The sequence below is a fragment of the Haloarcula sp. H-GB4 genome (assembly GCF_030848575.1).
Lineage (GTDB): Archaea > Halobacteriota > Halobacteria > Halobacteriales > Haloarculaceae > Haloarcula.
Genome location: NZ_JAVDDX010000002.1, coordinates 1,384,754 through 1,438,561, shown reverse-complemented (window position 1 = coordinate 1,438,561; position 53,808 = coordinate 1,384,754). Strand labels below are relative to the sequence as shown.

Annotated in this window: 62 protein-coding genes and 1 pseudogene (2 of these 63 only partly in view); 28 read left to right on the top strand and 35 right to left on the bottom strand. The window is 63.5% G+C overall.

Annotated elements, in window-relative coordinates; translation table 11 throughout:
- Positions 1–223, bottom strand: a pseudogene (locus RBH20_RS16040) (ornithine cyclodeaminase family protein) (it extends 770 nt beyond the left edge of the window).
- A 76-nt stretch (positions 224–299) separates the two neighbouring features.
- On the opposite strand from RBH20_RS16040, the gene RBH20_RS16035 reads away from it, so the two are divergent.
- A complete protein-coding gene (locus tag RBH20_RS16035) occupies positions 300–1,163 on the top strand; it encodes a hypothetical protein (RefSeq protein ID WP_306710344.1) in 864 nt (287 codons plus the stop codon).
- 413 nt (positions 1,164–1,576) lie between these two features.
- On the opposite strand, the gene thsB is transcribed toward RBH20_RS16035, so the two are convergent.
- Both thsB and RBH20_RS16025 read right to left on the bottom strand, forming a co-directional pair.
- Positions 1,577–3,256 carry a thermosome subunit beta gene (thsB, locus tag RBH20_RS16030; protein ID WP_058993238.1) on the bottom strand — a complete coding sequence of 560 codons (1,680 nt, stop codon included), beginning with the start codon at positions 3,254–3,256 and terminating at the stop codon, positions 1,577–1,579.
- Between the two features lie 174 nt (positions 3,257–3,430).
- Positions 3,431–3,820: a hypothetical protein gene (locus RBH20_RS16025; protein WP_306710342.1), complete on the bottom strand. Its 390-nt coding sequence runs from the start codon at positions 3,818–3,820 to the stop codon at positions 3,431–3,433.
- A gap of 106 nt (positions 3,821–3,926) precedes the next feature.
- Here RBH20_RS16025 and mutS point away from each other — a divergent pair, with 106 nt between their 5' ends.
- Positions 3,927–6,710: a DNA mismatch repair protein MutS gene (gene mutS, locus RBH20_RS16020; RefSeq protein WP_306710339.1), complete on the top strand. Its 2,784-nt coding sequence runs from the start codon at positions 3,927–3,929 to the stop codon at positions 6,708–6,710.
- A gap of 3 nt (positions 6,711–6,713) precedes the next feature.
- Here mutS and RBH20_RS16015 read toward each other — a convergent pair whose 3' ends face one another.
- Positions 6,714–7,430, bottom strand: a complete 717-nt coding sequence (locus RBH20_RS16015; RefSeq protein WP_306710338.1) for a bacterio-opsin activator domain-containing protein — start codon at positions 7,428–7,430, stop codon at positions 6,714–6,716.
- Positions 7,431–7,550: 120 nt separating this feature from the next.
- Between RBH20_RS16015 and RBH20_RS16010 the strand changes: the two genes are divergently transcribed.
- The gene (locus tag RBH20_RS16010; RefSeq protein WP_306710336.1) at positions 7,551–7,802 is read left to right on the top strand and encodes a HalOD1 output domain-containing protein; all 252 of its coding nucleotides are present in this window, start codon (positions 7,551–7,553) and stop codon (positions 7,800–7,802) included.
- Between the two features lie 83 nt (positions 7,803–7,885).
- On the opposite strand, the gene nucS is transcribed toward RBH20_RS16010, so the two are convergent.
- Both nucS and RBH20_RS16000 read right to left on the bottom strand, forming a co-directional pair.
- The gene (gene nucS / locus RBH20_RS16005; RefSeq protein WP_306710334.1) at positions 7,886–8,605 is read right to left on the bottom strand and encodes an endonuclease NucS; all 720 of its coding nucleotides are present in this window, start codon (positions 8,603–8,605) and stop codon (positions 7,886–7,888) included.
- A 9-nt stretch (positions 8,606–8,614) separates the two neighbouring features.
- Positions 8,615–9,052, bottom strand: a complete 438-nt coding sequence (locus tag RBH20_RS16000) for a hypothetical protein (protein WP_306710332.1) — start codon at positions 9,050–9,052, stop codon at positions 8,615–8,617.
- 186 nt (positions 9,053–9,238) lie between these two features.
- On the opposite strand from RBH20_RS16000, the gene RBH20_RS15995 reads away from it, so the two are divergent.
- The 7 genes from RBH20_RS15995 to RBH20_RS15965 all read left to right on the top strand — a co-directional run bounded on the left by RBH20_RS15995 (position 9,239) and on the right by RBH20_RS15965 (position 14,147).
- Positions 9,239–9,526, top strand: coding sequence for a zinc ribbon domain-containing protein (locus RBH20_RS15995; RefSeq protein WP_306710330.1), 288 nt, complete (start codon positions 9,239–9,241; stop codon positions 9,524–9,526).
- Positions 9,527–9,635: 109 nt separating this feature from the next.
- On the top strand, positions 9,636–10,931 hold the full coding sequence (locus tag RBH20_RS15990; RefSeq protein ID WP_306710328.1) for a hypothetical protein: 1,296 nt from the start codon (positions 9,636–9,638) through the stop codon (positions 10,929–10,931).
- Positions 10,932–10,961: 30 nt separating this feature from the next.
- A complete protein-coding gene (locus RBH20_RS15985; RefSeq protein WP_306710326.1) occupies positions 10,962–11,945 on the top strand; it encodes a Gfo/Idh/MocA family protein in 984 nt (327 codons plus the stop codon).
- Between the two features lie 117 nt (positions 11,946–12,062).
- Positions 12,063–12,857, top strand: coding sequence for an aldo/keto reductase (locus RBH20_RS15980; RefSeq protein ID WP_306710489.1), 795 nt, complete (start codon positions 12,063–12,065; stop codon positions 12,855–12,857).
- 6 nt (positions 12,858–12,863) lie between these two features.
- Entirely contained in the window at positions 12,864–13,049 is a 186-nt protein-coding gene (locus tag RBH20_RS15975) for a hypothetical protein (protein ID WP_306710324.1), read from the top strand.
- Between the two features lie 74 nt (positions 13,050–13,123).
- Entirely contained in the window at positions 13,124–13,261 is a 138-nt protein-coding gene (locus RBH20_RS15970; RefSeq protein ID WP_004516449.1) for a hypothetical protein, read from the top strand.
- A 169-nt stretch (positions 13,262–13,430) separates the two neighbouring features.
- Positions 13,431–14,147 carry a type 1 glutamine amidotransferase gene (locus RBH20_RS15965; RefSeq protein WP_306710323.1) on the top strand — a complete coding sequence of 239 codons (717 nt, stop codon included), beginning with the start codon at positions 13,431–13,433 and terminating at the stop codon, positions 14,145–14,147.
- A gap of 24 nt (positions 14,148–14,171) precedes the next feature.
- Here the strand turns inward: RBH20_RS15965 and RBH20_RS15960 are convergent, their stop codons facing one another.
- The 3 genes from RBH20_RS15960 to RBH20_RS15950 all read right to left on the bottom strand — a co-directional run bounded on the left by RBH20_RS15960 (position 14,172) and on the right by RBH20_RS15950 (position 15,735).
- Complete coding sequence (locus tag RBH20_RS15960) at positions 14,172–14,639, bottom strand: cupin domain-containing protein (RefSeq protein WP_306710322.1); 468 nt, start codon at positions 14,637–14,639, stop codon at positions 14,172–14,174.
- 100 nt (positions 14,640–14,739) lie between these two features.
- Positions 14,740–14,904, bottom strand: coding sequence for a DUF6757 family protein (locus tag RBH20_RS15955; RefSeq protein WP_004516452.1), 165 nt, complete (start codon positions 14,902–14,904; stop codon positions 14,740–14,742).
- Between the two features lie 54 nt (positions 14,905–14,958).
- On the bottom strand, positions 14,959–15,735 hold the full coding sequence (locus tag RBH20_RS15950) for a PHP domain-containing protein (RefSeq protein ID WP_306710321.1): 777 nt from the start codon (positions 15,733–15,735) through the stop codon (positions 14,959–14,961).
- Between the two features lie 146 nt (positions 15,736–15,881).
- Here RBH20_RS15950 and RBH20_RS15945 point away from each other — a divergent pair, with 146 nt between their 5' ends.
- On the top strand, positions 15,882–16,169 hold the full coding sequence (locus RBH20_RS15945) for a hypothetical protein (RefSeq protein ID WP_004516454.1): 288 nt from the start codon (positions 15,882–15,884) through the stop codon (positions 16,167–16,169).
- Positions 16,170–16,283: 114 nt separating this feature from the next.
- On the opposite strand, the gene RBH20_RS15940 is transcribed toward RBH20_RS15945, so the two are convergent.
- The 4 genes from RBH20_RS15940 to RBH20_RS15925 all read right to left on the bottom strand — a co-directional run bounded on the left by RBH20_RS15940 (position 16,284) and on the right by RBH20_RS15925 (position 19,130).
- A complete protein-coding gene (locus tag RBH20_RS15940) occupies positions 16,284–16,694 on the bottom strand; it encodes a hypothetical protein (RefSeq protein WP_306710320.1) in 411 nt (136 codons plus the stop codon).
- Positions 16,691–17,377: an ATPase domain-containing protein gene (locus RBH20_RS15935; protein ID WP_306710319.1), complete on the bottom strand. Its 687-nt coding sequence runs from the start codon at positions 17,375–17,377 to the stop codon at positions 16,691–16,693. Before RBH20_RS15935 ends, RBH20_RS15940 begins: the two co-directional genes overlap by 4 nt.
- A gap of 73 nt (positions 17,378–17,450) precedes the next feature.
- A complete protein-coding gene (locus RBH20_RS15930; protein WP_306710318.1) occupies positions 17,451–18,158 on the bottom strand; it encodes a hypothetical protein in 708 nt (235 codons plus the stop codon).
- Positions 18,159–18,224: 66 nt separating this feature from the next.
- Entirely contained in the window at positions 18,225–19,130 is a 906-nt protein-coding gene (locus RBH20_RS15925; RefSeq protein ID WP_306710317.1) for an acyltransferase, read from the bottom strand.
- 131 nt (positions 19,131–19,261) lie between these two features.
- On the opposite strand from RBH20_RS15925, the gene RBH20_RS15920 reads away from it, so the two are divergent.
- Together RBH20_RS15920 and RBH20_RS15915 are read left to right on the top strand one after the other, a co-directional pair.
- The gene (locus RBH20_RS15920; RefSeq protein ID WP_306710316.1) at positions 19,262–20,275 is read left to right on the top strand and encodes a CPBP family intramembrane glutamic endopeptidase; all 1,014 of its coding nucleotides are present in this window, start codon (positions 19,262–19,264) and stop codon (positions 20,273–20,275) included.
- A gap of 24 nt (positions 20,276–20,299) precedes the next feature.
- Entirely contained in the window at positions 20,300–21,352 is a 1,053-nt protein-coding gene (locus tag RBH20_RS15915; protein ID WP_306710315.1) for an aldo/keto reductase, read from the top strand.
- 431 nt (positions 21,353–21,783) lie between these two features.
- On the opposite strand, the gene radA is transcribed toward RBH20_RS15915, so the two are convergent.
- From radA to htpX, 4 genes are all read right to left on the bottom strand, one after another.
- Entirely contained in the window at positions 21,784–22,833 is a 1,050-nt protein-coding gene (radA, locus tag RBH20_RS15910) for a DNA repair and recombination protein RadA (RefSeq protein ID WP_306710314.1), read from the bottom strand.
- 141 nt (positions 22,834–22,974) lie between these two features.
- A complete protein-coding gene (locus RBH20_RS15905; RefSeq protein ID WP_306710313.1) occupies positions 22,975–23,433 on the bottom strand; it encodes a hypothetical protein in 459 nt (152 codons plus the stop codon).
- Position 23,434: 1 nt separating this feature from the next.
- A complete protein-coding gene (locus RBH20_RS15900; RefSeq protein ID WP_306710312.1) occupies positions 23,435–24,052 on the bottom strand; it encodes a hypothetical protein in 618 nt (205 codons plus the stop codon).
- Between the two features lie 172 nt (positions 24,053–24,224).
- Positions 24,225–25,103, bottom strand: coding sequence for a zinc metalloprotease HtpX (htpX, locus tag RBH20_RS15895; RefSeq protein WP_306710311.1), 879 nt, complete (start codon positions 25,101–25,103; stop codon positions 24,225–24,227).
- Between the two features lie 127 nt (positions 25,104–25,230).
- Between htpX and RBH20_RS15890 the strand changes: the two genes are divergently transcribed.
- From RBH20_RS15890 to RBH20_RS15880, 3 genes are all read left to right on the top strand, one after another.
- Positions 25,231–26,124, top strand: coding sequence for an NAD(P)-dependent oxidoreductase (locus tag RBH20_RS15890; RefSeq protein ID WP_306710310.1), 894 nt, complete (start codon positions 25,231–25,233; stop codon positions 26,122–26,124).
- A gap of 83 nt (positions 26,125–26,207) precedes the next feature.
- On the top strand, positions 26,208–27,347 hold the full coding sequence (locus tag RBH20_RS15885) for a 60S ribosomal export protein NMD3 (RefSeq protein WP_306710309.1): 1,140 nt from the start codon (positions 26,208–26,210) through the stop codon (positions 27,345–27,347).
- Positions 27,340–28,479: a class I SAM-dependent methyltransferase family protein gene (locus tag RBH20_RS15880; RefSeq protein WP_306710308.1), complete on the top strand. Its 1,140-nt coding sequence runs from the start codon at positions 27,340–27,342 to the stop codon at positions 28,477–28,479. Before RBH20_RS15885 ends, RBH20_RS15880 begins: the two co-directional genes overlap by 8 nt.
- Positions 28,480–28,721: 242 nt before the next feature.
- Here RBH20_RS15880 and RBH20_RS15875 read toward each other — a convergent pair whose 3' ends face one another.
- The gene (locus tag RBH20_RS15875; RefSeq protein ID WP_306710307.1) at positions 28,722–30,848 is read right to left on the bottom strand and encodes a S9 family peptidase; all 2,127 of its coding nucleotides are present in this window, start codon (positions 30,846–30,848) and stop codon (positions 28,722–28,724) included.
- 146 nt (positions 30,849–30,994) lie between these two features.
- Positions 30,995–32,722 carry a helicase C-terminal domain-containing protein gene (locus RBH20_RS15870; RefSeq protein ID WP_306710306.1) on the bottom strand — a complete coding sequence of 576 codons (1,728 nt, stop codon included), beginning with the start codon at positions 32,720–32,722 and terminating at the stop codon, positions 30,995–30,997.
- 160 nt (positions 32,723–32,882) lie between these two features.
- On the opposite strand from RBH20_RS15870, the gene RBH20_RS15865 reads away from it, so the two are divergent.
- A complete protein-coding gene (locus RBH20_RS15865) occupies positions 32,883–33,077 on the top strand; it encodes a cold-shock protein (RefSeq protein WP_004516469.1) in 195 nt (64 codons plus the stop codon).
- A gap of 53 nt (positions 33,078–33,130) precedes the next feature.
- Here RBH20_RS15865 and RBH20_RS15860 read toward each other — a convergent pair whose 3' ends face one another.
- The 3 genes from RBH20_RS15860 to RBH20_RS15850 are packed head-to-tail and all read right to left on the bottom strand — an operon-like array spanning position 33,131 to position 34,096.
- On the bottom strand, positions 33,131–33,424 hold the full coding sequence (locus RBH20_RS15860; protein WP_306710305.1) for a hypothetical protein: 294 nt from the start codon (positions 33,422–33,424) through the stop codon (positions 33,131–33,133).
- A complete protein-coding gene (locus RBH20_RS15855) occupies positions 33,421–33,750 on the bottom strand; it encodes a hypothetical protein (RefSeq protein WP_306710303.1) in 330 nt (109 codons plus the stop codon). The genes RBH20_RS15860 and RBH20_RS15855 overlap by 4 nt, the downstream gene beginning before the upstream one ends.
- A gap of 1 nt (position 33,751) precedes the next feature.
- Entirely contained in the window at positions 33,752–34,096 is a 345-nt protein-coding gene (locus tag RBH20_RS15850) for a winged helix-turn-helix domain-containing protein (protein WP_058993288.1), read from the bottom strand.
- Positions 34,097–34,195: 99 nt separating this feature from the next.
- Here RBH20_RS15850 and RBH20_RS15845 point away from each other — a divergent pair, with 99 nt between their 5' ends.
- Positions 34,196–35,179, top strand: a complete 984-nt coding sequence (locus RBH20_RS15845; RefSeq protein WP_306710300.1) for a CPBP family intramembrane glutamic endopeptidase — start codon at positions 34,196–34,198, stop codon at positions 35,177–35,179.
- A gap of 5 nt (positions 35,180–35,184) precedes the next feature.
- On the opposite strand, the gene RBH20_RS15840 is transcribed toward RBH20_RS15845, so the two are convergent.
- Entirely contained in the window at positions 35,185–35,388 is a 204-nt protein-coding gene (locus RBH20_RS15840) for a hypothetical protein (protein WP_004590055.1), read from the bottom strand.
- A 109-nt stretch (positions 35,389–35,497) separates the two neighbouring features.
- Here RBH20_RS15840 and RBH20_RS15835 point away from each other — a divergent pair, with 109 nt between their 5' ends.
- From RBH20_RS15835 to RBH20_RS15825, 3 genes are read left to right on the top strand one after another with little or no spacing between them, the layout of a single operon-like run.
- A complete protein-coding gene (locus RBH20_RS15835; RefSeq protein ID WP_306710297.1) occupies positions 35,498–36,484 on the top strand; it encodes an NAD-dependent epimerase/dehydratase family protein in 987 nt (328 codons plus the stop codon).
- A gap of 54 nt (positions 36,485–36,538) precedes the next feature.
- Entirely contained in the window at positions 36,539–37,477 is a 939-nt protein-coding gene (locus RBH20_RS15830; protein ID WP_306710295.1) for an NAD(P)H-binding protein, read from the top strand.
- Entirely contained in the window at positions 37,474–38,208 is a 735-nt protein-coding gene (locus RBH20_RS15825) for a hypothetical protein (RefSeq protein ID WP_306710293.1), read from the top strand. Before RBH20_RS15830 ends, RBH20_RS15825 begins: the two co-directional genes overlap by 4 nt.
- Here the strand turns inward: RBH20_RS15825 and RBH20_RS15820 are convergent.
- Positions 38,195–38,368 (bottom strand): DUF5786 family protein, encoded by a 174-nt coding sequence (locus RBH20_RS15820; protein ID WP_306710291.1) that lies wholly within the window; start codon positions 38,366–38,368, stop codon positions 38,195–38,197. The two genes, RBH20_RS15825 and RBH20_RS15820, sit on opposite strands and share 14 nt — an antisense overlap.
- Positions 38,369–38,522: 154 nt before the next feature.
- On the opposite strand from RBH20_RS15820, the gene RBH20_RS15815 reads away from it, so the two are divergent.
- From RBH20_RS15815 to RBH20_RS15800, 4 genes are all read left to right on the top strand, one after another.
- Positions 38,523–39,497, top strand: coding sequence for a DUF5784 family protein (locus RBH20_RS15815; RefSeq protein ID WP_170096455.1), 975 nt, complete (start codon positions 38,523–38,525; stop codon positions 39,495–39,497).
- Positions 39,498–39,643: 146 nt separating this feature from the next.
- Entirely contained in the window at positions 39,644–40,639 is a 996-nt protein-coding gene (locus RBH20_RS15810) for an AAA family ATPase (RefSeq protein WP_306710289.1), read from the top strand.
- 146 nt (positions 40,640–40,785) lie between these two features.
- On the top strand, positions 40,786–42,468 hold the full coding sequence (gene thsA, locus RBH20_RS15805; protein WP_306710486.1) for a thermosome subunit alpha: 1,683 nt from the start codon (positions 40,786–40,788) through the stop codon (positions 42,466–42,468).
- A gap of 383 nt (positions 42,469–42,851) precedes the next feature.
- Positions 42,852–43,076, top strand: a complete 225-nt coding sequence (locus RBH20_RS15800) for a hypothetical protein (RefSeq protein WP_306710287.1) — start codon at positions 42,852–42,854, stop codon at positions 43,074–43,076.
- An 8-nt stretch (positions 43,077–43,084) separates the two neighbouring features.
- Here RBH20_RS15800 and RBH20_RS15795 read toward each other — a convergent pair whose 3' ends face one another.
- Genes RBH20_RS15795 through RBH20_RS15775 form a run of 5 tightly spaced genes read right to left on the bottom strand, consistent with a single transcriptional unit; the run spans position 43,085 to position 46,471 of the window.
- A complete protein-coding gene (locus RBH20_RS15795; RefSeq protein WP_306710285.1) occupies positions 43,085–43,543 on the bottom strand; it encodes a TIGR00725 family protein in 459 nt (152 codons plus the stop codon).
- A 39-nt stretch (positions 43,544–43,582) separates the two neighbouring features.
- Positions 43,583–45,016 carry a poly(3-hydroxyalkanoate) polymerase subunit PhaC gene (gene phaC / locus RBH20_RS15790; RefSeq protein WP_306710283.1) on the bottom strand — a complete coding sequence of 478 codons (1,434 nt, stop codon included), beginning with the start codon at positions 45,014–45,016 and terminating at the stop codon, positions 43,583–43,585.
- Positions 45,017–45,018: 2 nt separating this feature from the next.
- Positions 45,019–45,564 (bottom strand): poly(R)-hydroxyalkanoic acid synthase subunit PhaE, encoded by a 546-nt coding sequence (locus RBH20_RS15785; protein WP_306710281.1) that lies wholly within the window; start codon positions 45,562–45,564, stop codon positions 45,019–45,021.
- A gap of 45 nt (positions 45,565–45,609) precedes the next feature.
- The gene (locus RBH20_RS15780; RefSeq protein WP_151101217.1) at positions 45,610–46,167 is read right to left on the bottom strand and encodes a hypothetical protein; all 558 of its coding nucleotides are present in this window, start codon (positions 46,165–46,167) and stop codon (positions 45,610–45,612) included.
- Positions 46,168–46,174: 7 nt separating this feature from the next.
- Positions 46,175–46,471, bottom strand: a complete 297-nt coding sequence (locus RBH20_RS15775) for an AbrB/MazE/SpoVT family DNA-binding domain-containing protein (protein ID WP_188975973.1) — start codon at positions 46,469–46,471, stop codon at positions 46,175–46,177.
- A 300-nt stretch (positions 46,472–46,771) separates the two neighbouring features.
- On the opposite strand from RBH20_RS15775, the gene RBH20_RS15770 reads away from it, so the two are divergent.
- Complete coding sequence (locus tag RBH20_RS15770) at positions 46,772–47,317, top strand: MaoC family dehydratase (protein WP_306710485.1); 546 nt, start codon at positions 46,772–46,774, stop codon at positions 47,315–47,317.
- Here the strand turns inward: RBH20_RS15770 and RBH20_RS15765 are convergent, their stop codons facing one another.
- From RBH20_RS15765 to RBH20_RS15745, 5 genes are all read right to left on the bottom strand, one after another.
- Positions 47,318–48,160 carry an alpha/beta fold hydrolase gene (locus RBH20_RS15765; protein ID WP_306710276.1) on the bottom strand — a complete coding sequence of 281 codons (843 nt, stop codon included), beginning with the start codon at positions 48,158–48,160 and terminating at the stop codon, positions 47,318–47,320. It abuts the gene before it with no gap.
- A gap of 75 nt (positions 48,161–48,235) precedes the next feature.
- Positions 48,236–49,540: an NADH:flavin oxidoreductase gene (locus tag RBH20_RS15760; RefSeq protein ID WP_306710274.1), complete on the bottom strand. Its 1,305-nt coding sequence runs from the start codon at positions 49,538–49,540 to the stop codon at positions 48,236–48,238.
- Positions 49,537–49,824 (bottom strand): hypothetical protein, encoded by a 288-nt coding sequence (locus RBH20_RS15755; RefSeq protein ID WP_306710272.1) that lies wholly within the window; start codon positions 49,822–49,824, stop codon positions 49,537–49,539. Before RBH20_RS15755 ends, RBH20_RS15760 begins: the two co-directional genes overlap by 4 nt.
- A 38-nt stretch (positions 49,825–49,862) precedes the next feature.
- A complete protein-coding gene (gene cgi121 / locus RBH20_RS15750; protein ID WP_306710270.1) occupies positions 49,863–50,390 on the bottom strand; it encodes a KEOPS complex subunit Cgi121 in 528 nt (175 codons plus the stop codon).
- Entirely contained in the window at positions 50,390–52,792 is a 2,403-nt protein-coding gene (locus RBH20_RS15745) for an ATP-dependent DNA helicase (RefSeq protein WP_306710267.1), read from the bottom strand. The genes cgi121 and RBH20_RS15745 overlap by 1 nt, the downstream gene beginning before the upstream one ends.
- A gap of 115 nt (positions 52,793–52,907) precedes the next feature.
- Between RBH20_RS15745 and RBH20_RS15740 the strand changes: the two genes are divergently transcribed.
- On the top strand, positions 52,908–53,153 hold the full coding sequence (locus RBH20_RS15740; RefSeq protein ID WP_306710265.1) for a ferredoxin: 246 nt from the start codon (positions 52,908–52,910) through the stop codon (positions 53,151–53,153).
- Here RBH20_RS15740 and RBH20_RS15735 read toward each other — a convergent pair.
- Positions 53,143–53,589, bottom strand: coding sequence for a MaoC/PaaZ C-terminal domain-containing protein (locus RBH20_RS15735; RefSeq protein ID WP_306710263.1), 447 nt, complete (start codon positions 53,587–53,589; stop codon positions 53,143–53,145). The genes RBH20_RS15740 and RBH20_RS15735 overlap by 11 nt on opposite strands.
- Before the next feature lie 84 nt (positions 53,590–53,673).
- Here RBH20_RS15735 and RBH20_RS15730 point away from each other — a divergent pair, with 84 nt between their 5' ends.
- Positions 53,674–53,808, top strand: partial view of an MATE family efflux transporter gene (locus RBH20_RS15730; RefSeq protein WP_306710261.1) — the 5' end (the start) only. It continues 1,335 nt past the right edge of the window; 135 of the gene's 1,470 nt are visible here — the first part of the coding sequence; its start codon is at positions 53,674–53,676; its stop codon lies off the right edge, out of view.

Genomic DNA, 53,808 nt, shown 5'->3' with positions numbered 1-53,808 from the left:
CGTTGACCCACTTGACCGCGGCGGCATCCCACGTCTCGGCGTTGACGTAGGCCGGCATCGACCTGAAGTCGCCGTTGTACTGCGGCAGGTCGATGTAGGACTTGGCCGGCATAATTGTGCTCTCCCTGGCATCGGCGGCGAAGGCCGCGGCAACCGCGTCGATGACTGCCGGCATCGCCGCGTGGTCCTCGACCGCGTCCGCGCCGAGAAGCAGCGTCTGCATACGGTATGTTGACACTCGACGATATTTAGCCCTCCGCCGTCACAGAGGTTATATTACCACGCAACCAGTCATCGGTATGCGTCGCGGGGTGGCGATTGCTGTGGTCTGTCTCTGTTTACTGAGCGCCGGGTGTGCCGGGCTGTTCGGGGACGACGCAGCTACCAGGGAGACGGTGACACCAGCACCAGTCCCGACGGCAGACGCACCGACGAGTCCAGCCCAACGCGCCCCGGGCGTTGTCGGCGACCAGGTTATCAACGCCACCACGCTCGGCCGCGCCCATGTCAGTCGGCTCTCGAACACCTCCTATCGAGTCCACCACACAAGGACTGTCATGAACGGCAGCGGCCTGCACAGGCGCGTCCGGACCCGTGCCAGCATCAGCGCGGGGTACGAGTCGTACACGGCCACCCGAACGATATCCGGACAGAGTGTGACAGCGCGCGAAATTCACAGCACCTGGCGGGACGGCCGTGCGCTCAGACGGACGACCGTCAACGGGTCGACATCGACGGAAGTGGTCGCGGACAGTCGCGGCATCGGTGGCCCGCCACGCTCACCCCGGGCCGCACTGTTCTTCGAACCCACGTTCAACGGGCGTCTCATGGCGTTGCTTTCCGCCACCAACATCACGTCTATCCGCCCCGGCGATGAGGTCATCAAGCAACTGTACGGCGTTTCGTTGTATCGCATCAAAGGAACCGGGTCGGCCGACAGCAGCGCGATCGCCACTCGTCCCGTCGACCGTGTGACTAACGTCTCCCTCTCGGCGACCGTAACGCCCAACGGCGTCATCCGGAGCTACGCGCTCCAGTACACAGTCGACGACGGAACGGATACCTACCGGATGACCGAAATTCTCCGCTACAGCGACCTAGGAACGACGGACGTGGTGTTCGAAGACCGACGCCACCGAAACCGAACGACACAACCTGACTAACGCGAGCGACTGTCGAATCAGCCCTAAAACGGAAAGAGGTCCCCACCCGCTGTCACCAGTCCGTCCCACCAAACGGACCGGGACAGTCGATACTTTGCAGAGAGATACCTAATTGTGTCTCCGGTTTCACGTCTCGATATCGGCGGTGTCACAGCGTGTCCATAGCCGTAGAAAATTGAACTGTAGGCGGTCGAAAATATCGTCTGCTGGCTGGTCTGTTAGGAGACGAAGCACGCCCAGCGGAGTTGCTTCGGCGTTTTTCAGAAAGTCTTCGTCTGATCAGCAACGTTGTTTGCGGGTCACGCTGTTCCCCCCGCTCGCGTATACGAAGTTCTTCGCGTCGCTCAGAACCTCGCGGTTCGCGGCTTTCGCCGCTCACTATTCGAGGGCCCTCACTTCGTTCGGCCCCTCGCTTACATCATGCCGCCCATGCCGCCGCCCATGCCGCCCATGCCTCCAGGGGCGCCACCGGGGCCGCCGGGGCCGCCTTCGTCGCCGCCGGAGGTCGAGAGCTCGCCGGCAGCGATGATGTCGTCGATCTTGAGGACCAGGTTCGCGGCCTCTGCAGCCGAGGAAATCGCCTGTCGCTTGGCGTGTGCTGGCTCAACGACGCCGGTGTCGAGCGTGTTCTCGACGTCACCGGAGAAGACGTTCAGGCCAGCGCTGACGTCGCCGTCCTCGTGGGCGGCGCGCAGGTCGACGAGCGTGTCGATGCTGTCGAGACCAGCGTTTTCGGCGAGCGTGCGCGGGATGATCTCCAGCGCGTCGGCGAAGGACTCGATGGCGAGCTGTTCGCGGCCTTCGACGCTGTCGGCGTAGTCGCGGAGCCGGCGGGCGACTTCGACTTCAGGTGCGCCGCCGCCACCGAGGACGCTGCCGTTGGCGACCGTGGACGCGACAACGTCGAGCGCGTCTGTGACACCACGTTCGAGTTCGTCAACGACGTGGTCGGTCGAGCCACGGAGCAGGAGGGTGACGCCGTGGGCTCCGTCGCCGCTACCCTCGACGTAGAACAGGCCTTCGGCGTCGTCGCGGGTGACGGAGCCGTGGCCGAGGTCTTCCGCGGTCGCGGAGTCGAGATCGGAGACGATGCGAGCACCCAGAACCTCTTTGAGGAACTCGATGTCGGACTTCTTGGCGCGGCGGACGGCCAGAATACCCTTCTCGGCGAGGTAGTGCTGGGCCATGTCGTCGATGCCCTTCTGGCAGAAGACGACATCAGCGCCGGTGTCGGCGATCTGGTCGACCATCTGCTTGAGCTGCTCTTCTTCCTTGTCGAGGAAGTTCTGGAGCTGGCTCGGGTCGTCGACGGAGAGCTGCGCGTCGACTTCGGTCTCGTCGAGTTCGATGGCCGTGTCGACGAGGAGGACGTCGGCGTCCTCTGCCTCGGTTGCCATCTCCTCGTGGACCGGGTCCTTGTCGATGACTGCGCCTTCGAGGAGCTCGGAGTTGCCGGCGGAGCTGCCGGTCTGGGTCTCGATGTTGAGGTACTCGAGGTCGGCGATGACGGAGCCGTCTTCGGCCTCGACGGTCACAGCGTTGACCGCGTCAACGATGATCTGGGCGAGCAGTTCCTTGTTGAGCTCCGCGCCCTTGCCCGTCATCGAGGTTTCGGCGACCTTCTTCAAGAGTTCCTCGTCGTCGGGGTCGACTTCCGTGGCGATGTCGTCAAGTTCGTCCTTGGCCTGCGTGGCGGCCATGTTGAACCCTTTGATGATCGCCGTCGGGTGAATGTCCTGTTCGAGGAGGTCCTCGGCGTTCTTGAGGAGTTCGCCTGCGATGGCGACAGCGGAGGTGGTGCCGTCACCGGCCTCGTCTTCCTGTGTCTCGGCAACCTCGACAATCATCGAGGCTGTCGGGTTGTCGATGTCCATCTCCGAGAGAATGGTGACGCCGTCGTTCGTGACGGTGACGTCGCCCATCGAGGAGACGAGCATCTTGTCCATCCCCTTCGGGCCGAGCGTCGAGCGTACTGACTCGGCGACCGCGCGAGCGGCCGAGATGTTGTGTTCCTGTGCAGACTTGTCCTTCATCCGCTGGGAGTCCTCTCCCAGGATGATCATCGGCTGGCCCTGCATCTGGCGTTGGCTCATAATCAAGCGAAGATTGCATGTGGTTCTATATAAAAGTAGGGGTTATAGGGCGCTCGGCGGTCACCGGTTGCCCAAGCCAGAACAGGTGAAATCACCCGACAGAGGTGGTACTGGCTATTATTAATGGTAGTTGTTGGCACGCCTCACCAGAACGGCGTCGATCTGTTTATATATTCATTCGACGGGCTCCGTCCAGTGGACTGTGACCGACCCGACGACGAAGGCGTCCTTGGAATCGGTGTTCCGCTGAAACTGAATCGTGTTCTCGCCGAGGTGGAGTCGCTCGGGTGCAATCGTATCCATCCAGAGCTGCCACCCCTCGCCGGGCGCGATATCGAACCCCGACAGCGGTTCGCCGTTGACCACGATTTCGTGGTTGAAATCCTCGACATCGAACACCTGCATCTCGACGTACGGATCTGCCGGCGACGAGGTAGGGATATCGAAGGAAACCGGATCGGTCGAATAACCAGTGAAATCGGCCCAGGGAACGTCGAGCGAGTCCGCCGACGGACCGAGATGCTGCTGGAACTCACAGAGCGCGTAGTTGGCGCGACGTGACATACAGGCTACGTCTCCCGGACGGTATAAAAATTAGTGGCTGGTCGCCGTTACACACATGGCGAGGGAGAGCGGAGCGCCTATCAGGTGTCGGCTGTTGCCAATCGGTATGGACGCTGCGCTTGGCCCGCCCGAGCAGATGGCCGAGCTCGAGGAGGACCTGACGCCGATGATGGCACAGTACTACGAGCTGTGCCGGCAGTACGACGACGCGCTGGTCCTCTTTCAGGTCGGGGACTTCTACGAGGCCTTCTGTGCGGCCGCGAAACGGGTCGCCCGACTGTGTGAGATCACGCTGACCCAGCGCGAGGATTCGACCGGCGAGTACCCGATGGCCGGCATCCCCATCGACAACGCCGAGTCGTACGTCGAGACGCTGCTGGACGCGGGTTACCGGGTCGCCATCGCCGACCAAGTCGAAGACCCTGACGAGGTCAGCGGCGTGGTCGAGCGCGCGGTGACACGAATCGTCACCCCCGGCACACTCACCGAGAGCGAACTGCTGGGCGGGGCGGACAACAATTACGTCGCGGCTCTGGCCGCAGGCGAGCGGTACGGACTGGCGCTGCTCGACATCTCGACTGGCGACTGCTACGCCACGAGCGTCGGCTCGGAAAGCGCCGTCGCCGACGAACTCAGCCGGTTCGGCCCCGCCGAAGCCATCGTTGGGCCGGACGTCGACGTGGACCGGGACGCCGTCTTCGGGCCGGCCTGTCTGGTGACGCGCTACGACGCGGACGCCTTTGCCAGGGAACGCGCCGAGGACCGGGTGGGACAGTACTTCGGCCCGCCGGATCGACTGCTCGCCGGCGGCGCGGAAGTCCGGGCCTGTGGCGGCCTGCTGGCCTACGCTGAGTACACCCGCGGCAGCAGCGGGGCAGTCGGACCCGACGGCGAGCCGGTCGATCCAGATGTCGACCCCGCAGGCACACTCGACTACCTCAATCACCTCACGCGGTACGACCCGCGGGAGTACATGCTGCTTGACGCCGTCGCCGTCGAGAGTCTCGAACTGTTCGAGCGGCGCTCGGTCCGGGGTCACGAGAACCGCACGCTCGTGGACACGGTCGACGAGACGGCGTGTGCGCTGGGGCGGCGGAAACTGACCGACTGGCTCCGGCGGCCGCTCCTCGACGCCGACCGCATCGAGGCCCGCCACGGCGCGGTTGCGGAACTCCAGCGCGACCCCGCAACCAGAGAGGAGCTCTCAGCCCTGCTCGCGGAGGTGTACGACCTCGAACGGCTCATCTCACGCGTCTCGCGTGGGCGAGCGAACGCCCGTGACCTCCGGTCGCTGGCCGCAACGCTGTCAGTCGTACCGGACATCCAGGACCACCTTGCCGACGCCGATGCCCGCCTACTCGCGGACTTGCACGCGACACTGGACCCACTGGCCGAAACCCGCGAGGAAATCGAGGCGGCGATCCGCCCGGACCCGCCACAGCAGGTGACCGAAGGCGGCGTCATCCGCGAAGGCTACGACGAGGAACTGGACCGGCTCCGCTCGACCGAGCAGTCCGGCAAGGCGTGGATTGACGAACTGGAAGCGAGCGAGCGCGAGCGGACCGGCATCGACTCGCTGAAGGTCGGGCACACCTCCGTCCACGGCTACTACATCGAGGTGACAAACGCCAATCTCGATGCCGTCCCCGAGGACTACCAGCGCCGCCAGACGCTGAAGAACAGCGAGCGCTACTACACGCCGGAACTCAAGGAGCGCGAGGACGAAATCCTGCGAGCAGAGAGCGCAGCCGACGACCTGGAGTACGACCTGTTCTGTGCGGTCCGGGACGAGGTGGCCGACGAGGCCGAGCGCGTGCAGGCCCTTGCAGACCGCCTCGCCCGCCTCGACGTGCTTGTTTCGTTCGCCGAAGTCGCGGCGCAGTACAACTACTGCCGACCCACAGTCGGCAGCGATGGCATCGACATCACCGCCGGCCGCCACCCGGTCGTCGAGCGGACCGAGGACGCCTTCGTCCCCAACGACACGCATCTGGGGAGCGGGCCAGTCCCAGCGAACGGAGACGGAAGCGGTGATGGCGTCGCCACGAACGATGGACAGCCCTTCCTCGGGGTGGTCACGGGGCCGAACATGAGCGGGAAGTCGACGTACATGCGGCAGGTCGCGTTGATTTGCCTGCTCGCACAGGCGGGAAGCTTTATCGCCGCGAAGGCGGCCGATCTACCGATACTCGACCGCGTCTTCACCCGCGTTGGGGCCAGCGATGACATCGCCGGCGGCCGCTCGACCTTCATGATCGAGATGACCGAACTGGCGACGATTCTGGACGCGGCGACCGAAGACTCACTGGTCCTGCTGGACGAGGTCGGCCGCGGCACGTCGACAGCCGATGGGCTGGCTATCGCTCGCGCCGTGACCGAGCATCTCCACGACGATATCGGCGCGTACACGCTGTTTGCGACCCACCACCACGACCTGACTGCCGTCGCCGCGGCGCTGCCCGGCGCGACCAACCGCCACTTCGAGACCAGCCGCGAGGACGGCGACGTTCGCTTCGACCACGAACTCGCACCCGGCCCCGCGGCGGCCTCCTACGGTGTCGAGGTGGCGAGCATGGCTGGCGTCCCCGAATCCGTCGTCGAGCGGTCGCGGGACCTTCTGGCGGATGCCGAGGCGGGCGACACCGACACGGATTCCGCCGCCACGGAGACGACTGGACCGACGGAGAACGGAGCAGCGGCGGCTTCGGCCAGCGAGGGTGGAGCGGACGGCCACATACAGGAGGCGCTTCGGACGAACGGGGCCGCCGTCAAGGGAGAGTTACCGGAAGCAGTGGCACAGCGGTTGGCCTCGCTCGATGTCGCGACGATGACGCCGATAGAAGCGATGAACGCGCTCGCGGACCTGCAGGACCGACTCGAAGAACAGTAGCCGTCAGCTGTCTGTGTCAGTGGCCCGTTCGTCGTGCGGGCAGGCGAACATGGTCGCGACGAGTTTCTGTTCGGCAGCCCGGAGATGCTTGTGGAGCGTGGGCTCCGAGATATCGAGGAGTTCAGCCAGGTCCGCGGCTGTCGCCTCGCGGGGCCAGCTGTAGTACCCTGCTTCGTGGGCCGTCGAAAGAACCTCCTGCTGTCGGTTGGTCAGTGACTCGGTGTGGGACGCATAGTTCTGGAACCCGAACAGCGGGACGATAGACTCACGCTGTTTCTTCGCCGCGAGTTCGGCCTCCGGATGGGCAGTCAGGAACGAATCGATAACCGACCCCGTCTCGATTTGACCCGGGACATCAGCTACGACAGTCCCTTCACCATCGACACTCCGGACGGTCTGTGGTACCGCCCCGACATCCGCAAGCGAGACAACGGGACAGTTATCTCGCACGTCGATTTCGACGAGCCCACCGTCGCTGGTGCGTTCAAGCACTCGCGCCTCACCGCCGTTGGCGTCTTCGATGCGCTCGACAAGACGGCTGGGGCGAGCACCCTCGACTGAAAAAAACTCCGCGTACATATCGTCCGTCTGCGGGAGGCATTTTTCAAGAATCACGGTACACGCTTCGGCTTCAGACACCGACACAAAGGGATACGACCCATCAGAGAGAGCAAACTCCACACGGGTTACCGCCCGGCTGTCGCCAAGCTGTCGGGACATACACAGGTGTAGTTGACATCTTATGATGAATGTTGTCATGTATTGTGGTTCGGCGTTTACTATGCTAGCCACACTGAACTTTACATCTGGAGAACAGATTTAGCATGAGGTCAGAGAACCGTGTCTGGAAGATCACCAAGTGTTATAGAAGTCCACGGCACCGACCAGTCCATCGTCATGGCAGTCGTTCGTGCCGTGGCAACCGCGGAGAGACAGCCGGTCGAGACGCTCCCGCCGCTGGCCGACAGTATCAATCCGGATGCACTGAGGGCGTGCATCGCTGATTCGAACACCAACGGGCACGTGGCGTTCGACTACAGCGGCTATCGTGTGGTTGTCGACACCGATGGAACCGTCACTGTAGACGAGTAGCTCCGTCATCCGGCTGTATGGCGACTGTAGCAGTCAGTACAGTCGCAGGACGGACCGTCCGTAGGACGAAAGTGAAGTGCCAGTTACGGTGGCTCCAGCGAGACGAACTCCAGTCCCTTCTCGGCGAGTAACTGACGTGCCCGGTCGGTCACCGACGGAGCGACGAGGATACCCCGGACATCAGTGTCGGCGTGCAGGTCGCGTTCTAACGCATCAACATACCGCCCCAGTTGGCCGACTGCATCGGGCCCCACGCGCCGGCGCTTGAGTTCGAGTATCGTCGTCCGACCGTCGGCGTCCTCGCCATAAATGTCGACCGCGCCGGCGGGGGTCTCGCGTTCGGTCGCAAGCGGTGTAAAGCCCGGTTCAACCAACCCCGGCTCGTCAAGAATGCGGTCTTTCAGGTCGGCCTCCGTTCCGGTGAGTGCGAGGTCTTTCGAGTCGGTCACATCGAAGGCAGCGGCGTGGGCGACTGTCTCAAAGGTCACTTCGAGCAACTCTTCGGGGGTCGACCGCGTGGAACGAACAACCAGCGAGCCGTCGTCGACGCTAATGCTGTGTTCACAGCCCGGTGGCTGCCAGTTCACCGGCTGCTGGCCTTCATCGGTGTGGACTAGCGCGGCTCCGTCGGGCTTGAGCATCACGTGGCGGTCGCCAAGCCCCAGCGAGCTAGCCGCCCGCCCCTCGTACTCGACCGTACAGGTGCCGACGAGTGTCACCAGCGCGCCGCGGTCGGCATTGCGCGACGCAAGATCCAGCGCGTCGGCGGGGTCGGGGTAAGTCAGCGTCTCGACGGCAGTCACGGATGGCGATTAGCGGTCCCCGCGTAAAAAGGACGCGTCGTCGGGCCAGTACACGGACGAAGTGCGGTCTCGGAGCGACGCAAGCAGGGCGCGCCGGACGGCCGCCGGGTCACAGCCTTCGCTGTCGAGGGCGCGACAGGCCTCGTCCTTCCGGTCGACCCACCACCGCCGGAACGTATCGGGGTCAGCAGTGCGGGCGAGAACTATGTCGTCGAGGTCCGATAGCGTTGGGTCGAGCCAGCAGACGGCGTAGGTTCGGACCGACCCGTCGAGCACGACCAACTGCTCGTAGGTGGCATCAATTGCAGCGAGGACAGCCGACGCTGTCAACCCGGTCCCGAGCGGTCGAGACTGAGCAGTGGGGTCAGCGTCAACCCCCCAGTGTGCGCTCCGGCAGTCGTAACGGCCGTCAGGACGGCCGACAGCCACGAGCGTTCGGCGGCCCATCAGGGACCACCGAGCGTGTGAGCAAGCATGGCCTCTTGTGGCTGCGTGGTCGTATTTGAACGCTAGCCCACAGCACACCCGTCTGCTCACCGGGCAGTCACAGGATCTGATTCCGAACTCGCCGAAAGTACCGACCATTGGTAACTCGGCACAACCCTCAAGTAGTACGTTCACGTATCGTTACATATGATGGTGAGCGAGTGGCTCTACGGCGCAATCGCGCTTCTCGTGGGGCTCCACGTCCTGACCATGCTGTACGCGTACCGGCACCGCGGTGACCCGGCCGGGGCGACAGGGCAGGGCGATACTGACGGGCGCCGTGGCAGCGCCACCGACGACAGCACTGCATCCATCGACTGTCCTCACTGCGGGGCGAGGAACAAGCAGGACTACCAGTTCTGCCGGCAGTGCGTCGCCGACCTGACGAGCGGGAGCCCACAGCGTCAGCCGACGGACCGAAGCCAGCCGTACTGACACTGTTGCAAGGCTGGGTCGAAACAACCGGTTTGAGCGCTGCTATCGGCCAAAGGATTTATTTCTCCGAAGAGATATTTGAATATACTGTCACGAACAGAGGTAGACTGTGGAAACTGTTATCGACGTACGTTCCTCGGGTCGACCGGATATATTCGACCGAGCGAACACCGACGGGCTGTTCGGGCGCACGCGCCGCCTTCAGCAGCCGCTAGGGCAGTACGTACGGGAGACAGAGACGCCAAGGTATCTCGCGTACAACGACCAGTCCGGCCTCGTCGCTACTCAGGGGAACAACGAGTCGCTCACGCCGGCTGACGACTACCGCGCGTATCTGCTCGCAACCAACGTCCGTGTCATGTTCGTCGTCGGCGACGACGATGGTGACCGGATCATCTCGCTCTCCTACGAAGACATCGTGGCCGTACATTGTACGTCGGGGCTCCGGACGTCGACACTCGAACTCGTCACTGTCGACGAAGACCGCTGGGCGTTCGAGTGCAAGGGCGACCTGACACCGGTTCGGGAGTTCGTCGACGAAGCCACACAGGTCTGGACACGCACACTAACCGAGCTTGATCGGGCAGAATCCCAGGTCGAGGCTGCTGTGACGGCACTAGAGACGACAGACCTCGATACAGCAGCCACACACATCACAGCCGCACAGGAGGCGCTCGACAACGGGCGAGGGCGGATCGAAGCGCTGGGAGAGGGGGCGACAGCGAGTATCGACGAACGTTGCCAGTCAACGCAAGCACAGATCGATATCTGCCAGCGCCGACGCCACGTCAGCGCGGCCGAGCAGCACCGCGACACGGCCCGACGTGCATGGGAGAACCGGGCATACGAACGGGCCGCGGACGCGTACGCACAGGCAAAGACCGAGTACGAGCGAGCGCTGGCGGTAACGGCACCAGAGCCGCCCACAGAAACCATCGCGGACGCTCGAAACGCAATCGAAGCGGAATATGCCGAACTCCGGTCAGCCCCGGTCGACGCGGCACAGGTGGCTGCGAGCGCGGCCAGAGCAACAACAGACCCGGCGGCGCGGGCCACACACTGGGAAGACGCCCTCGACCGCTACCGGACGGCGTACGAACTGGACTGGGGCCGTGACCGCCGCTTCGACGGCGACCGGGCGTCGCTCCGGCAGGCGCTCGCAGACATCGCTGTCGAACTGGTCGAGACACACCGTGAAGCGGGGCGACAGAAGCGACGTGAGGGCAGCGACGAGTCAAATCGAGACACTTCCGGAGCCGCGTGTGACAGTGCAACGGCCCACTTCGAACGCGCACGCGAGGTTGCCGCCGAACTCGTGCCCGACAGATGCGAGCCGCCAGCGGACGAACTGGCCGCCGTATCTGAACAGGGAGTCAGCGTCGAGTCGGAGCCGAAAGGTCGGTAATTGTTTATCAGCGGGGAGCCGGGTATCGGTATGCGCTTTGGGGTCATTTCAACGGCAAAAATCGCGCGCAAAGACGTGATTCCGGGCATCCAGAGGTCGGACCACACGGTCGCGGCAATCAGCTCCAGAAGCCGAGATCGTGCCAGCGAGGTGGCCGAAACGCTGGGTATCGCCAGTGCCTTCGGCGACTACGAGACGATGTTCGCCGAGGCGGACATCGACGCGGTGTACAACCCGCTTCCGAACGCGCTCCATGCCGAGTGGAGCCAGCGGGCCGCCGACCACGGGCTTGACGTGCTCTGTGAGAAGCCGCTGACCGTCGACACGGCCGGGGCAGTGGACCTCTTCGACTACTGTGCCGAACAGGGCATCACGCTAATGGAAGCGTTCATGTATCAGTTCCACCCGCGGACCCAGCGGGCCAGAGACATCGTCGAAAACGAACTGGGCGAGATACACACCGTCGATGCGTCGTTCAAGTTTCCGCTCTCCGATCCCGACGACATCCGTCTGGATCCGGAGCTGGCCGGTGGGAGCCTGATGGACGTGGGCTGTTACGCCGTCAGCGCGGCCAGAGGGTTCCTCGGCGAACCGGACCGGGCGTTTGCTCATGCCCGGGACTCGCGGGACAGTGGCGTTGACACGAACCTCAGCGGCGTCCTCTCGTACAACGATGGGCGGGTCGCCTCTATTTCCTGTGGGTTCGACGGGCCGAGACGGGAGTACTACCGGGTCGAGACCGACAACGGCTGGCTCGAAGCGCCGAACTGCTTCGGCCCGGCCCACGACCAATCCGTCTCGCTGACCTACAGCGTCGATGGCCGCGAGGTCACAGAGACGTTCGAACCAGTCGACCACTACCAGTTGCAGGTTGAGGCATTCGCGGACGCTATCGAAAACGGCGAGACGCCGCCCATCGACCAGGCCGAGACACTGGGGAATATGCGCGCCATGGACGCGCTGGCCAGAAGCGCAGACACCGGCGAACCGGTCGACATCGCCAGCCCCGAGTGAGAGACGACCGGGTGTGTACCGTACCGCGGCGAGCGCGAAACGGTTTTGACTGCCGCGAGTGAGACACGTACTGTGACACCCCCAACAGCGACACTCCCGAGTGGCGACGAACTGCCGATGGTCGGCGTCGGGACGTGGGACATCGACGGCGACACGGTTCAGGAATCCGTTCGGGCCGGACTCGACGCGGGCTACGCCCACGTCGACACCGCAGAGGGCTACAAGAACGAGAGCGAAATCGGCGAGGCCCTCGCCGACTACGACCGCGAGGACGTGTTCCTCACCTCCAAGGTACTGCCGAAACACCTCGACTACGAGTCGGTCATCGAGGCCTGTAAGGCGTCGCTCGACCGTCTCGGGACTGACTACCTCGATCTGTATCTCGTCCACTGGCCCAACCCCGCGACCTCCATCCGCGAGACGATGAACGCGATGGCGACGCTCCACGATCAGGGGAAAGTCCGCAACGTCGGCGTCTCGAACTTCAGCGCGTACCAGCTCGGGGCCGCCCAGCACGTCGCCGACGTGCCCATCGCCGTCAACCAGATCGAGTACCACCCATGGAACACACAGGACCAGGTCGTCGAGTTCTGCCGCGACACCGACACCGTCGTCGAGGCGGCCGCGCCGCTATGTCGAACGGAGGTGTTTGCTGACGACGTCATTCAGGATCTGGCAGAGAAATACGACAGGTCGCCGGCCCAGATCATCCTGAAGTGGGCGGTCGAGAACGACGTCGTGGTCCTGCCGAAGTCCTCCTCGCCCGAACACGTCCGCCAGAACCTCGCGTTGTTCGACTGGGACCTCGGCACCGCCGACCGCAAGCGCATTGACGCCATCGAGCGCGAACAGGCGGTCTACGACACCGGCATCAACGACTGGGACAACGACACCTACGGCATCTCGCAGTAGTCCCTAATGGTCGACCCGCCCGCACTGGACCGCTGGGACGCCACGGCCGCGGCGAGCATCGCGGTTTTGCTTGTCGTGGCGTACGTTCTGGTTCCGGACCCGACAGTCCAGTACGGGACGTGGCTAGTCGTCTTCTGCATCTGGATGGCCTGGTTCGTCTTCTTCGGTGCCAAATGGTTATACGGCCCCTAGAGCGGGTCGTTGAAGCTTTTACTCGATTCCGTGTCAGCGGAGATTTATTTACTCCCGCTCTCTATACACACTCGATGCCCCGCATCGAAGTCTCGGAAAACCTGTACCGGCAGATCGAGAGCGAAGCCAACAACGACGACTTCAACGACACGCTGTGGAAGATGGTGGGCTCCTATCGGCGGACGAACAACCCGGAAGCGGACCAGACGTAACGCACATATCGCAGTCGACGACCCGTAGCGAGACCGTTCTGAGAGTTTCGTCGTTCCCGATAGCCGCTGTACCCGCGCCTGCTTCGACGCCGGTGTCCCCGTCACTGTGAGCGGCAACCACTGCCGTCGGTACGCATGTTTTTACGATTTGAGCCGCTGCATACTGGTAATGAGGCCACGAATCGCCCTGCTGAACGCGGCCCACGACGGCGACGACAATCGCCGGAACTTCCGGCGGGAACTCGACGCCGACCTCGTGGAATACGACGTGACCGAGCGCGAACTGCCCGATACCTTCGCGTTCGACGGCTGTCTGGTCACGGGCAGTCGCGCGTCCGTCTACTGGGACGAGCCCTGGATTCGAGACCTCGAATCCTGGGTCGCGGACGCGATTGACCGAGATATCGCGTTCCTGGGCGTCTGTTTCGGCCACCAGTTGCTCGCACACGCACTCGGCGGCACTGTCGAATCGATGGACGAGTACGAGATCGGCTACCGGACGGTCGAGCACGACGGCGAGAACGAACTGCTCGCTGGCGTCGACGAGTCCTTCACCGTCTTCACGACGCACTCGGACCGCGTCGCCGAGGTGCCACCGGGCGCAACCACGTTCGCCGAGAACGACTACGGCGTCCACGGGTTCCGGAAAGAGAACGTCTTTTCGGTGCAGTTCCATCCGGAGTACGACCCCGAGACGGCCGAGACAGTGACGAAGGGCAAGGACGACCAGCTCGCCGACGAGCGCATCGGAGCGGTGCTTGACGGCGTTACAGAAGAGAACTATCGCGCCGCTTGCGAGGCCAAGCGGCTGTTCGACAACTTCACCGAGTTCGCCGCGCGTCACGCGGGTGACGGGTCCGGTGCGACCACCGCTGCCGACGACTAACCACACCAAGAGAACTGTTGACGATCAGGTGAACCGACCGGTCTCGGCGTCACATTCCTCGCAGCGTGTCACAAGCGCGTCACGGTCGTCCGTCATCTCGACATAGTTGTGCGTGCGACCGCCACAGTCCTCGCAGTGCCGGAGCATATCCGTGTCTCCCATTTCCTGTGGTGCACCGAGCGCGAGCGCAACGACGCGCTCGTCACCCTCGTTGTGACCGCGTTGCCACTCGCCGGGAGCGAAGCGGATTGCCTCGCCAGCACTGACATGCACGTCGCCGTCCTCTGTCTCGAACGTCGCTGTCCCCGACTGAACGAGGAACACTTCCTCTTGGTCCGGATGGCGGTGATAGCCGAAGCCGAAGGACTCGCCAGATGCCAGTTCGTAGTAGTTCAACGCGATATCGTCGGTGTCGAGTGGGCCAGCGAGCGCCCGTTTGACCGACGCCGGCCCCATTCGCGATTCGACGGCGTCAAGGCTGACTTTCTCCATAGTTGCCATGTACGGCGGGCAGTCCTTAACGGTTAGTCAGGGGGTCACAGCGGTGACACGCGGGAGACGCCACAGCAAAAGCAGAGAAACGGAGCGTCGATCACTCGCGTCGGTCGATATCGAGTTCTTCGTCGAGGTCTTCAAGCCAGTCAGCGTCTTCCAGTTCCGCCATCTGTTCACGGAAGTGTGTCTTGCAGACACCGACCTTGACACCGTCGTTCTCAACGGCGATGTCGGCTTCACGGTCGCAGTAGTGACACTGCATACTTGAATTATATACCCGAACGACATTGAACCCTCGGGTTCCGTCTGCCGATTGTCAGACGTTGAGTGCCGTTTCGACTCGGTCCCACGCGGCCGCGTTCAGACCAGTGTCACCCAGCGTCTCGCCGTGGGCATCGCTGCCGCCCGTCGGGACGAGGTTGTGTCGCTCGATAGCCGCATCGACGAGGCTGTCGTCGACCGCCCGGCCATAGGGATACCACCGTTCGACGGCATCGAGCGACGCACACTTCGACAGTGCGACCGCCGTATCAGGATATCTGAACGGATGTGCGAGACCGACAAGCCCGCACGCGTCTGAGAGGACAGCACAGCCGCGCTCGAATGACGGGACCGCCCGCGGGACGTAACAGGGGCAGTCGTCGCCGATGAGTTCGTCGAACGCGGACTGGAAGGTGTGGTCCGACACCTCGGCGATCCCGCGGGCGATGTGTGGCCGACCGAGGCCATCGCGCGGTTTGACGGGCAGCGAGACGCTCAAGTGGTCTTCGACGCACTCGATGATTCGCGCGCCGCGCTCGCGGCGGTTCCGCTGGATGCGTGCACATTCGGCCCGGAGTTCATCGGTTGGCTCGACGCCGTAGCCCAGCAGGTCCAGTCGCTGTGTTTCGGTTTCGACACGGAGTTCGATGCCGTGGAGAAGCGTCACACCGTCCTGCTGGGTGACAGGCCCGTCGAGTGCAGGCTGGAGTCGGTCGTGGTCCGTGACGGCGACGACCTCGACGCCCGCTTGTCTCGCGGCGGCCGGGACCGCATCGAGCGTGAGTGTCCCGTCAGAGCGAGTAGTATGTACGTGCAAGTCAGCGACGACCATACCACTCCCACAATTCCCAGCAGGAAGCCGCTTCTGGTCAAATCACGAGTGGTGTGCACACGAAACGTGGGTTCCTTATACGCATTAAGGGATATTATGATTATCTATAGTGAAGGTTTATTAGGAACCATGAACTTTCGATAGACATGCGAATGCTAAGCAACGCAACGGACGCCTTCCAATCGTACGACTACCCGGTTTCCGCCGAGGAAATCATCGAGGGTGACGGCGACATGGAACTCGAACTGCCAAACGGCACCGAACGGCTGGGCGACGCACTCAGCCGGTCGGCCCCGGAAACCTTCGAAAGCGCGGAAGACGCCGAATTCGCGGCGTTCTCGGGTGTGTCGAGCAAGGCCATCGGCCGGAAGGGCTACTCCGACCGCGACCCGATCTGCATGGGCGAAGACGGGCCGGACCAAGTCTCCTTCTAACGGCCCGAAACGGCCTGCAGTCACCCCAGCTCTGGACGGATTTCCCGTCTCCATCGTTTTTTACACAGGCGAGCAACAGCGCTACCGCTGTCGGTGAGTGCACACTTAGAGTGACTACCTGTCGAGGAAGTCCGGCCTGTCGACAGCGTCGGTGCTGTCGACTGACTGCCTGTCCAGCAGCTCCGAGGAATCGAGCGCTGACGGCAGGCCGTCACGGCCGCCAGTCGGCACGTCTGCTTCGTCGAGGTACGTCTTCTCGCCGTTGATCAGGTCGGCCCAGAGGGCGTCCCGGTCGGCGTTGGTCGTCTCCGCCGCTTCCTTTGCTTCATTACGCCCCTCGTCGTACGCGAGTTCGACCATGCTCTTGTGATACGCCGAGTTCATCTCGGCGTAGATGGCTTCGAGTTCCTCGCGATTGTACTCCCCGAGACGCTCAGCGACACCGATGGCGTAGGCCCGGTCGGTAGCCTTGTCTTTGTCGAGAGTGTCCCAATCGGTGCCGAACTCACGCTCGTAGCGACTCATGTCTCCACTTTCCGGTCAGTGTGAACCTGCAGTCCAGCATCAGAAAAGGAGATTTCGCGGATGTCACAGTCGATAGCGGTGCCCCGCATCTTGATGACCTGAACGCCGCGGGTCATGCTCCCGTTTTCGAGGAAGTTATGGAAGAAGACGACGCCGTGGGCGAGGTAGTGCTCGTCGCTGTAGGATGACGGATCGGTCATCTCGGAAATGAGCAGTGTCGTCGCGTCGGTCTGTTTCAGCGCAGAAAGAAAGCCCGTAATCTCGTCTTCGACATCGGCCATGAAGTGCTGTAACAGCATCGTCGAGTCAATGACGACCCGCTGGATGTCGTTCTGTCTAATGTAGGCAACGAGTCGGTTCGTCAGGCCGCCCTCGCTGCCAAACTGTGTGATAGTTCGCTTCCCGCTCTCGGTGACGAGGTTAAGGAACTGGATGGCATCAGACTGCATGGCCCGGTCGAAGCCGAAGTCGTAGCCGGCCATGTCCTGCATCAACTCCGTCTTGGTCTCGTGCATCGTCACGTACAGGCACGTTTCGCCGTCCTTGACGCCCTGTGTAATAAACTGTGAACAGAAGGTTGTCTTCCCGCTGCCCGGCGGGCCACTGACCACGTAAAGACGATTCGGGAGTAACCCCCCCTCAATGAGTTCGTCGAATCCGGGGACCCCACTAGAGAGACGCATATCAGCTATCTGAGTCCGTCTGGACATATGCTTTCACATTCTATTTTCACCGGTGATAACTTATTCGGCTGCGTCAGCGTTCGATAGCACTGGGGTGGCTATCGGTCAATTCAAGCAGTCGCTCCGTACCGGCCTCGTCGAACCGCATCGGCCGTCGCCACCACGGCCCCTTCCCCGAGTCGGACGACAGTTCGGTGACCAGTTTGTTCGCGTCGGTGCCACCGCTCGGTGCCGACAGCGGGACGACTGTGTCGTACAGTCGTGACTCCTCAGCGTTGCCGCGAATGAGAACGCGAGCGTCGAAGGGGTCGCGTTTCACGTGGGCGTTCGAGGCAAACTGGGCCTGCTCCGCGGATGGAAGATCGCGGTACTCCTCACCCGAAACCGCGTCGCGGGCAAGCTGGAAATGACCGATGACGTGGGCACCCCACTCCGGCGACGCCCAGGCTGGGCACTCGTCGGCCATCGACAGCGTCGCGTAGAAGAACAGGTAGTCACCGGCGGACAGGTCCGAGAGCGGTCCCGCTTTCACGCCGTGTTCGTCACCGTACGTGTAGTGTTCACCGCCGGCTTCCGGGAACTCTGGGTCGAAGTGAACCGGCTGGTCGGCCACCGCGGACACGTCGGTCCGCAGGTCAAGGTCGCCGTAGGTCGGCACGGGCTCGCTGGTCGGTTTCGGTTCGGGAATCGGGATGTACTCGAAAGAGCCGTCGGGAAACAGCGGGCCGCGAAAGCCGGGCTCGTTCGTGTTTGCTCCGACGTTGATAGCGACGCTTCGCATAGCCGTTGTTGGTCGGTTCGCGAGAAAGGACTTCGGTTGCAGAGAGGTGAGACGTGCTGTCGGTGTTTACTCGTGGTCCGGCGGCGAGAGGTCGCGCTGGAACTCATCAAACTGCTCCAGAGTATCGGGCAAGTCAGCCGGCAGTTGCCGCTCGGTGCGGCGGTCAACGTTCGCCCCCTCAATCGGCTCCGCGACGGACTCCCAGCCGTCCTTGACCGTCAGCGACTTCGCCGGTGTGCCGGCAGCGATGTGATGGGCGGGGATATCCGTGCCGGCGATGGACTTCGCCGCAAGTATGGCGTTTTCGCCGACCTTCACACCGGCCCGGACCATCGAGTCGTAGGTCAGGCGTACATCGTCTTCGATGATGGTGTGGTAGTTGTCGACGTGGGTCTGGTCGACGGCGTCGTGGTCGTGGCTGTAGACGTGGGTATCGTCAGAGATAGAGACGCGGTCGCCGATTGTGAGTTTCCCGCGGTCGTCCAGATGGACGTCGTCGTGGACGACGACGTTGTCGCCGACCTCGATGTTGTGGCCGTAGGTAAAAGAGATGCCCTTGAAGAAGCGACAGCCCTCGCCACAGGACTCGAAGAGATGGTCGGCGAGCATCCGACGGAACCGGAGCGCGAACTCGACGTTGTCCGCCATCGGCGTCGCGTCGAACTGCCGCCAGAGCCACTGGAGGTGTTTCGAGCGTTTGAACCGCTCCTCGTCTTTCTCGGCGTAGTACTCGCTTTCGAGGGTCGTGTTGCAGGGGTCATAGCCCTGGAGCCGGACCCGCTCGGCCGGGGAGATATCCGCGCCGTCCTGCCAGCGCTCGTAGGCCTCCCGGTCGCCGTGGAGGTCGACAAGCACGTCAGTGACAACATCGCAGGTGTCCTCGTCACCGGAGAGGCGTTCATCGACCTCGTCGATGAACGCCCTGAGCCCCTCTTCGGCGAGCGGTGGCAGCGACACGTGACGCTTCGTCATGTCGAGTACGTGGCTTCGCGGGCAGATAGGGGTTTCCGTTACGTGAAACCCACCCAGTAACACCCGTGTCACGACACCGAGTGTCACAACGAGCAAGCCACAGTTAAGACGCCGCCGTTCCAGACGACGACATGGTCAGGTCGGACTTCATCATGGAGATACGGCGCTACATCGTCAATCCCGCCGAGCGCCGGCTGCGAGCGCCGTGGCGGGTCACGCTGTGGGTTTTTCTCGCCGGGTTCGGCCTCGTCCTCTTTTCGGGGATGATCGCAGTGGTATCGTCGGTAGTACGCGAGACACCGATGGTCGCAGTCGTACGCCAGATTACACTCTTTGCTTCCGGAACCGCCATCGCCGTCGGGATCGGCTATCTACTCGACCGGCGAACGCTCCCGGATTACGGGCTAGGATTCGACCGTCAGTGGTGGCGCGACGCGGCCTTCGGCCTCGCGCTCGGGGTGGGGCTTCCCACGCTCGTCCTGCTCGCTGAACTGGCTGTCGGGTTCGTCGAAGTCAGTGTCGTCCTCGCAACCGTCGACAGCGGGCCGCTCCCGCTGACCGCGTTCGGGCCGCCGGTCGCCGTCCTCCTCTTGGGGGCGTTCTTCCTCGTGCAGGCGACTACTGAGGAAGTGCTCGTCCGTGGGTATCTCCTGACGAACGCGGCTGAAGGGCTCGCTGGCTGGATCGGGAAGCGGCGCGCAGTTATCGTCGCAACAGCACTGACGGGTGCACTGTTCGGCGTCCTCCACTGGACGAACCCCAGCGCGTCGCTGCTCAGTGTGGCCAACATCACCCTCTACGGCCTCCTGCTCGGTGCGTGTTACGTCCTGACCGGTCGACTCGGGGTCGCCAGCGGCTTCCACGTCGCCTGGAACTACACGCTCGCACTGCTTGGCTTCCCCGTCAGCGGCCTCCGGATGGGCGTCACCCTCCTTTCGACCGATGCAACTGGTCCCACTGTGGTGACCGGCGGCGGGTTCGGTCCCGAAGGGGGCCTTGTCGCCCTGCCACTGCTCGCCGTCGGCGGGGCCGGACTGTACTGGTGGGTCCGCCGCGAGTACGGCGCGGTCAAATTGCTCGACGACATTGCAACCCCACAGCTCCGGATTCGGACACGGTCCGACACCGCAAACCAAGACGGCTAAGTGGACAGCGCCGCTAAAACGGGTATGGAATACGCGACACTCGGAAACTCCGGCGTCGAGGTCTCAGAAGTCGGATTCGGTGCCTGGGTCGTCGGTACGGACTGGTGGGGCGACCGCACTCGCGACGATGCTATCGACATGGTCCAGCACGCGCTCGACGAGGACGTGACGTTCTTCGATACCGGCGACGTATACGGACACGGCGACAGCGAAGAGATCATCGGCGAGGCGCTGGCAGAACACCGTGACGAAGTCACTGTCTCGACAAAAATCGGCTACGACTTCTACAACAACCCACAGGCCGGCCACGGCGAACTCCCGAAGAAGGTCACGCCCGAGTGGGTACACACTGCCGTTGACCGCTCGCTCGACCGCCTTGGCATGGACCACGTCGAACTCCTGATGCTCCACAACGCCAATGTCGACGAGGTCGACGAGGACGTGCTGGAAGCGCTGGACGAACTCCGCGAGGAAGGCAAAGTCGAGGCCATCGGCTGGGCGCTCGGCCCCTCTATCGGCTGGCTCGCTGAGGGCGACGCCGCGGTCGCAAACGAGTTCGATGCGCTCCAGACCGTCTTTAACCTCTTCGAGCAGACCCCCGGCCAGCACTTCATCGACACCATCCGCGAGCAAAACGCCGATACGTCGGTTCTCGCCCGCGTCCCGCACTCCTCGGGCCTACTGAACGAGCAGGTGACCCCCGAGACGGAACTCGGCAAGGGCGACCACCGCTCGCACCGGCCGAGCGAGTGGTACGAGACCGGCTGGGAGAAGGTCGAAGAAATCCGGTTCCTCGAACGTGATGGAGCACGGACGATGGGCCAGGCCGCCATCCAGTGGCTCCTCTACAACGACGAAGTGGCGTCGGTCACCCCGACGTTCCGGACGAACGGCGACATCGACGAATGGGCCGGTGCGCCCGACACGCCGCCGCTCAGCGACGAGGAGTACGACCGCGTGCAGGAACTGTACCGGGACAACTTCGGTATCGACCGTGACGACGGGATGGACGCCCTGCGCTCGTCGGTCGGCGGTGCGGACCTCGAAGAGACCGGTATGAAGTCTGCCGGAGACTGACAGCGAGGCGTTGGAGCGCTGACGCACAGGCCACGACAGACCAGGCGAGCGACTAATTCTACCGCCGCTCACTTGATTTTCGCACCGTCCAAACAACGACGGTTGGCCACTGAAATCTCCAGTCGACAGTTTACCCCCAAAGAACACCGGCAACCAGACAGCCGTCTGTCGTTTCTCAGATGGCACCCCTCTGTTTCAACAGGAGATGTACCGCAGTCTTGCGGTTTGGGTGTTGGAGCTTCACATTCACCACGGTGCGTCTGACGGCCGCAAGACGCCAGACGGGAGTCGGTTCGAGATGAAACAAAGGGGTTCGAGGCGCGGGAGCAGTCCACATACCAGTCCGGGTGACGGCTGTAGCAGGTGTCAGAGACTGCCGCAAAAATGGTCTGCAATCGTGGGTCAACGATGGCCGCTACTGCTAGGTCCGGTTACTCGTTCAGCAGGCCGTCTTCTTCGACACGCATGACACCCTCGCCGTCCGGGAGGTTCGGCGCGTCGACGAGCTTGACGATACGCTTGTTCCCCTTGGACTTCCGGAGGTACATCCGGAACGTGGAGGTGTGGCCGAGGATGTTGCCACCGATGGGCTGAGTCGGGTCACCGAAGAAGGAGTCGGGGTTAGAGGCGACCTGGTTCGTGACGACGACGGCGGTGTTGTTGAGGTCGCCGACGCGCATCAGGTCATGGAGGTGCTTGTTGAGCTTCTGCTGACGGTCGGCGAGTTCACCACGGCCGACGTACTCAGCGCGGAAGTGAGCGGTCAGCGAGTCGACGGCGAGTAGGCGAACGGGGAACTCCTCTTCCTGGCTCTCGCTGGCGATTTCCTGTGCTTTCTCGGCCAGAAGGATCTGGTGGTTGGAGTTGAACGCCTTCGCGACGTGGATCTTCTCCAACACAGAGGCGACGAGGTCATCGAGCAGGTCCTCGTCAGTGGGGTCTGCGTCGGCCTCCTCTTCGACGATGCCGTGGAGGACCATCGTATCCGACAGTACCTCGTCAGTAAGGCCCTTGACCATCTGTTCGATACGCTCAGGTCGGAACGTGTCCTCGGAGTCGACGAAGATAGCGCTGCCCTCCAGCCCGCCGTGTTCGGCCGGGAGCTGGACGTTGACCGCGAGCTGGTGCGTTACCTGGGACTTCCCGGCTCCGAACTCACCGTACACTTCGGTGATGGACTGGGTTTCGACGCCGCCGCCGAGCAGCTCGTCGACCTCGTCGACGCCCCAAGAGAGCTTCCCGATCTGTTCACGGCGTTCGAGCACCGTCGACCCGGTTTCGAAACCGCCGATGTCAGCCGCTTCGCGGGCAGCCTGAATGATGTCTGCCGCCGACGACTCGCCGATGTCGGCCGTATTTGACAGTTCGCCGGGGGAGGCGACCGCAATCCCCTGGTAGGAGTCGTAGCCGTTGTCTTCGAGTTTCTCTGCTGTCGCCGGACCGACACCCGGCAGCTCTTCGAGGTCCTCACTTGCGGACATGGACATGCCTTGTGCGTCCGGGGGTATAAAGCCTCGTTAACACCAGAGTGAAAGTGAAAGTGAGGGACGGCAGCGGTACAGTTCAGGACAGAATCGGGAGTTTTAGATGGGAAAGAGAGTCGGAGTGCAGTGGAAACGGACTCAGGCCGGACCCACTCGACCAAGATAGGCGAGCAACAGCGTCCCCAGCAGAAAGAGCCCAGTCAGCACCGTCTCGGACACCGGTACTATCCCTTCGCCGAACGCGCCGACAAGGAGGAGCGTAATCGCAGTCGTACCAGGAATCGGCCTGGAGCGGATTGAGCGCCAAAGCAGCCGCAGCGACCACCGGAGGCCGGCAAGCTGTGAGAGAATGCGTGTGGCAAATGAGCGACTTGCGTCCGGGTTCTCAGCGGGCTCGAACGCGGCGAGGGATTCGAGAGCGACAGTCACCACCTCACCAGTGTGGACCCGACGGCCGGCCGCGTCGCCGACCAGCAGCAGCGTCACAGCGTCACCGTCCGTACCAACGACGCGGTAGACACCGGCGGGAACGTGGCTGTCGCGGCCGGCCTCGGTCGGCCGGACGTGGTCACCGATAGCGACGCCGCCGTCTGTCATGTCACTCCCAGGGGTGGTAGCCGGGGCGGTCCGGCCACAGCGGATACCAGTATTCCTTGTCGTCCTCAATGGTGATCTCGTCGGTGAGGTTACTGTCCAGTTTGAACTCCGCGGACGTGTTGCGCTCGTGGCTGTCGTGGGGGTCCGGTGCGAACGGGTAGAACGCGCCCCGTCGGAAGGAATACACCCAGTAGACGGTCTGATCGTCGCGCGTGTGCTCGAACGCGAACAGCGCCGCGAGCAGGCGCGAGCCATAGCGGCGCTCGACGAGCGTGTCCGCCGCGAAGTGGATCGACGTGAGCAGGTCCTCGAAGTCGTTGTCGTGGAGTACGACCCACTGGTAGCCATGGTCGTCAGTCTCGAAGGTCGCCCGTGTGCCCGTCTCGACCATTCCGGCGTCGAGAATGGATTCGACCTCGTCGATGGCATCCTGAAAGTCCGTACTGTCGACATCGGCGAAACACAGCGCCGCCTCGCCAGTCGGTTCGTACCCCAGATCGGCCTCCATCGTGATGTAGGCGGTACTCATCCCGAACAGGTCGTCCGGGTCGGCGTCCCGCGTCGCGTCGGCCTCGGCTTTCACCCCAAGAACGCTTTTGAGTCCGTCGAGCAGTCCCATATAACAGTCTCTATGGGCCAGGGACCAAGGTGGTTTGCGTCTCGACTGTGGGTGTTTGTGTTCGGTGACGCGTATTCGAGCAGCCAGAAAGCCCCGGCTGTCTGGCTCTGTACAGTAGCTACCACGAGACGGTACACGACTTCGTAGACGACAGCCAGAAAATCAGCCGAGACTATCGGCTTTCGAGTTCGCGTTCGAGGTCCTGCAGGCGGTCGATGCGCTTCTCCGTCGTGGGGTGAGTGCTGAACAGTCGGCCGATCCACCCGACGTTGATCGGGATGATGAAGAAGGCGTTCATCTCCGCCTGGTCGCGCATGTCATCCTTGGGTACCTTGTCCATCCGGCCGTCGATTTTCATCAGCGCGTTCGCGAGGGCGGCGGGCTTGCCGGTAATCATTGCGCCGCCGCGGTCGGCGGCGTACTCGCGATAGCGGCTGAGCGTCCGGATCAGGAGGAAGGAGACGACCCAGACGACCAGCGAGATGAGGATGGCGACGATGACAGGCACCTGCTGGCCGCCGCGTTCGCGGCCGCCGCTGAACAGCCAGCCCCACCGGACGATGAGGAAGGCGATCGTCGAGAGGAACGACGCGATAGTCATCACCATCACGTCGCGGTTCTTGATGTGGGCCAGTTCGTGCGCAATGACGCCCTCTAGTTCGTCTTGGTCTAGCGTGTTCATGATGCCCGTCGTCACACAGACGGCCGAACTGTCTTTCGACCGGCCAGTGGCGAAGGCGTTGGGCACCCGCGAGTCGGCGACAGCGACCTTCGGCTTCGGGAGGTCGGCCTGCTGGGCGAGGCGGTCGACGGTCCGGTGGAGTTCCGGGTACTCCTCCGGTTCGACCGTCCGGGCTCCCATCGAATACAGGGCGAGTTTGTCGCTGAAGAAGAACTGCGCACCGAGGAACAGTCCCATGACGACCACGATGAGTGCGAGATTGCTGAAATACAGCGTGAGCGCTCCAAGGAAGACGATGTACAGCGCGAACAGCAGGAACATCGTCAGGGCCATCCGGCCACGGAGCCCCCAGTCTGTTTGCCACTCCATACCCTTGATAGACGGTCGACACTCTAAAACCTCGCTATCGTGGGAAAGTGCCACACGGCAGGGGCCAGTGGACCGTCAGCGGGCCAACGGTCCACACGCATTTACTCTCCGGGCAACAATCGGATGCATGACCGACACAGTTGTCGTCACTGGCGGGCGCGGGCGGTCCGGGCGCTGGATCTGTGACCACCTCGCCGGCGAGTACAACGTCGTCTGCGTGGATCTGGACCATCCCGGCTGGGAGGTACCCACCCGGGAACACATGGACTTCAAAGCCGTCGACGTGACTGAAGGAGTGGAGGTCCGGGACCTCTTCAGCGAGATTGACCCGGACGCCGTCGTCCACTGGGCTGCGTTGCCAGCACCGGAGCGCCACGCGGGCACGCGAGTGTTCGACACCAACATTTCGGCGACGTACAACGTCATCGACGCCGCAGGTCGTGCCGGCGCAGACGTCGTCTGGGCGTCCTCCGAGAGCGCCTACGGACTATCCTTCGCCGAGGAGACGCCGCTGCCGGCGTATCTCCCGATGGACGAATCCCATCCGACTGCGCCGGAGGACCCGTACGGCACGTCGAAGGTCGCCGGCGAAGAGGTGGCGAAGATGGTCGTCCGGCGTGACGGCGTCGATGTAGCCTCGATACGACCGTCGTGGATTCAGTACCCCGGTGAGTACAACTGTCGGGACGTGGCCACGGGCGACCTCGCCGACGGCGCGGGTAACTGCTGGTCGTATGTCGACGTGCGCGACGTGGCGACAGCCGTCGCGGCAGCGCTCGATACCGACATCGGTGGGCACGAAGCGTTCAATGTCGCCGCCGCCGAGAACTACGTCGGCCGGCCGACGGCTGACCTCGTGGAAGAGCAGTGGGGTGACCTTCCCGCGGAGTGTAAGCTGGACGGCGACCAGTCAGCGCTCTCGACGGCGAAAGCACAGGGGCTGTTGGACTGGGAGCCCGAACACAGTTGGCGCGAGGCCGCCGACGCCGACATTGCAGCACCGACACTCACAGGTGAGTAATCGGAGGTCGTACTGGCCCGTCGGCAGAGTAGTCGCGGTGGCGGAACACACGGCTTAAACGGTTCAGTACAGTAGGACCGGTAATGAGCCGGTCGGGAGAGTTCTGTCCACGCTGCGGTGACGAGATACCGGAGGGCACTGACGAGCGCCCGGAGCTTGCGGGTGCCGGCGGTCAGCGCAACTCCGAGCACGTCCTCTGTGACGCCTGCTACTTCGAGGAGTTCGACCTGGTGGACGCCCCCGACACCATCCAGGTGCGAGTCTGTTCGCGGTGTGGCGCGGTCCACAAGGGGAACCGCTGGGTCGACATCGGCGCCGAGGACTACACCGATATCGCCGTCGAACAGGTCAGCGAGGCGCTCGGGATCCACGTCGACGCCCAGTCGGTTGCCTGGCAGGTCGCTCCCGAGCAACTCGACAAGAACAACATCCGGATGCACGCGGAGTTCTCCGGTGTCATCCGCGGGACACCGGTCACTGAGGAGGTCACCGTCCCTGTTCGTATCTCCCGGCAGACGTGCAAGCGCTGTGGGAAAATCGCCGGCGGTTCCTTCGCCAGTATCGTGCAGGTGCGGGCCGACAGCCGCGATCCGACCGACGACGAGCGAGAGCGCGCCGAGGAGATCGCAGAGGAGTACATCGCCGCCCGTGAGGAAACGGGCGACCGCAACGCATTCATTACCGAGACCAAGTCCGTCGACGACGGGCTGGACATGAAAATCTCGACGAACCAGATGGGGCTGGGCATCGCCAAGCGCATCACCGCCCAGCTCGGCGGCTCGTACTCCGATTCGCGGCGTCTCATCTCCGAGGACGAGGACGGTCAGGAGCTGTACCGGATGACCTACGCCGTCCGCCTGCCCCGCTATCGACAGGGCGAGGTAATCGACCCGGAGGACGGCGACGGGCCAGTGCTGGTCCGCTCGGTCCAGGGGAACCTCAAGGGTGTCCGTCTGGCGACCGGCGAGGACTACGAAGCCAGTTTCGAGGACGGCGAGACCCCCGACGCCCGGCGGCTGGGGTTCCGCGAGGACGCCCAGACGACGACTCTCGTCGCCGTCGAGGACGCCAATGCCGTCCAGGTGCTCGACCCAGAAACCTTCGAGAGCAAGACCGTCCCGCGCCCGGACTACCTCGACACCGACGCCGACGAGGTGCCGGTACTGAAGAGTCACGCGGGGTTGCACGTTCTTCCCGATACCGACGCGGATACCGATGAGTGAGGACACGGAGACAGCGGACGACCAGCAGCTAGCCGTCGTCGTCGCCAAACCCCGCTCGCAGGTCGCTATCGAATCCCTGCAGGCCGAGGGCCTCTACGACGACACCAGAAGCATCACCGAGTGGACCGCGGACAGCGTCGCCGTCCCGGTGACTGCCCCGCCACAGGAAACGCAGTTCCGGGAGGTCGTCCGGCAGGTCGGCAAGCGCCGTCTCCGAACGCTCGATGACCACCTCCGGGAGCGCGGCTGGACCGACGCGGAAATCGATGCCGCCCCGAGTTCCTGGGCCGTCCTTGGCTCCGTCGTGCTGGTCGACATCGGCGACAGCCCCCGACCGGCGGAGGTCGGCGATGCCCTGCTGGCGCTCCACGGCGAGGCCGAGACGGTGCTGGCCCGCCACGGCATCTCCGGCGAGCACCGCGAACCCAGTGTTGAGGTCATCGCCGGTGACGGCGACACCGAGACGGTCCACACCGAACACGGCACGCGCTACGCGATGGACCTCTCGGAGGTGATGTTCTCGCCCGGCAACAAGGCCGAGCGGGCGCGGATGGGCGAAATCGTCAGCGAGGAGCGGGGGACCAGGCCCTCGGAACGGGCGAGCGGTGAAGCCGCGAGCGAGGGCGGCGAGCGCGTACTGGACATGTTCGCCGGCATCGGTTACTTCACCCTCCCGATGGCCCGCGCCGGCGCACACGTCACCGCCGTCGAGCGCAATCCCACGGCGTTTCGCTTCCTGGTCGAGAACGTCATGCTGAACGACGTGGACGAGCGCGTACACCCCTACCGGGCCGATTGTCGAGAAGTCGTACCGGGCTTTGCCAGCGAGGGTCGCGCCGACCGAGTAGTGATGGGCTACTACGAGGCCTCCGCGCCGCGCGCGGAGGACAGTCGGGCTCCGCCCGACGCTTCACACGAGTACCTCGACAGCGCGCTCGACGCACTCGCGCCCGGCGGCGTCCTCCACATGCACGAAGCAACACCAGACGCGCTCGTGTTCGACCGACCGATAGAACGGCTGGAAGCAGCCGCCGCCGAAGCCGATCGGGATGTCGAAGTGCTAGACACTCGGCGCGTCAAGGAGTACAGCGAGGGTGTCGCCCACGTCGTCGTGGATGCTCGGGTGCAGTAGGGCGTCTTTACGCAAGCAATCCAGATCAGCGGACGAGTAACAGCCCCGAACAGATGGTCGTAACGCCTAATTAGGCGAGTGCTCAAGAGGAGAGCATGGACAGACAGCAGATTATTAGCATCATTCTCGTCGGCCTGATGGTCGGGTCGTCGGTGGTTTACGGGTTAGCCTTCGCCTTCTTCTAATCCAAGGGTCTGACAGCGGCTGTGTCCGACGGACGGGACGAAAGCCCGGGTCGGTGGTCACCGAGCGTCGCCAGCCGAATCTTCGGTCGCAACGTCGCCTGCCTCCCGACCGGGGTCGAATCGGGCAACCCATTCATCAAGCGTTTCGAGGCGGTGTATCGCCCGGTCCGGGTCACTGACGCTGTGGTGTTCGTCGGGGTAGACGACGAGCTTCGAGTCGACGCCACGTTTCTTGAGCGAACGGTACAGTTGCTCGGACTGGGTTGGCGGACAGCGCCAGTCCTCCTCACCGGCGGTGAGGAGCAGTGGGGTCTCGATGTCGCCGACATCAGTAATCGAGGAAGCTGCCTCGTACGCATCCGGGTTCTCCCAAGGGAGGCCGTAATCGTGTTCGAACCACTTGTGAGTGTCGTCGGTACCGAACGCCGAACGTATATCGTAGATGCCGTGTTCGGCGAGACCTGCGGCGAATCGGTCAGTGCGGGTAACGAGATATGCAGTGTTGACAGCGCCCTGGGAGAACCCACCAGCGAAGAGTCGGTCGGGGTCCGCCCAACCGCGCTCAACCACTTCGTCGACGCCTGCGAGCAGGTCCTCGACCTCGACGCCGTTCCAAGCTCCCCGTAACGATTCACAGAACGACCGCCCGTACGAGGTCGAGCCCCGGTAGTTGACGTGCAAGACGAGATACCCGCGCGTCGTCCAGAAGCTCGTACGGAGATCGAAACCCGGCTCGTCGTAGGCCATCGGGCCACCGTGGATCCACAACAGCGTCGGCCGGGGATCCGGGTCGAGCGGATCGAACTCCGGGGGGTAGTGGGCGATACATTCGACCTCGGTCCCGTCATCGCTTTCAACGGTGAGCCGGGTCGTCTCCGGGTGCGCATACTCCGCAAGGACGCCATCGTTGAGTGCGGTGAGTTGCCGCCGCGGGTCTGGCCCGTCATCATCGACGTCGAGTCCGTCGACGGGCATCGCGTAGACATCCGTCCCCTCCGAAGAATGACTTCGAACTGCCGCGACCGTTCCGCCACCGACGTCGAACTGGCGGTGTGCTTCGTCGTTTCTCTGTCGGTCGAAGACGCGTTCGTGGCCGCCCGTCGCGTCGAGGCGAACGAATCTGGTCCGCCCTTCGTCACCGATACTCGCAAGCAGTGTCGTATCGTCTACCCACGTCGGTGCGCCAGGCCGGCTAATCGTTCGGTCAAGGCCCGCGGTGACGACGCGGTAGTCGTCCGGGGCCTCGGCCACGCAGACGTCACCGGGTACGTACGGGTTCTCGGGGTTTTGTGCACCAAACGCGAGGCGCTCGCCATCGGGGCTCCAGGTCGGTTCGACCGCCGAGTACTCCCCCGAAGTCACCTGTTCGACCTCATCACTCTCGATGTCGACGATGTGAACATCATAGACGTTCGTATCGTCGCCGTTCTCGCCGTGGTACGCACAGAAGGCGACTCGGTCGTCCGTCGGGTGCCAGGCGGGCTGGAGACCGAACATCGATTCGAATATCCCGCCGCCGTGGGCGTCGTCGAGACGGTGCTCTTGGCGTGTGTCGACATCGACGACGAACAGGTAGGTCGTCACCGTATCGAGCCAGCCCTCGCCGTCGAACTTGTGCTGGAGGCGTTCGGTTTCTATCGGGCCGTTTTCCTGGCGCTGTTCGAGGTACGCCTGTTCCTCGTCCGTCGGGTCGCGCGCCGAAACGACGAGCCGTTCGCCCGCCGGCCCCCAGTCGAAGTCACGAACGCCGTGTTCTCGTTTGGTCACCTGTCGCGCGTCGCCACCCAGTTCGAGGTCGTACACCCAGACCTGCGGTTTGGGCCCATCGTCGGCGTCAGGGTCGGTCGCCTCGGCCGTCTCGTCGTCCGTCTCAGTGTCCGGTTCGTCAGTCTCGCCATCGTTATCGCGACCGACGCGGAGTGCCAGGTCGTCGTCACGAACCATCACCACACCCAGTTGTGACCCGTCAGGCGACCATTCGATGTTCCAGGCACCTGAGGCCCGGCTCAACCGATGTGGGTCGCGACTGCCGTCGGTAGGCAGGACGAAGACAGACTGGCGGAATTCGTCCTCTTCAGGGGCGGCCTCGGAGACGACGATGGCAACGTACTCGCCGTCCGGAGAGACCGCGACGTCCGTGGGACGCCGAAAGTCGTAGACCGCATCCGCGGGGAGTTCGTCCATGCCGTTTGGTCTAGTGGATGTCATTAAAAAATTATGTTTAGTCGAAACATCCGGATTCGAGGGTCACACCGAGCACGATGAACAGTTCCGCCAGCGAACACGTGATAGACATCGGTCGTGTCTACTGGGCGTCGGCGGCGTGGCCGTTAGTCCCACACGTCCGAGAGCGGGTGGTTACCATCCCCGGACCGCGAGCGCGAGCGGTCGTGCCGGCGTTTCGTGTCCGAACTGAGCGCCGAGAGCGCCTGGTCCGGCGCGAACCGCGGCAGGTCGGGCTGTGAGAGGCGATCGACCTGTGCGCGGAACCAGTCGGGCATATCGTGGTCGGCGCGCTCAAACAGATCAAGCAGCGACGAGTCCGCGAGGTATGTCGCACCGTAGTCGTCGGGCGCGCGGACGACGCGGCCACAGGCCTGAATGACCGTCCGCAGTGCCGTCCGGTAGTACCAGCCCCACTGGTCGTCTTCGAGCCGTCGGGCGACACGAGAATCGCGAGTGTTCGGATATGGGGCCTTGCACAGCACCTGCCAGCGACAGAGGTCGCCTTCAAGGTCGAGGGCCTCTTCCATTTTCACCGAAAGGAACACGTCGGGGTTGTCGCTGCGCTTCCAGGCGGACAGCGCTCCGTCTCGACCCTCCTTGTCGTGGGTGCGGACGCGAGCGCCGACTCCGAAGTCGTCAAGGAGGGTCTTCAGTTGCTCCTGAATAGCATACGAGTGGCAGTGAATCAGTCCCTTCTCGTCCGTGTGCCGGGCCATGATACGCACGATAGTGCGAACGATGTCCGGCAGCGTGTCGTCGCGGTGCTCGTAGGTCATCTTCCCCTGAGCGACGTTGTACAACGGGCGGTTCTCGACGGGGAAGGTGTGGCCGACTTCCACGAGTGCGACGTTATCCGGGTCGAGACCGACGTTAGCACAGAACGCTTCCTTGTTGAGAATGGTCGCCGACAACAGGGCAAAGCGATTGCCACGGTCCCAGACGGTGTGTTTGAGGTATCGCTCCGGGTTCATCGGCTTGATCGTCACCGGTGCGTGCTCGCCGTCGGCCTGGTCGACGACCCACGTGGTCGCGCTCTCGGTGTCGGTGTAGTCCTCGCGGAACCACCCGAGGTCCTGCCGGAGCGTGTTCAACGAGTCTCGCTCGGCGACTTCCTCACCGGTGAGTTCCGCCTTCTGCCGTAGTTCCTTCACGCGGCGCTCGGCAAGGTGTTCGACGCGCTCCGTGAAAGCGATGGCCTCGTCTAGGCCGTCGATGTCCGGTACGTCGATATCGTTCCACATCGGGATAGACTGCGGCGAAAGGTCGATAGTGGCGTACATCTCTGCCCACTCGCCCAGACCATGGGCCTCGTCGATGACGACCACGTCGCGCTTGCCGAACACGTCGCTGCCGGCGGTCTGCATGAAATAGGCGAGCGTCATCGCGGCGATGCGCCGGTTCGAAGCGATGGCACGGTCGGAAAAGTACGGACAGCGGTGCTTGACCTGACAGTCAAACTTTCGTTCGCGCACGCACGGGGCCTGATTCACCGGTGTGTCAGTCTCACCGGGAAGAATGCAGTCGTAGTTGTTCTTCCCGCGGATGACACAGAGGTCTTCCAGCAGGGCGTCCTCAGCCACATCGTCAAGTTGCGAGACCTGTGGCGTGGTGTAGTAGGCGTCGATGACCTGCTCGACGGCGGCATCGCCGGCAGTCCGGGCACACCCGGCGATGGCCCGAGCGAGCAACGATTTGCCGCTACCGGTCGGTGCGCGAACGAGGACAACGTCCTTGCCGCGCTCAAAGGCCGCACGGATATCAGCCAGAGCCTGCTTCTGGTTGCCCCGGTAGGATGGGGCGGGGAACTCGTCGGTAATCCGTGCGGGGTACACGCGAGAAAGCAACGGACGAGGCGGCGTAAACCTTTCTTGTCGCCGGATGTGCGTCAGCAGCTATCCGTGACGACGGCATGAGTCGTGTTCACAGGCACACGGTCGTGGTACTTCTACTCTCGGAATGCTTATACATATACCCCCTGTACGTATATTTGCAATGGCAAACGGTAAGGTTGATTTCTTCAACGACACAGGCGGTTACGGTTTCATCTCGACTGAGGACGCGGACGATGACGTTTTCTTCCACATGGAAGACGTTGGCGGCCCTGACCTCGAAGAAGGCGAGGAAATCGAATTCGACATTGAACAGGCCGACAAGGGCCCCCGCGCGACGAACGTCGTCCGCAACTAAGGCAGATTTCCGGTCGATCAGCGACCGTATCTGACACTTGTTCTTATCGACACTCACTCGACAAGCAGCGCGTACAGCACGGCACAGAGCCCTGCAACGGTCACGAGCCCCCTGACGAGTAACACGACCCCTTCTCCGGCACCCGCCCAGTCAGCGACGGTGACGGCGGCGTAAACGCCGGCAGTCAGCGACGCGATACCAACGGCGAGCCATCGCATCTTCGACGCGTCGTTGCGCCGGTAGCCGCGATAGGCCAGCGATGCGACGAACAGTCCGACGGCGGCTGTCAGGGCCCGCGAGAGTTCCGCGACGAGATCCGGCGCGAGCAAGTCGAGGACCACCGTCACGACGACTCACCGCCGTAAACGGTCCAGAGAATCGTTCCGAGTCCGGACAGTTCGCAGGCACTCACGAGGAGCGAGCGCCCGACGGTACCGACGGCAGTGGCCGTGGGGAGCACGATACGGAGGGTTTCCGGGACAGTCGTGAGTAGGAGAAGCCCGACAGCGAGGGTCAGCATGCCGGTCCGGCCGGGGCCGCGGCGGTAGCCACGGATCAAGACGACGGCGATGGCGGCCGAAAGTGCAACTGTGACGAGCGAGAGCGCGATAACGGCCAGCGCGATGCCCGGATCGGTCCAGCCCGTGCGTATCTGTAGTAGTGTCGCGAGCATCTCAGGACAGCCCCTCAAACAGGTCGGTGAATCGGTCCGCCGGGTCCTGCGAGGACCGCGTGACAGCGATGTCGTACGTCCCGTCGGCGAACGTGACCGTCACGTCCTCGACGGTCGCGACGTAGCGCTTGTAGTGGTGGCCATCAGGGTCGACGGCCTGCCGTTCGGCGACGAGGTCGGCGGCCTCCAGTCGGTCGAGGCGGCGGTACGCCGTCGGATCAGACATCTCGCAGGCCGTACAGAGTTCAGAGACAGACATCGGTCCAGTAGTGAGTTCAGCGATGATGGCCCGCGCGTACTCGTCTTCGAGTAGCGCGAGCAGTTCGTCGTCGCCGACCGCGTCCATAGTCGCTCCAGCGAGCGGAGTACAATAAAAAGTCTCACCGGCTTCCAACCCGGAAGCGGTGCCCGCGGTGATACGTCTGCTCCGGCCGGCAGTCCATCTATGTCACCGAATTCACCGGAGCAAAGAGACAGCCAAGCGACCGCGAGCGTGGTCGAGCGGGCCGCCTCGGGACTCCGCTGGCCGGTCTGGAACAGTGCAGACAGGAGGGTCAGAGCGCCGCTGCGCGCAGTGCTTCCGGCGGTGTTGTCGTTTCTGGTCCTCGCGGCGCTACAGTCTGTCGTTCGATCACGGTTCACACATCCGATCCGAGAACCGATCGAAGCGGCCGGGATCGGGGCGATTCTCGTCGCCACTGTGTTCGTCAGTGCTCGTCTCCTCGACCGCCGCTCCGTCGGCAAGTACGGGCTGTCACTCGACCGCCGCTGGTGGCAGTCATTCGCCGTCGGCGGCGCGATAGCAACCGTCATCAACGCCGGTGCGCTTGCCGTCGCTGTTGGTGCGGGCTGGGCCACGGTCGTCGGGGTCGCGGAGGGAGCCGGCGACCTCCCGTTCCTCCCGGCGATGGGCGTCGTCTTCGGCTACATTGCTCTCGCAGCAGCGTGGGAGGAAGTCGTCTTCCGCGGTGCGATGCTGAAGAACCTCGCCGAGGGGGCAGATGAACTGGTTCCGCGGTGGGCGGCGGTCGGGCTCGCGGTGCTCCTGAGTGCGCTCGTCTTTGCCTTCCTGCACGGCGGGAAGATCGATCACCCGAGCCAGTACGGCTACTACCTACTGGCCGGACTCGTCTTGAGCGGTGCGTACGTACTCACCGGCGACCTCGCGCTCCCGATCGGCTTTCACGTCTGGTACAACTTCACCCAGAGCGCGGTGTTCGGTCTCGGCCACTCACAACAAACCCCCGAACTGCTCGCCGTCGAAATCGTCGGTCCACCTCGATGGGTCGGCGAGGAAGGGGTCGTCTTCACTGTCTTTGCTGTCATCGGAGGGCTTCTGATATTGGCATACGTTCGCTGGCGCGACGGCCATCTCAGAATCGACGAGCGCGTGACACAGTGGACGCCAAGACCCGAACGGGAGACGTGATGACGTTAGAGGGCGGCCACATCCGCCGCAGTCACTTCCTGATCGTCGGGTAGCCGGTCGATACAGTCATAGCAGAGGAAATGCTCCGTGTCGTCTCCGAGTTCGAGGACGATGCCCTCAGTCGGTCTGGACTCCTGCGACCAGATGTTGGCAATGCCGCCAGCTATCGAAACGTTCGTATCACACCCATCGCAGGCTCTGGAAGCCATTTCCGACGTTTATGCACTGTATACACTTCAAGGTAGCTGGCCCCTTCGAACAGTTCAGCGTCATTAACTCTCGGCATACTTTTGTCGCCCGACGGGCACCATTCAGATAATGCAAATATTGGTCACAGGGGGTGCCGGGTTTATCGGCGGTCACCTGGCACAGCGGTTCGCCGCCGACAGCCACGATGTCGTCGTGCTCGACAACCGCGACCCGTTCTACGATCTGGATATCAAGCAGCATAACGTCGAAGCGGGGCGGGACGCCGCCCGGAACAGTGACGGGAGCTACGAGTTCATCGAGGGCGACGTGCGTGACGCAGAGCTGGTGACGGACCTCGTCGCCGACGCCGACTACGTCTATCATCAGGCCGCCCAGGCTGGCGTCCGACCGAGCGTCAAGAACCCACGAAAGTACGACGAGGTCAACGTCGACGGCACGCTGAACCTCCTCGACGCCTGCCGCGACGAAGGTATCGAGCGGTTCGTGATGGCCTCTTCCTCCTCCGTCTACGGCGTCCCGCAGTACCTGCCATACGACGAGCAACACCCCACGACCCCCGTCTCACCCTACGGTGCGTCGAAGCTCGCCGCCGAGCGCTACGCCTGTGCCTACAGCGAAGTGTACGACCTCCCCGCCGTCGCCCTCCGCTATTTCACCGTGTACGGCCCGCGGATGCGCCCGAACATGGCAATCTCGAATTTCGTCTCCCGGTGTCACAACGGCGAGCCGCCGGTTATCTACGGTGATGGCACGCAAACGCGAGATTTCACCTATATCGAGGACGTCATCGACGCGAACATGACGTTGCTCCACGAGGACGCCGCGGACGGCAAGGCGGTCAACATCGGGTCGACTGACAACATCGAGATCAAGACGCTCGCGACGGAGATCCGCGACCAGATCGACCCGGACCTCGATCTAGTCTACGAGGAACGCCACGACGCCGACGCCGAACACACCCACGCCGCGACCGATCGCGCCGAGGAACTTCTCGGCTACGACCCGGACCACACTATTCGGGAGGGGGTCGCGAAGTTCATCGACTGGTACCATGACAACCGTGACTGGTACGAGCCGCTCGTTCGACAGTCCTGAGAGGCGACACGAACAGACCACGGTTTTAACCCCGTCCCGTCCTGCAGGAAGGGTATGCATGTGCTCGTGACCGGTGCGACAGGGTTCGTCGGGGGCCATCTCGTCCCGGCGCTCCTCGGGGCCGGCCACAGCGTCCGCGCGCTCGTTCGCGACCCGAGCGAGTACGACCCACCAGACGGCGTCGACGTGGCGACGGGCGACCTGCTCGACGCGGGCAGTTTCGACGCCGCCCTCTCTGGGGTCGATGTCGCGTACTATCTGGTCCATTCGATGCGTGCCGGGAGCGACTACGCCGAGCGGGACCGGCGGGCAGCGCGGAACTTCCGTCGGGCGGCTGACGAGGCCAGTGTCGACCGGGTCGTCTACCTCGGCGGCCTCGGCGAGGACGACGAGACGCTGTCCGAGCACCTCCGGTCACGCCGCGAGGTCGAGTTCATTCTCCGGGACGGCGGGTACGACCTGACGACGTTCCGGGCGGCCATCATCATCGGCGCGGGCTCGGCAAGCTTTCGAATGATACGCGAGCTAACGACGCGACTGCCCGTGATGCTGACACCACGCTGGGTGCGGACAGACTGTCATCCGATCGCTATCGATGACGTCATCGCGTACCTGATCGACGTGCTCGATAAGCCGGAAACAGCCGGCGAAACCTACGAGATCGGCGGGCCGGAGGTACTGACATACGCTGAGATCCTGAAGCAGACGGGGCGACTCATGGGGACCGGTGAGCCGACGATCGTGCCGATACCGGTGTTGACGCCGAAGCTGTCGGCGTACTGGGTCGCGCTCATGACCGATGTGCCATCGAGCGTCGCCCGCCCGCTCATCCACGGGCTGAAGACGCCGGTGGTCGCAGACACCGAGGCTGCGCAGGCACAGTTCGCCGTTGACCCGACATCGTTCGCAGACGCGGTCAGGCTGGCCCTCAGCGAACCGCGGAGCCGCGAAGCGACACAGGCGGCCGCAGCCACGGGTGGTGCCGGCAGATGAGCGGCGACAGCGCCCGCCCCGAGTACGGCGAGACGTGGGTGTACGAGAGTATCATCGGCGCACTGCCAGGGATCCGGCTCCCAACGTGGGCGGCGATGGCGATTCAGCTCCTCATTTTCGAGGTTGCCATCATCGCCCTGTCGTGGTACTACGAGGTCTGGAGCGCCGCAATCGCCGGCACGGTCGTCGTGTTCGTCGCGACCATCGGAAGCGCAGAGATGCTGCGAATCAGTACACTCATCCGGCGTATCGACGTGCCACCGACCTACCGTGCGCTGCTGTTCGCCTCGAACGTCGAAGTCGTGTTGTCCGTCCTCGCGTACATCGCACTGCTTACCCATCTGTTTGTGTTCGACCCGCAGGTCAGTTCGATGCCGTTACTGGGCCGACTGTTCGGGTCGGAGCCCCCGGTACTGGTCGTGTACCTGACACTGCTCATTCTCTGGGATGTGAGTTACCGCATCGGGACGGGGTGGTGGGCCAGCGTCACGGGTCTGTGGCGGTCGGCTCGCTACCGGTTCGACCCCGAGACAGCACGGGTGTTCATACGGGCCGACCTAGAGATCTGGGGCTTTGGCGTCCTCCAGCTCGTACTCGTGCCGTTCGTGCTCGACCAGCCGGTGCTGCTCGCGGCACTAATCGGCCATGTGTTAGCCGTCACAGCGGTGACGGCCGTCTCTGTCGGGCTATTGCGCTACCGGTCGAGAACGGCCGCAGTCAGTCGGAGTTAATCTGCTTGAACTGGTCGAGCAACTCTTCTGTCGACTCGTCACCGTCGTAGTCGACGCTCCCGTGGTATGTACTCCGGTCATCGTCTTCCGCCAGTTCGACCTCGCTGTTCTTGCGCTCACGGCGTTCGTGTTCGTCGTCGTCGTACGCTCCCATCGACATAGGTTACCACGGTGAAACTTGGCTGGTAGTGACTATCAATGTAACGGTGGTCACAGAAACCGTACCACACGGGCAACAGAGCAGTCGAACGGTCCAAAAGAGGGTGCTTCGACAGGGCGGAACGCCCAAGACCACTGACCATCTACACGACCCTGTGGCTGGTCCCTTACGTCTGCGACAGTCGAACGAGCGATGGAGTGAAAAGCGAGTCCGGACGGACCTGCTGACACCGTTACAGAACACCTTCGGTGCGACGATGAACGGACCGTGGTTCGCCCCGCCGGAGGGCTGGGCCGCCCGCCGACTGGAGATGGACAACGGCGATCTGGCGCTGTTTTGCTGGAACGGCCAGCGGGCGTACTGGGTCGGAAATACGGAGACACCGGAGACGCTGTGGCGGACGGAGAAGTACACGTTCGACGAGGTGCCCGACGAGATTAGCGAGTGGGTCCAGCGCGAACTATTCGCCCAGCTAGAGGTGGAGGACCCCTGGCTCACTGAGTACGAGACGCTGGCGCACTTTTTCCTGCCCGTGTTTCTCTCCAAGGACGGCCGGGAGTCGACACGGACGTTCTTTCGGGACCACGCCGGCGGCTTCCCCGACGCCGACCGTGAGGATGGACTGACGTTCTACGACGACTTCCTCGCGACCGGGGCGCTTGACGACTACCGCTACACGATGGCGAGCAAACTCGGGACTAGCGAGGGGTTTGATCTTTCGCGGATGCGAGCGACGATGGGCGAGTTCAACGTCGCCAAACTGCTCGTCGATGCGGGCAACGACATCAGGCCCGAGGTCGAACTGGACTCCGGCCACTCCGTCGATTTCCGGGTCGAAGACACGCTCGTCGAGGTCACTCGCCCTCGGCCGCCATCCCGGCGGCAGGTCGACACTGCCGTCGGTGCGGTGAAGGCGTCCGGCGACGCGAAGACACGCGACCAGCTAGCGGCCCACCCCGGTGCGGTCCTCGTGGTCGACTGCAGTTCTTTCCCGGATGACGACTGGCGGCGAGTCTACGGCGAACAGCCAGACGTGGGATACTCGCCGACTATCGTGTTCCGTGCTCGACCGGACGGCAGCATGGAAGGGTACGCCTACGGCTCGGTTCCGTTTCCACTGCCGTTCTAAGCAGGACGGCCAGGTCACGTTATCTTCCTCGAAATCCGGGGCGTAACATATAACGCGCCGGACGGGTAAGGCTGAGAGAGATAGCCGTGGTGGACGACACAGAGCAACCGGGTTCTAGCGGCGCGGGACAGTCGGTCTCGGAGGTAATGGACCGACTCGAATCGCTCCGGTCCGAGGAGGAAGAACGTTCCGAGAGCGCCGCCGCTGGCGTGTTACTGGACCAGCTACAGGAGGTCGAACAACGGCTGCTGGCCTTCGGTGAGGCGCTGGGCGGGACGGCCGACACCGTGACGGACCTCCCGTTTACTGAGGAAGCCGGGCTGGACCATATGCCTGAACCGCTGTACGTCCGCCACGACACCGAGATGCTGAATCAAGTCACGTCTTGGCTCCTGCAGGACCAGCACATCGGACTGGTGAGCCCCTACGGCACCGGAAAGACGGCCTTCCGTGAAATTGTCCTGCGTGACCTCTCGAAACACGAGGGTTTTGTCATCACGCATCTGGACAATCCCCGCGAGACGACGCCGCGGAAACTCTATCAGACGGTGCTGACCGCCGCCTACGCTGCGGGCTACTCCATCGACCAGCGCAATTACTCGCAGGTCCGTGATGGGATTCCGTGGGCGACCGCCGAAGCGAAAGACGCTGTCCACGAAATCGTTCGCCGCGTGCGCGAGGACGGCAAGACGCTCTTGCTGGTCGTCGATGAGATCGAAGTGCTTGAGGCGGACCTGCTGTCGCCGCTGCAGGTGGCCGGGGACGCCGGCGTTCGGCTGTTCCTCACCGGGACACCGGAGGGGAAACGGCGGGTGGCAGAAATCCGGGGAACGCTCGACTCCCGACTACGGTATTATGAGGGTATCGACCCGTTCTCGCCGGACGACGTGGCCGAGTACGCCGCCCGCTCGCTGGCGTACTTCCGGGACGAACCCTACGAGGGACAGGCCCCGGACCTTTTTATCCGGGCCGCAATCGAAGATATCCACGAGCGGACCGATGGCAATCCCCGGGAAGTCCGTATCGAGTGTCGTGAACTATTCACAAGGGCGGCGTTCGTCTGGTACCGGACCGGACAGGACATCTCCCGCATCCAGATTACGCCGGAACTACGCCACCGTCGGTTCGGAATGGGCCGCTAAGCGGCACTAAACGGGTATATAAACCACCCACGTTATACGGTATCACACCGTCGAGTGTGGCGTGCAATAGGGCGATACACCGCCCGCCACCGTAGCTTTTATATAGAATCACATTCAATCATCGTTTGACTATGGCTCAACAGCAGATGGGCAACCAGCCCATGATTGTACTTTCCGAGGAGTCCCAGCGGACATCCGGAAAGGACGCGCAGTCGATGAACATCACGGCCGGGACGGCCGTCGCCGAGGCCGTTCGGACGACTCTGGGTCCGAAGGGCATGGACAAGATGCTCGTCGACAACTCAGGCTCGGTCGTCGTCACGAACGACGGCGTCACCATCCTTGATGAGATGGACATCGAGCACCCCGCCGCCAACATGATCGTCGAGGTCGCCCAGACCCAGGAAGACGAAGTGGGCGACGGTACGACCACGGCGGTCGTCATGGCCGGCGAACTCCTCTCGAAGGCCGAGGAACTCCTCGACCAAGACATCCACGCCAGCATCCTGGCCCAGGGGTACCGCCAGGCCGCCGAGAAGGCCAAGGAAATCCTCGAAGACAACGCCATCGACGTCGACGCTGACGACACGGAGACCCTCGAAAAGGTCGCCGCGACCGCGATGACCGGCAAGGGCGCGGAGTCCTCCAAGGACGTCCTCGCCGAACTCGTCGTCCGCGCCGCACAGTCCGTCGTCGACGACGACGGCAGCGTTGACACTGACAACATCCAGATCGAAACCGTCGTTGGCGGCGCAACCGACGAGTCCGAACTCGTCGAAGGCGTCATCGTCGACAAGGAACGCGTCCACGACAACATGCCGTTCGCCGTTGAGGACGCCGACGTGGCCCTGCTCGACACGGCCATCGAGGTTCCGGAAACGGAGCTCGACACCGAGGTCAACGTCACCGACCCCGACCAGCTCCAGCAGTTCCTCGACCAGGAAGAGGAGCAGCTCAAGGAGATGGTCGACAAGCTCGCCGAAGCCGGTGCTGATGTCGTCTTCTGCCAGAAGGGCATCGACGACATGGCTCAGCACTACCTCGCGCAGGAAGGTATTCTCGCTGTTCGCCGCGCCAAGAAGTCCGACATCGAGGCGCTCTCGCGCTCGACCGGCGCGCGCATCATCTCGAACATCGACGACATCGAAGCCGACGACCTCGGCTTCGCCGGCTCCGTTGCCCAGAAGGACATCGCTGGCGACGAGCGTATCTTCGTCGAGGACGTCGAGGACGCCCGCGCTGTCACGATGATTCTCCGCGGCGGCACCGAACACGTCGTCGACGAAGTCGAGCGTGCCATCGAGGACTCGCTCGGCGTCGTCGCCGCCACGCTGGAGGACGGCAAGGTCCTGCCCGGCGGCGGTGCCCCTGAGACGCAGCTCGCACTCGGCCTGCGCGACCACGCCGACTCCGTCGGTGGGCGCGAACAGCTCGCCGTCGAAGCCTTCGCCGACGCCATCGACGTCATCCCGCGCACCCTCGCAGAGAACGCTGGTCTCGACCCGATCGACTCGCTGGTCGACCTCCGCAGCAAGCACGACGGTGGCGCAGTCACCTCCGGGCTTGACGCCTACACCGGTGAGGTCGTCGACATGGAAGAGGACGGCGTCGTCGAGCCCCTCCGTGTCAAGACCCAGGCCGTCGAAAGCGCAACCGAAGCAGCCGTCATGATCCTCCGCATCGATGACGTCATCGCTGCTGGCGACCTCAAGGGTGGCCAGGGCGACGACGACGAGGACGAAGGCGGACCTGGCGGCCCAGGCGGCGCGCCCGGCGGAATGGGCGGCGGCATGGGCGGCATGGGCGGCGGTATGGGCGGCATGATGTAAGCGAGGTTTCGGAGAAACCTCGGTAAGCCGAGCGGGGAACAGAGCGGGACCGAAGGTCCCGCAGGCAGTCGGGCGGCACCGCCGCCCGACGACGAAGTGACCCGCGAGGCAAGCCATACATACGAAACCCGGGCCCTGTCGCGCTGCTTCGCGGCGCGGTAGTCACTCGCTGCGATTCAACCGGCGCGCGAAGCGCGCCGGATGCTTGCCCTACTCGTCGATTCAAGCGACAATCACCGCGGTTCTATATTTTCTATCGTCAACCTGGGTTAGTGTCGACGCTGTTTGAGTAGTGGCCTCAATCCAAACGGCTAGCCCGAGTATGAAGCAGACATATCGCAAGCAGGCACCACGGTCAAACCGACGCGGCACCTTGTCACAGTATGGACCTGACACGGCCCGAACGGCGGCTACTGTGGACCGGAACAGCGCTGGCTGGCATGCTCCATCTACTCGTTCCGGGGCTGTTACTGTCGCTGGCGCGGCTGGGCTATCGCTGGGTACTGTCGGTGGAGTTTACGCCACAAGAGGGGTCTCGTCGCCGGGTCAGGCTGCTCGGCGTGGGGAACCTCGTTGTTGCGGCGGTGCTGAGACGGATACTCGACTGAAACGGCGGCTACTGCACGGCAGACTCGACGTGTTCGACGGCCTCGGCGGGAGTATCAACGTGTTCGATAGCGTCGCCGACTGGGCTGTCGAGGCGGTGTGTTCCAAGTCCGGCGACCGGCCGGTCTATGTCGAGGGCGTGGCCGAGTTCCGAGAGCGTCCCGGTGCCGCCGTCGATAGCGATGACGGCCGCGCCGTTCATCACGACGAGGACGTTCCGGGCATTGCCCATCCCGGTCGCAATAGCAGTCTCGACGTAGTCGTTTGCGGCGGCCCGGCGCTCGCCTGGGAGGATACCGATAGTGTGGCCGCCGGCCTCACTCGCACCTCGGCAGACCGCCTCCATCACACCAGTGAGGCCGCCACAGACGACATCGTGGCCATGCTCACCGAGTCGGCGCCCGGCCTCGCGTGCCTGCTGGTACTGTTCGTCGGTGACTGTCGAGCCGCCGATGACCGAAACGCGCATGGCTAATCGTACAGCGGGAAACAGAAAAACGGCGCCGGATTACAGCTGGTCGAGCCAGTCCTGCGCGCGGGACTCGGTGGTCTCAGCGATATCGGCCAGTTCGGCCGGATCGTATTCAGCCAGGTCCGCAACGCTGTGGATGCCGGCGTCGTGCAGACGGTCGGCGTATGTCGGGCCGATACCGGAGACGCTATCGACATCGGCAGGTCCGTCGGTCGCGTCGTCTTCATCCTCGGTAGCGTCGGCACCGACATCATCAGTCGCGTCAACGTCGATGTCGGTGAGTTCCGACTGGTCCACCGCGTCGTCTGCAGCCGCCTCGGGGGATTCGACCTCAATGTCGACTTCTTCGCTCCCTTTGCTACGCTCGGAGTACCACTCGGCGACCTCGGGCCAGAGGTCGGCGTGCGTCGACGACGAAACCGAGAGGCCGATGTGGCCCGTCGAGAACTCGATGGTTCGCGTGTCGTCGCTGGCGATAACGTCGTTGAACGGCTTGGAGGCCTCCGGCGGGATGAGGTGGTCGTACTCTCCCATGAGCTGGAGGACGGGCATGTCGATGTTGTCCAGGTCGACGTGCTTACCGTCGAGTTCCAGTTCGTTCCGGTAGAGTTTGTTGTCCTGATACACGTCCTCGAGGAACTGAACGTAGGCTTCGCCGGCGACGTCAATACCGTCGCCAAGCCACTGCTCCATCCGGCCGAAGTTCTCGACAAAGCCTTCGTTCTCCATGTTCTCCGCGAACCGGATGTACTTCGTGACGTAGTTCTCAACCGGGTCCATCAGCGCGAAACCGATGTCGAGCATATCCGAGGGGACGTTGCCGAACGTGTCGACGACATCCTGCGGGGAATAGTACTCCTCGGACCCCCACTCTTCGAGGACGCCGCCAGTGTGGTCGAAGCACAGCCCAGCAGCCATCAGGCCCAGCGTGTTAACTTTCTCCTTGTGGAGCGCGGTGTACATCACCGACATCGTCCCGCCCATACAGTAGCCGAGGATGTTGATCGCGTCCTGCCCGGAGCGGTCGCGGACCACGTCGACGCAGTTGTCCATATAGCGATTGACGTAGTCATCGAGGGTGAGGTGCTGGTCGAGCCGTGACGGCTCGTTCCAGTCGATGAGATACACGTCGTGGCCCGCCTCAAGCAGGCGTCGGACGACCGACCGCTCTTCCTGCAGGTCGAGGATGTACGGCCGGTTGATGAGCGCGTAGACGATGAGTATCGGCACGTCCTCCTTCTCCTCGTCCGGCACCTCGATGCCGGCGGCTTCGGCGTCGTAGTGGAGGAGTTCGAGCTTGTTCTCCTCGTAGACGACGTTGCTGGGCGTCTGGCCGACTTCGACGGACTCCATCAGCTCCAGTCGTTCGTCAGCGATCTGGCTGGTCTCGGCGGCGTCGGTCATATTCTCCAGCGTCTTTCGCTGCCAGTTGAGCGCGGCCTCGAACGGATTGAAGGGATTGCTGGACATGATTACTCTTCAAGGTGTTCGAGGACGCGGTCGAGCTTCTGTTCGACCGCGTGCTGGCGGCGTTCGAGTTCGACGAGCCGCTCGGCGACCTCATCAACGTCGTCGCGTGTCGGGAAGCCCATCTGTTCCAGAGCGTCCTGACTCAGGTCGTCCGCTTCCTGTTGCATCTCCATCATCGACTCGACGAGCTGGCCGTTGGCGGCCGCAAAGGCCGAGGTGCCCATGACGTGCTTGAACGCCTCGTTGGCGGACTGCAGCCAGATATCACGGAACTCGGCCGGGTCGACGTCCTCACCTCGAGCGGCGTCGGTCGAACGCTCGACCATCTGCTCGGCGGCGTCCATCCACTCCTCGTAGGCGCGGTTGTAGCCATCCATCCCGTCGGCAAGGTCCTCTTGCTCCGGGATCGTATCCTCGACCGCATCGGCCCACGATTCCACGAAAGCCGCCTGGGCCTTCATGTTCTGCTCCATCGAGTCAGCGACCGCGTTGTTCATCTCCTCAACCATCTCCGTCCATTCCTCCTGAATGTCGTTTGTGTTACTCATAATAGTACCTCGGCGGCGGGCGCACAAAAAAACCGACTGTCGTTTTTACGCTTCGACGTCGACAGCGTCGGCGGCTTCGGCCTGCACTTCCTCGACCTGCTCCTGAATCTCCTCGACCTGCTCCTGCACTTCTTCGAGCTGCTCGCCGAACTGCTCGGCGGCCTCGACGGACTGCGCTTCGAGTTCCTCGTGGGCCTCGACGAGCATGTCGACCTGATCGTTGACGGCGGTAACGTACTCGTCGGTCATCTCGTCGTAGGTGTCGGCGCCCTCTTCAAGCTCGGTTTCCATGTTGTCGAAGACCTCGGCGTGGTTCTCGAGCAGGAAATCGAACTGCTCGTCGACGGTCTCACGGATCTGCTCGACAGTTTCGGTCATGCCGGGCATCGTCGACGCCATCGCGTCGAGATAGCTGTGGAACGCGGTCTGCTGGAGCTCGACACCGCGGCGCTGTGCCGACTCCTGTGTGTCGAGGCTGTCGATGACCGCGTTGTTGACGTTTTGCTGGAAGGAAACGCTCTGTTCGAGCGCCTTCTGGCTCTGCTCAATCGTTGCACGCTGCATCTCGAACGCTGTCGTGACGGGGGTTGTGTAGTCTACCATTGTTGGATTACTCGCTGTTGTTAGTGACCGGGAGGACGACGGCTTGAACGATATCGCCTTCGTCGATGCCCAGCGCTTCTCGCTCCGCATCGGGGATGCTGATCCGACCCCCGCTTTGCACGCGGGTCTTGAACGTCGCCATCTGGCTCATGGCACCGAGCTGATTCATATCGAAGCTCGGCATGCCACCATTGGCGAACATCTGTTTCATCAGCTGCTGTTGCTGTTCCATCGCATTCTCGCTCGCCTGTTGCATCCCCTTGAACATCGGAGGCCACATCAGGCCATCATCCTCGTCGGCCATCGGTCATCTACATGTACTCTCCTCAACAATATAAACCTTCCGCAGAAAACCATTGAATACCATTGAATGGCAGAGAATGGTGTTAGGGGTTCAGGGCCGTCGAGGGGCGTGCTACGCCCTGTAGCATCGATAACTGTAACCCCAAATTCGCGTCTGACGCCCGTTAGACGGCGTTTACCGACAGCTGAGACGAAACCAACACCAAGGTTTAATACTTCGACCAATAAATTACCAGAACAGATGAGTTCTGAATCGCCACGAAACCCGCTGTTAGACACATGGACTGAAACATCGTCACATATGTTCAACAGCGTCGTTGCAGCTAACCGGGCAGCATTCGCCGCGTTCGGCGTCCAGCAGGAAGATGAGAATGGCGTAACGCCCGCAGACCGTATCGAACCGGACGAAGACCTTCCAGAATGGCACGTCTCGATCTCCGAAAACCACCCGGGCCGCCTCGGTGTCGGCGACCGCGTCGATTTCACGAAGACAATCTCGGAAAACGACGTGCAACAGTTCGCCGCCGCGAGCGGCGACACGAACCCGCTTCACTTGGACGACGAGTTCGCGGAGCAGACGCGCTTCCGCGGCCGTATCGCCCACGGGACGCTCGTCGGAAGCCTCATCAGCGCAGCGCTGGCACGCCTGCCGGGGCTGACGATCTATCTCTCACAGGATCTGGAGTTCCACAACCCAGTCCGTATCGGCGACCGCCTCACCGCCGAGTGTGAGATCGTCGAGGACCTTGGCGACGAGCAGTATCGCCTGACCACGCGCGTCCTCGTAGACGACGAAGTCGTCATTGACGGCGAAGCGGTCGTCCTCATCGACGACCTGCCAGAGTAGTCAGCAGAACGCTCGAACGGCCCGGTTGAAACGGTCGGGGTGTTCCCGCGGCGGACAGTGCCCGCAGTTCTCGAAGATTTTCAGCGTGCTGTCAGTGACCGTCCCAGCAGCCTGCTCGGACCATCGACGGGGGAGCAGTGGGTCAACAGCCCCATGAATCAGCATCGTCGGCACGTCTATTTCTGCTAACCGGTCGGAGTAGTCAGTCCGGAAGCCAGACCACCGGAACTCGCTACGCTGCCAGCGCCGCATCGCCCGGACGGTCTGTCGGTCGACAGCGCTGTCAACATCCTCGACCAGTTGCTGGGGCGGCTCGCCGGGACCCATACTGCGGAGACTGTTCCGGATAGCTGATTGGGACGACCCTACGCCCTGCCAGAGCATGTTACCGAGGATCGGCGTCTGTAGGACGCTACTGGCCGCCGTTCGCCAGTAGGCATCGGCACCCAGCCCATAGCTGTCGACCAACACCAGTCGCTCGACGGGGCCGCCATCGAGCGCGTGGCCGAGCGCGACTGCGCCGCCCATCGAGAGGCCAGCCAGTGCGGGTTCCTCGATGGCGAGCGCATCGAGAAACTCGGACAGCGTCTCAAGATAGTAGTCGGTCGTGTACGTTCGGTCGGGCTTGTCACTGTCGCCGTGGCCCGGCAAGTCGAGCGCATACACCGTTCGCTCCGGCACAAGTGCGGGCAGCGCGTGTCGCCACGAGACGGTCGCAGCGTCCAGCCCGATACCGTGGAGAAACACCATCGGCGGCCCCTCGCCACCGGTCCGGTAGTGAATGTCAACGTCCTCGCCGTCGACGGACAGTTCGACGTGTTCGGACGAAATCCCTGTAGTCATCGGCATTCGTTCGGGACCGAGCGCGTATGAGCCTTTGTATCGGCCCAGTTATGACAGCAGCAGTACCAAAATGGGTTACTCGGGCCGCTCGTACGCACCATCCTGCCGGAGTCGGGCCTGTTCGCGGACAATAGCTGGCGTTCGACAGCGACCTGGTTCGCCGGTGACCTGCGGGATGGTACAGTTGTTACAACTCTCACACAGCGCGTCCGCGCCGTCGAGCAGGCGCGCGCCGAGTCGCGGTTCGGCGTAGAACGGGCGGGCCATCCCGACCGCGTCTGCGGCGGGGGTCGCTCCAGTTGCTCCGAGATACCGGTCACAGTCGGCACGTGTTCGGAGCCCACCTTCGAGCAATACTGGTACATTCACGCGCTCACGGACCGCCCGACAGAAGTCGGCGTTCCAGCCCGGGTCGTGGCTGAAACGGCGGGCCTGCAGGCGGTTAAGCAACTGAACGGCACGCGCTCGTAGTCGGCCACCGAAGACCGCTGCGTAGTCGTCCTGTAGATCGCTGGCGTCCCAGGCCCGATCCGGGAACGCGCCGCGGACGATGCTCATGTCCCAGAACGGGGACACTTCGACTGGAACAAGCCCGTCATAGCCGATGGCCGCCGCTCGAGTCGCAATGGCTACGCCATCTCTCCGAATTAGGTGCCTTCGAACGAAACTCGGCGCAGCGGTCTCGGCTGGAACTTTCGTGACCAGTGGCACATTGCCGGCGTGTTCCCGAACGGCGTTGTGGATTGCTTCGAGGAACCGAACGCCGTCCCGGAACTCGTCGCTCCGGCGGTTGTAGAACGGCGAGAGGAACTGCTGGATCAGGCTCATGTTCGCCGCCGAGAGGTGGATACCATCGTAGCCCGCGTCAACGGCGTAGCCGGCACAGCGCCCGAACTGCTCGGCCAGTTCCCATACCTCGTTCGTCGAGAGCACATCCGGCTGGAGCGAAATCAGGCCAAGCCGGTCAAGCGCCCGGAGTTGCCAAGGCGGGCGGCTGACAGCGAGCTGGCGCTGGTCCGGATGGGTCTCGCGGTATTCGACGTGCCACGTTGCCATGCTCCGGAGGCCGCCGTGGGCCAGTTGCAAGAAAATGCGACCGCCGTGGTCGTGAATCGTCCCGGTGAGCCGTTCAAGGCGCTCGACGAAGGCCGGGTCGTGAACCCGCGTCATGTTCGGCGCGGCACAACCGCCACGGTCGGTGACGATACTCGCCCCCTGGAAGAGGAGGCCGACACCGGAGGCTGCCGTCGGTTCGAGTTCGTCGATAAGCGTGTCGACGGCGGCCGCGCCGTTGCCCGCACACTCCAGTACCGGTGCACGATACAGTCGGTTGGGAACCTCGATGCCACCGATCTGCAGCGGCGTCTCCAGCGCGGTCACGACTGCTCGCGCTCGTCGAACGTCGCCTCTGTGCGGGCGCTGTCCTGTGGTGTCACCTGCTGGATGGCCGCCCGGACTTCCGTCGGCGAGTCGAACTCGCCGTCGGTACTGCGCTCGATTGCGGCCGAAAGATCCTCTGCGGGTGGGGCGGCGCTGCCGTATTCGTCTGCCAGTTCCTCCACGCGGACCGGGTACGCGGCCACACCGGTGGTGCAGTCGACCGTCGCCGCAACCCGGCGGGCGCGCTCACTGGCCCGCTGCCGTGCCGTCCGCTGTGGATCCATGTGTGCAACTAACACAGCCGTCGTCAAAAATACTGCTGTTACTTCTCGACCGGGAGCAACGCCACACGCTCCCGAACGGCGTCGGGAAGGTCGCCGGCCGTCGCGGCGAGTTCAGTGTCCGTCACATCGAAGAACGACCGGACGCGGTCCGCGTCGTACTCGCCCAGGGTGGCTGCAGCCGTAAGCGCCTCACGAACGTCGTCTTCGGCTGCCTCGATACCGTTCTGTTCGCTTTTTCCGACGTGAGTATCCGTCCGTTCGTGGTCGACAACGACCGCGACGACGGGACAGGCCCCCTCGCTGACACCCATCGTCAGCGCGCGGTTGATCTGGCGGCGGCCGGCCGCGTACAGCAGGATTTCAACACCGAAATCCTCGGCGATAGCGTCGCCGCGGTCGTGAGCCCGGGTCGCGAGTTCGACGGCCAGTTCGAGATGGGCGCGGTCTACGACGTAGCGGGCGTCGAACGCCTGCACCGTGACGCCGTGGCTGTCGCCAATTTCACTAAGCGTCTCCACGAACGTGCCCACGTCGTCGATTTCGGCAGTGCCTTCGACGACCCGCATCAGAAATCACCCAGACTGGACTGATCATCATTGGCTGTCGATTCGGCGTTCGTGTCGCCATCTGCACCGCCGTCAAGGTCAACAGACACGTCGGGCGCGGGCTCGACGCCCTCCATCGACGGGTCCCGGTGGCCGGCGTTCTCCAGCACGTTCTCGGCCGTCTTCCGGCGGCCTCGGAGCGCCGCCAGCACGACAGCCTTGTCCGCATCTCGGAGCTGTGCGCGGTCGGTGATGCTGGCCTGGAACAGCCGTCGTGCGCGTTTGCGGCCGACGCCGCGGACGCCGGCCAAGTCGACCAGTTCCTCTCGGACGCCGTGTTCGACGCGAATGCGGGCCTCACTGATGGCCCGCGCGGCGTTCAGATCGACCTCACTGGCCAGCGATTCGGCGGCCCCAAGCAGCCACTGGGCCGTCTCGACCTTCCCGCGGATGTCACCTGGGCCGACGCCGTACCGCTCCGTGATGGTCGCCTCGTCGACCTCCGTGGCCCAGTCTTCGAGCAGACGAGCGGTCTTTAGCGCCGAGAGCCAGTCCTCGAAGCGGCCCTCCTCGAACTCCGACGGCGTAGGTCCAAGCAGTTCTTCCTCGCGCTCGAACAGTTCCATTTCGTACTCCTCACGGTCGCCCGAGCGGAGATAGAGCTGGTACATATCCGGCGTCCGCGAGACGAGATGGTACAGGCCCAGTGCGGAGATGTCGTCCGGGTCCCTGTCAGCGTCGTCGCTCTCGTCAGCGTCCTCAGCGAGTTCGCTGGCGGTTGTGAAGCCGCTGTCAGCCGGCGGCTCCGCGGGCGTCTCGGCCGGCGACCCGCTGGCCGAGGTACTATCGCTGGCACCCCGTTCCCAGTCCCGCAGGCCGTCGACGATTTCGGCGGCGCTCATCGGGTCCAGATAGAGCCGCGAGACGGTGTGGCCCAGCGAGGTAGCGTCGAGTTCGCCAGCTTCGATTTCTAAGAAGTCATTGCGCTGGAGGTACGTGAGTACGTCATCGACGACGCGTTCGAGTTGGCCGCTGTCGTCGGTCTGGCTGGCGTACAGCGTCTGTTCGAGGAACTCAAGCAGTCCCTCACGCGAGCGCGCAAAGCCAGAGGCGACGGTCGCGAGGATGTGAGTCCGCAGGGCCGGTTCGGCCGCGAGTTTCGACCGGACCGGTTCCGGATCGGCCCAGACGTAGCGTTCGAACAGTTCGTCCACTTCGTCGTGGCTAGAGGCGATGAGTACCGCCTCGCCGTAGGGGTCGAGCCCCGGGCGGCCAGCCCGGCCCATCATCTGGTGCACTTCAAGCACCGACAGCGGGGCCATCCCGCCGGCCGAGCCGTCGTACCGCCGCCAGTCGCGGACGACGACGCGCCGGGAGGGCGTGTTGACCCCGGCCGCGAGCGTCGGCGTCGCACAGACGACCTTCACCAGCCGGTCCCGGAAAGCCTCCTCGACGAGTTCGCGGTGGCCCCGTGAGAGGCCGGCGTGGTGGAACGCCGCCCCGTCCGCAACGGCGTCCGCGAGGTCGTCGCTTGTTTCCGTGTCGCTCACGTCCCGGATCTCCTCGGCGATATCAGCCAACTGGTCCCGCTCCTCGGCACTGAGGTGGGGCCGGACAGTGTTCGCCAGCCGGCCCGCCGCCGCCTCGGCGTTGCGCCGGGAGTTGACGAACACCAGCGTCGACCCGTCGTCTTCCAGCGTATCGCGGACGATAGCCGCGGTCTGCTTCTCGTTGTTCTGCACCGAGAGGCGTTGTTGGCTCCCGTCTTCGAGGTGCAGTGCCTGCCCGTAGTGGACTCCCTTCTGGAGGTCGATTGGCCGCCAGTCAGAGTCGACGAGCCCCGCGTCGAGCCACGTCGCCAGCGCCTCGGCGTTGCCGATAGTTGCCGACAGCGCGACGGTCTGTAAGTTAGGATTGAGCCGGCGGAGCTTGGCCAGCGTCACCTCCAGTGTCGGCCCCCGTTCGCCGTCATCGACGAGGTGGACCTCGTCAGTGACGACGCAGGTGAGGTCCTCGATCCAGGGCGCGTCGTTCCGGACCAGCGAGTCCACTTTCTCGCTGGTGGCGACGACGATGTCCTTGTCCGCGAGCCATCCGCCCTCGGATTCGTAGTTCCCCGTCGAGACGCCGATGTCGAGGCCGTACTGCTCAAACTCCTCGAAGTCAGCCTGCTTCTCGCTGGCCAGCGCTCGCAGTGGAACGATGTACAGCGCTTTCCCGCCGCGGGCAACCGAGGAGAGCATCGCTAGCTCGGCGATGAGGGTCTTCCCGCTCGCCGTCGGAATCGACGCAACCAGATTCTCCCCCTCGGTGACCCCGGCCTCGACGGCCTCGGCCTGTGGCGGGTACAGCTCCTCGATGCCGTCGTCGCGCAGGTGGTCCGGGAGCCACTCGGGCACGCCCGGCAGGTCCGCAACGTCCATTACACCCCGCTTGGGTCCTGCCCCGATTTAAACTGTCGCACTGCAACCGTGTCGGTCCACTAGCGCATCGAGTCCCGAGGGGAACGCCTTTGCCCGCGAGCGGCCAACACGAGGTATGCGAGTCGAGTACGACTACGACACCTGTATCGGGATGTTCCAGTGTGTCGCGGAGTGGGACGCCTTCGAGCGCGACGAGGACGCCGGCAAAGCGGTGCTGGCGGACAGTGAGGAACAGGAAGCGGACGTGTTCGTTCGGGAGGTCCCAGATGACGCCGAACTGGACGCGAAGTTTGCCGCCCGGTCCTGTCCAGTCGACGCCATCACACTCTACGACGACGACGGCGAACAGCTCATTCCCTGATTATTCCTTCGACAGTCGCTTCAAGCACGACGGTTCCAGCGGTGTCGCCGTCAGCCTGCTTCGCCGCGGCTGTGTCGGCCTGACCGGAGTCAACGCCGCAATTGATGCGCCGGACAGCCACATCACCCACGAGAGCGACGCCGCCCTCGACATCCAGATCAACGTCCACGACCGTTAGTTCACAGACCAGCGTCTCGCCGGTGTACACCGGGCGCTGGAACTGCAGGTCCATCCGCGAGGCAAGCACTTCCAGATCACCGCCGATGCTGGTCAACAGTGACGCGGTGAGCAACCCCTGGACCATCCGCCGGCCGTCTCCATCAGGCTCCGTGTGGCGGGGCTGGTCGTCTCCGGAGAGCGCGGCGAACTGGTCGACATCTTCGGGCCGGAACGTCCGCGTCTCGGTGAACGTCTCGCCGACTTCGACGGGAGGCATATGCTTGGCTGTCGGCGCTTTGTGGCAAAAAGCCACGGCCCCGTCCCGAAACCCACAGGGGGCTGGGCTCCCCAAGTCAGAGCGATGTCGACTGGTGGTCCCCTCCGCCGCTTGCTGACTGCGTTCCCCGCATTGCTGGCCAGTGCAGGCCTCGTCGATCAAGAGAAGGCGACGACCGCGACCGACCTCGCCGCGCCGGTGATGGTCACGGGCGGCCTC

Coding starts and splice junctions, on each gene's coding strand:
- RBH20_RS16035 (WP_306710344.1), top strand. CDS start 300: ATGCGTCGCGGGGTGGCGATTGCTGTGGTCTGTCTCTGTTTACTGAGC.
- thsB (WP_058993238.1), bottom strand. CDS start 3,256: ATGAGCCAACGCCAGATGCAGGGCCAGCCGATGATCATCCTGGGAGAG.
- RBH20_RS16025 (WP_306710342.1), bottom strand. CDS start 3,820: ATGTCACGTCGCGCCAACTACGCGCTCTGTGAGTTCCAGCAGCATCTC.
- mutS (WP_306710339.1), top strand. CDS start 3,927: ATGGACGCTGCGCTTGGCCCGCCCGAGCAGATGGCCGAGCTCGAGGAG.
- RBH20_RS16015 (WP_306710338.1), bottom strand. CDS start 7,430: ATGTCCCGACAGCTTGGCGACAGCCGGGCGGTAACCCGTGTGGAGTTT.
- RBH20_RS16000 (WP_306710332.1), bottom strand. CDS start 9,052: ATGGGCCGCCGAACGCTCGTGGCTGTCGGCCGTCCTGACGGCCGTTAC.
- RBH20_RS15995 (WP_306710330.1), top strand. CDS start 9,239: ATGATGGTGAGCGAGTGGCTCTACGGCGCAATCGCGCTTCTCGTGGGG.
- RBH20_RS15985 (WP_306710326.1), top strand. CDS start 10,962: ATGCGCTTTGGGGTCATTTCAACGGCAAAAATCGCGCGCAAAGACGTG.
- RBH20_RS15980 (WP_306710489.1), top strand. CDS start 12,063: ATGGTCGGCGTCGGGACGTGGGACATCGACGGCGACACGGTTCAGGAA.
- RBH20_RS15975 (WP_306710324.1), top strand. CDS start 12,864: ATGGTCGACCCGCCCGCACTGGACCGCTGGGACGCCACGGCCGCGGCG.
- RBH20_RS15970 (WP_004516449.1), top strand. CDS start 13,124: ATGCCCCGCATCGAAGTCTCGGAAAACCTGTACCGGCAGATCGAGAGC.
- RBH20_RS15965 (WP_306710323.1), top strand. CDS start 13,431: ATGAGGCCACGAATCGCCCTGCTGAACGCGGCCCACGACGGCGACGAC.
- RBH20_RS15960 (WP_306710322.1), bottom strand. CDS start 14,639: ATGGAGAAAGTCAGCCTTGACGCCGTCGAATCGCGAATGGGGCCGGCG.
- RBH20_RS15955 (WP_004516452.1), bottom strand. CDS start 14,904: ATGCAGTGTCACTACTGCGACCGTGAAGCCGACATCGCCGTTGAGAAC.
- RBH20_RS15950 (WP_306710321.1), bottom strand. CDS start 15,735: ATGGTCGTCGCTGACTTGCACGTACATACTACTCGCTCTGACGGGACA.
- RBH20_RS15945 (WP_004516454.1), top strand. CDS start 15,882: ATGCGAATGCTAAGCAACGCAACGGACGCCTTCCAATCGTACGACTAC.
- RBH20_RS15940 (WP_306710320.1), bottom strand. CDS start 16,694: ATGAGTCGCTACGAGCGTGAGTTCGGCACCGATTGGGACACTCTCGAC.
- RBH20_RS15935 (WP_306710319.1), bottom strand. CDS start 17,377: ATGCGTCTCTCTAGTGGGGTCCCCGGATTCGACGAACTCATTGAGGGG.
- RBH20_RS15930 (WP_306710318.1), bottom strand. CDS start 18,158: ATGCGAAGCGTCGCTATCAACGTCGGAGCAAACACGAACGAGCCCGGC.
- RBH20_RS15925 (WP_306710317.1), bottom strand. CDS start 19,130: ATGACGAAGCGTCACGTGTCGCTGCCACCGCTCGCCGAAGAGGGGCTC.
- RBH20_RS15920 (WP_306710316.1), top strand. CDS start 19,262: ATGGTCAGGTCGGACTTCATCATGGAGATACGGCGCTACATCGTCAAT.
- RBH20_RS15915 (WP_306710315.1), top strand. CDS start 20,300: ATGGAATACGCGACACTCGGAAACTCCGGCGTCGAGGTCTCAGAAGTC.
- radA (WP_306710314.1), bottom strand. CDS start 22,833: ATGTCCGCAAGTGAGGACCTCGAAGAGCTGCCGGGTGTCGGTCCGGCG.
- RBH20_RS15905 (WP_306710313.1), bottom strand. CDS start 23,433: ATGACAGACGGCGGCGTCGCTATCGGTGACCACGTCCGGCCGACCGAG.
- RBH20_RS15900 (WP_306710312.1), bottom strand. CDS start 24,052: ATGGGACTGCTCGACGGACTCAAAAGCGTTCTTGGGGTGAAAGCCGAG.
- htpX (WP_306710311.1), bottom strand. CDS start 25,103: ATGGAGTGGCAAACAGACTGGGGGCTCCGTGGCCGGATGGCCCTGACG.
- RBH20_RS15890 (WP_306710310.1), top strand. CDS start 25,231: ATGACCGACACAGTTGTCGTCACTGGCGGGCGCGGGCGGTCCGGGCGC.
- RBH20_RS15885 (WP_306710309.1), top strand. CDS start 26,208: ATGAGCCGGTCGGGAGAGTTCTGTCCACGCTGCGGTGACGAGATACCG.
- RBH20_RS15880 (WP_306710308.1), top strand. CDS start 27,340: ATGAGTGAGGACACGGAGACAGCGGACGACCAGCAGCTAGCCGTCGTC.
- RBH20_RS15875 (WP_306710307.1), bottom strand. CDS start 30,848: ATGGACGAACTCCCCGCGGATGCGGTCTACGACTTTCGGCGTCCCACG.
- RBH20_RS15865 (WP_004516469.1), top strand. CDS start 32,883: ATGGCAAACGGTAAGGTTGATTTCTTCAACGACACAGGCGGTTACGGT.
- RBH20_RS15855 (WP_306710303.1), bottom strand. CDS start 33,750: ATGCTCGCGACACTACTACAGATACGCACGGGCTGGACCGATCCGGGC.
- RBH20_RS15850 (WP_058993288.1), bottom strand. CDS start 34,096: ATGGACGCGGTCGGCGACGACGAACTGCTCGCGCTACTCGAAGACGAG.
- RBH20_RS15845 (WP_306710300.1), top strand. CDS start 34,196: ATGTCACCGAATTCACCGGAGCAAAGAGACAGCCAAGCGACCGCGAGC.
- RBH20_RS15840 (WP_004590055.1), bottom strand. CDS start 35,388: ATGGCTTCCAGAGCCTGCGATGGGTGTGATACGAACGTTTCGATAGCT.
- RBH20_RS15835 (WP_306710297.1), top strand. CDS start 35,498: ATGCAAATATTGGTCACAGGGGGTGCCGGGTTTATCGGCGGTCACCTG.
- RBH20_RS15830 (WP_306710295.1), top strand. CDS start 36,539: ATGCATGTGCTCGTGACCGGTGCGACAGGGTTCGTCGGGGGCCATCTC.
- RBH20_RS15825 (WP_306710293.1), top strand. CDS start 37,474: ATGAGCGGCGACAGCGCCCGCCCCGAGTACGGCGAGACGTGGGTGTAC.
- RBH20_RS15820 (WP_306710291.1), bottom strand. CDS start 38,368: ATGTCGATGGGAGCGTACGACGACGACGAACACGAACGCCGTGAGCGC.
- RBH20_RS15810 (WP_306710289.1), top strand. CDS start 39,644: ATGGACCGACTCGAATCGCTCCGGTCCGAGGAGGAAGAACGTTCCGAG.
- thsA (WP_306710486.1), top strand. CDS start 40,786: ATGGGCAACCAGCCCATGATTGTACTTTCCGAGGAGTCCCAGCGGACA.
- RBH20_RS15800 (WP_306710287.1), top strand. CDS start 42,852: ATGGACCTGACACGGCCCGAACGGCGGCTACTGTGGACCGGAACAGCG.
- RBH20_RS15795 (WP_306710285.1), bottom strand. CDS start 43,543: ATGCGCGTTTCGGTCATCGGCGGCTCGACAGTCACCGACGAACAGTAC.
- phaC (WP_306710283.1), bottom strand. CDS start 45,016: ATGTCCAGCAATCCCTTCAATCCGTTCGAGGCCGCGCTCAACTGGCAG.
- RBH20_RS15785 (WP_306710281.1), bottom strand. CDS start 45,564: ATGAGTAACACAAACGACATTCAGGAGGAATGGACGGAGATGGTTGAG.
- RBH20_RS15780 (WP_151101217.1), bottom strand. CDS start 46,167: ATGGTAGACTACACAACCCCCGTCACGACAGCGTTCGAGATGCAGCGT.
- RBH20_RS15775 (WP_188975973.1), bottom strand. CDS start 46,471: ATGGCCGACGAGGATGATGGCCTGATGTGGCCTCCGATGTTCAAGGGG.
- RBH20_RS15770 (WP_306710485.1), top strand. CDS start 46,772: ATGTTCAACAGCGTCGTTGCAGCTAACCGGGCAGCATTCGCCGCGTTC.
- RBH20_RS15765 (WP_306710276.1), bottom strand. CDS start 48,160: ATGACTACAGGGATTTCGTCCGAACACGTCGAACTGTCCGTCGACGGC.
- RBH20_RS15755 (WP_306710272.1), bottom strand. CDS start 49,824: ATGGATCCACAGCGGACGGCACGGCAGCGGGCCAGTGAGCGCGCCCGC.
- cgi121 (WP_306710270.1), bottom strand. CDS start 50,390: ATGCGGGTCGTCGAAGGCACTGCCGAAATCGACGACGTGGGCACGTTC.
- RBH20_RS15745 (WP_306710267.1), bottom strand. CDS start 52,792: ATGGACGTTGCGGACCTGCCGGGCGTGCCCGAGTGGCTCCCGGACCAC.
- RBH20_RS15740 (WP_306710265.1), top strand. CDS start 52,908: ATGCGAGTCGAGTACGACTACGACACCTGTATCGGGATGTTCCAGTGT.
- RBH20_RS15735 (WP_306710263.1), bottom strand. CDS start 53,589: ATGCCTCCCGTCGAAGTCGGCGAGACGTTCACCGAGACGCGGACGTTC.